Here is a 46787-nt window from a genome sequence, read left to right on the forward strand (position 1 = left end):
GGCACCACGCCTTCCCATCCCGAACAGGACCGTGAAACAAGGCAGCGCCGATGATACTGAGGAACACTCCTCGGGAAAGTAGGTCATCGTCAGACTCAAATCAACAACTCAGCAACTCAGCTCAGCAACCGAGCTCAAAACATCCTAACTCAACACCCCATACGCCAAAACGCCCATCAAACTGATGGGCGTTTGGTGTTTACGCTTCATCGGGCGGAAAACCTTCGCGTATAATTCGCCGCAACTTTTCTTTGGATGCGAGGGACTCGTGCAATACCTATCGACCCGCGGTCAAGCACCTCAACGGCAATTTACCGAGATTCTTCTCGAAGGTCTGGCCAGTGACGGTGGTCTTTACGTACCTGAGCACTATCCGCAATTTTCCCTTGCGGCGCTCCAACAGATGGTCGCGATGCCGTATGCGGAGTTGGCCTATACGATCCTTTCGGCATTCGCGCCCGAAATCCCTTCTGACGATCTTGCGAAACTCGTTCTGGAAACCTATCACGCAGGGCGCTACCCGTATGCACGCGAGTCGGTTCGGGCTGCGCGGGTCGCACCGCTAACCTGGTTGGAGCCTGGGCGCTTTGGGATCCTCGAGCTTTCAAACGGCCCGACGCTTGCGTTCAAAGACATGGCGATGCAGTTCTTGGGTGCGCTGTTTGAATATGTCCTGACCCGAAGCGACAGCTATCTCAATATTCTTGGGGCAACCTCCGGCGACACCGGTTCCGCTGCTGAACATGCGATGCGCGGGCGTGCGCGTATTCGCGTCTTCATGTTGTCGCCAGCGGGACGGATGAGCCCATTTCAACGGGCGCAGATGTATAGCCTCTTGGATGAGAACATCCACAATATTGCCATCCAGGGTACATTTGACGACGCCCAGGATGTGGTCAAGGCGCTGGGTTCGGACCAGCCATTCAAGACCCAATACCGTTTGGGGGCGGTCAATTCGATCAACTGGGCCCGTATTGCGGCACAGGTGGTTTATTACTTTGCGGGTTATTTCCAGGCGGTCGAACGCATTGGCGATCCTGTGAGTTTTGCGGTTCCGAGCGGTAATTTTGGCAATATTCTGGCTGGCCATATCGCCCGGATGATGGGGTTGCCGATCGCGCAACTCGTTTTGGCGACCAACGAAAACGATGTCTTGGACGAATTTTTCCGCACCGGCGTCTATCGTCCTCGTCGATCCGACGAAACGTTTGTCACCTCTAGCCCATCGATGGACATTTCGAAAGCGTCCAATTTCGAGCGGTTCGTTTTCGATCTGGTCGGGCGCGATCCGCAAGCCCTCACGGCGTTGTGGCGTCAGTTGAGTGAAACGGGGGCGTTCGATCTCAAAACGACCCCTTATTGGGCGACGATTGGCCGCTTCGGGTTTGTCTCCGGCGCGAACACCCACGAAGGACGTGTGGCAACGATTCGCTCGATCTGGACGCGGTACCGTATCTTGATCGATCCACACACGGCAGATGGGGTTCGCGTCGCGCAGCAGGTGGCCGATTCCCGCTATCCCATCGTCGTGCTCGAAACCGCGCAAGCGGCGAAATTTGCCGAAACGATTGAAGAGGCGGTGGGTTTTGCGCCGCCACGACCCGCGCCGTTCGAAGGGATCGAAGCGGCGCCGCAGCGGGTGACCGAGTTGCCTGCCGACGTGCAGGCGGTGCGGCGCTATCTCGAAGCGCATGCACTGGGAGGGCGCGGCTAAATTTCGACGTGACGCAGTGAAAAATCGATCGCGCGGATGTCTTTGGTCAGACGGCCGATCGAGATGCGATGAACGCCAATCGCGGCAATCTGACGAACGCGTTCGAGATCGACGCCGCCTGACGCTTCGAGCTCTGCGCGGTCTTGCGTGATGCGGACCGCTTCGGCCATATCTTCTAGCGACATGTTGTCAAGGAGGATCATTTTCGCGCCGCACGCGAGCGCCTCACGAAGTTGCGCAAGCGTCTCTACTTCGATCTGAACGAAGACGTTCGACGGGGCGATTCTCTGAGCCGCTTCCAACGCTTGACGAATGCCGCCTGCAGCGATGATGTGGTTTTCTTTGATGAGAATGCCGTCATAGAGGCCTATACGGTGGTTGGTGCCGCCGCCAACCTGCACCGCATATTTTTGCGCAAGCCGTAACCCCGGTATGGTTTTACGCGTATCGACGATTTTTGCCGCGGTGCCTTCCACTGCGCGGCAATAGCGGTGGACTTGCGTCGCCACGCCCGAAAGGAGTTGTAAGAAGTTGAGCGCCGTTCGTTCGGCGGTCAGCAGCGTGCGCGCGCGCGATTCGATTTCACACACTGGCTGATTGGGTTCGATTCTTTCCCCTTCGCGGACGAACCAAAGGATCATCGCTTCGGGCTCCAAAAACCGAAAAGCGGCCTCGAACCACGCTTGGCCGCAGAGGATCGCGGGTTCGCGACTGATCAGCCGTCCACGCGCCTCTTTTTCGGGATCGATCAGCTTTGCGGTGAGGTCGCCCGTTCCGATGTCTTCCGCGAGCGCGGCTGCGACATTACGGGCAATTTCGGCTTTGAGGGTATCGGAGTCGATCATGGCGTTGCGGTTCCTTTCATGGAGTTGTCGGCCGATTCGGAAGTTGGCGGAACGGGTACGCCAAAGCGGGGCCAGACTTCGTAAGGCGCACCCAAACGACGTAGGAGCAACTCGCGGTTGAGGTGCACCAGTTGTTCAATCGCTTCGATATCGCTCTCCAGCTTGGGGTGTTCCCACCCTTTTCGGCTGAGGTGGCGCGCAAGGCGAGTGGCGAGCAATACCGTACGGGTGCGCGGATTTTCCTCGTTGTTGGGGTTCATCAGCTCTTTCAGGATGGTGGGGAGGTTCAAGCGAGCAATCACCGCATCACGCAGTTCCAGATCGGTGGTATTGAAGACTTTGCGTTGGAGCACCTCGATGGGGTGAGTGGGAAAGCGCTTGCGTAGGGAAAGCAGCAACAACATTAATTTGGGCGCAAAAAGCCAAAGAAGGATCTCGTTGATTTCGTAGAGAAGCGCTGCCACCGTTACCTCTTCGGCATTGATGTCACGGCGAAGCACGGCCCAATCGTGCGCGTAATGCGCGGCTTTCCGCGCCCTGGCAACACGAGAGAGTAACCATTTGAGGGCGACGGTGGAATCGACTAGGATGGATTCTACCGTGGGAAGCGCTTGGATTTGGCGCACAAAGGGCTGGATTCCGATCATCATCAGCGCGCTGGTGATCGACGCCAATTCCCGCGTTTCGCCTTTTTTTCGTTCCTGGAGTTGGACCAACGTGCGTAGGGTGAGCAACGGATCCCCGATGACGGCCTCGGCCAACTGGTGAATGTTGATTTCGGCAGCATGAGCCGCTGCTTCGTCGATCTTGCGTTTCGTCTGGCGCAATAAAGGTAACGTGGCAATTTGGCTGCGGAACCAATCGGCCCAACTCGCCGCGTCGGCAAGCGGCTCTTCGATGCGCGCGCTCATCAACGTACTCCAGCACCTAGAGAGTGGGCATTATCGCAAAAAAAATCTGGTGCAGATGGGATTCCGGGTAAAATGCGCTGGGTAGAGGTTCACCAAAAGGGGCGATGATGGTCCATTCTGAGTGGCAAAACGATGTGGCGCTCTTGGAACATGCGATTGCTTCCAAATTGATCGCGTTAGGGGTCAATTGGAAGGATGGCGCGGCGCTACACCGTTTGGCGCGGGAAATTTTTCACTGTCAGGATCGCGAAACGTTGCAGCGTTGGCTATATTCCGCCAAACTGCAGGAGCGGGTTTTGGCCGAATTGGCGGGGTTGAGCCAATTGATGTTGCACCTCATGGCGCATAGTGCCCAAGAGGGGGTTGAGCTGCACGGTGGCCCCGTTTGGAAGGCGTTTGCCCGGGCGTTGTATCAGGAAGGTGAGGCGATGGGGGTGTTGTCGCCTCGCGCCTGATGTGTGACATGGAACCCAGTTTCGAACGCGCCTTTTGGGCGCTCGCAGCAGCAGATCTGGCGCTTTGGCAACTCGATTTTCGCACCGAACGGGCGACGCTCGATGCCCGTTGGGCGGGATGGATCGGCCTTGCTGTAAAAAACGGTGAGGGCGTTACCCTGACCTTTGCCGATTGGCGCGCGCGAGTCCATCCAAACGATTGGGCCCGGGTGCGCAATAGCCTGATTGCGCTCGTCAAAGGGTTGTGTGACTCTTACTGCGAACGCTACCGGATTCGTACCGAGCAGGGGGGCTGGTGCTGGTTGGAAGATCGGGGGCGCATCACACAGCGCGATCCCCAAACGGGGCGTGCGTCCTACGGAATCGGTGTGTGTCGCAACGTGACCGCTGAGATGGAGGAGACTGCGTGGAAGGAGCTTCTTTCCGAGGCGGTGATCCGTTCTCCGGTGGCTACGGTGGTCTGCGATGCCGAAGATCGGATCATTTGGGTGAATCCGGCGGCCGAGCAGCTGTTTGCGCGCCAAGAGGCCGAATTGCTGGGGCAACCGATCCAGCATTTTTTCAGTTGCAGTGCTCTACCCGATGCGAATCGGCGCCAGGGGGCCATTGCGCTGGGTGCCAAAGAGGGGGCGACCCGGTGGGTTGAGCAAATTGTCACGCCGTTTACGTCGCCAACGTCGCACGAGCGTTTTACGGTCTTCGTGTTGCATGAGATCACCGAACGGGTTGCGCTCGAGCAGCAGTTGCGCCAGTTGGCTTTGACCGATGTGCTCACAGGTCTTCCGAACCGCCGGGCATTTATGGAGCGGGCTGAGGCGGCATTTGCGCGGATCGTACGCAGCGTTTTTCACGAGCGTGCGGCGGTGGCGCTCATCGATCTCGACCATTTCAAACGGATCAACGACACCTTTGGGCACAGCGCAGGTGACGCGGTACTGCGTGATTTCGCCGATCTGTTGCGGACCCATCTCCGTACCATGGATGCGATGGGGCGTCTGGGCGGTGAGGAGTTCGGTGTCGTGATGCCGTTGGTCGCACCGCCCGAACGCCCGCTGAGCGCGTTCGAGCGGCTCTTGCGCGCGGTTCGTCTGCGTCGCGTGACCTTTTCCGGTCATCTCATTCAGTACACCTGCAGCATCGGGGTCACGGAGGTTGGTCCGTCGGATCAATCGTTCGACGACGTATTGGCCCGGGCCGACCGCGCGCTCTATCGGGCAAAAGCGGAAGGACGTAACCGTTTGATTTGGCTCACAGCAGACGAATGACGATGCTCGATTATCACGTTTCCTTTCCCAATCCAGACGATCATCTGATCCATGTGTCGCTCACTTTTTCTGTACCATGCAGTGGCACGGTTTCGCTGTCGTTGCCGGTCTGGATTCCTGGCTCCTACCTGGTCCGTGAGTTCGCCCGTCATCTGAGCGCCCTTTCGGTGACCATAACGTCGAAAAAGGGTAGCGCACGCCGCAGCTTCGCAGAAAAAGTAGCCAAAAACCGCTGGACGATTGCTCGTGTTGCGGCGGGCGATCGCGTTACTGTCTGTTATACCGTCTGGGCCTACGATCTTTCGGTGCGTGAGGCCTTTTTGAGCAGTGACCGCGCGTTACTCAACGGGACCAGTCTTTTCGTCGTTCCCGAGTCGTCTCTCGATGTGCCGTGTCGGGTTACCTTCGAAGCGGTGGTTGCTTACCCCGAATGGACGGTGGCGACGACTTTGTGCCCCGAAACGGTCGATGCGCGGGGTTTCGGTACCTACACGGCGCGCAATTACCACGAATTGGTCGATACGCCGGTGACGATCGGGCCGCTGCGCCGACTCGGTTTTACGGTTGCAGGGGTTGCGCATGAGTTGGTCTGCACGGGGGCTGAGATCCCCTTCGACGAGGCTCGACTGATTGCCGATCTGAAGCGAATTTGCCAAGCGCAGGCCGATTTTTTCGGTACCGTCCCTTTTTCGCGCTATCTTTTTCACCTGCATCTCACCGACGACGGGTATGGTGGACTGGAACACCGCTGCAGTTCGGTTTTGCTCGCTGCCCGGTGTGATCTGCCGTGGGTAGGGATGGGGGAAGCGAGCGCCGATTACCTCAAGCTCTTGGGGTTGTTCAGCCATGAGTATTTCCACGCATGGGTGGTCAAACGGTTGCGTCCCCGTGCCTACCAGCGCTATGACTATTTTCGCGAACAGCCAACGACACTTCTTTGGCTTTTCGAGGGGTGGACCGCTTATTACGATAACCTCTTTTTGCGCCGTGCCGGGATCATCGACGACGTGGCCTACCTGCGGCTGTTGTCGGAGGATCTGACGCGTGTCCTAAAAAATCCGGGCAACCAGGTACAACCGCTTGCTGACGCGTCGTTCGATGCGTGGATCAAGTTTTATCGCCCCCACGCGCACAGCGCAAGCCTGTTTGCCAACTATTACACGTTGGGGGCGCTGGTTGCCTGCGCGCTCGATTGGCAATTGCGTCTTCGCGGCAGTTCGCTCGACGCGGTGCTGCTTGAGTTGTGGCACCGATACGGTCGGGACGAGCAAGGCGTTTCCGAACGGGAGATCTTCGCTGCGGTAGCGCGTCATGGCGGGCCGCGGCTTGCGCGCTGGCTTCTGAAGCAGGTTGCGACCGCGCAGCCTGAACCCCTCACCAAGCTTGCCCATCGCTTGGGGCTCGAGGTTGAGGTCGAACGCGATACGCTACCGGACCTGGGGGTGCGGTGGGAGGAGCAGGAGCGCAACGCGGGGCGTCTGCTGGTTGCGCAGGTCCTTGCGGGGGGTGCTGGCGAACGGGCTGGCCTGGCGCCGCGCGATGAGGTGATTGCGGTGGAGCGCGTTCGCGTCACGTTAAGTGATTGGGAGCCGCTCTTGCGGCGGTACCGCCCAGGAGATACGGTTTCGCTCCATTTTTTCCGCGAAGGGGTGTTGCGCGAATGCCGCGTGACACTCGGTGAACCTGCGATCAAAGCGGTTCGGTTGACGATGCGGCAGCGGCTTACCCCTTCGGTTGCGGCGCGTCGCCGCGCGTGGTTCACCGCACAAGCAGGAGAAAACGAGATGGGCAAGCGCTGGGTTCAGGAAAGTGACGGCCGCACGAGCCCGACCACGACCCCTTCCAGTGCGAAGTGATGGCGCGTCGGGTCGATTCGGATCGGGGCGTAAGCGGGATTTTCTGGGTACAGTTCGATCGTTTCGGAATTGCGCCGAACCAGTCGTTTGACGGTGACCTCGTCGTCGATACGCGCAACCACGATCGCCCCAGACGGAGCTTCCGGTGTTTGCCGAACGGCGACGAGGTCGCCTGGGAGGATCCCGGCATGGATCATACTGTCACCGACCACGCGCAGCAGGTAGTCGGCGCGAGGACGAAACGCAGTGGGAGCGATTGGGTGGTACGCTTCGATATGGGGGGTAGCAAGGATCGGGGCGCCTGCAGCTACCTTACCGATCACGGGTAACCCAGCGTCATCGAGGCTGTTTGCTGCTCCCTCCGCTGCGGGTGAAGCGGTGCGTCCGCGTTCGGCGTCCAGCACCGCCTCTGCGGCAACCAGAAGACGAATCCCGCGGGCGCGGCCGCGGTCGATCGCGATCAACCCTTTTTCCGCGAGTGCTTGCAGATGGCATTGCGCTGCGTTGGGCGAGCGAAAGCCGAAGGCTGCACACAGCTCCTGACGTGTGGGCGGCCGGCCGTGTTCGTTGTGAAAGCGGGTAAGAAAGCGCAGGATCGCCTCTTGCCGCGGAGTGAGAAACGCTCGGTTCATGCGGGTAATTGTAGCAGAGCTGATACAATCGCTCGCATGGTTTCGGAGAAAAACGATGCGGGTAACGAAAGATACGGTGGTCACCCTCAACTATCGGGTGTTTGATACCGACGGGAATGTGATCGACGACGGAAAGGAGCCGCTCGTCTATCTGCACGGTGGTTATGACGGCATCTTTCCCCGGTTGGAGGAGCTGATTCACGACAAAGCCGTCGGCGAGAAATTCACCGTGAAATTACAGCCCGAAGAGGCGTTCGGCGATTATGATGAAAACCTGGTGTTGGTCGAAGATGCTTCGCTGTTCCCGGAGCATATCGAAGTGGGGATGGCGTTCGAGCGGGTGAGCGAAGCGGGTGAGGAAGATGTGATCTATCGGATTACCGATATTGCCGAAGGGAAGGTAGTGATCGACGGTAACCATCCCCTCGCTGGGCAGGCGCTCATCTTCGAAATCGAGATTGCAGCGGTCCGTCCTGCCACTCAAGAAGAGCGCGCGCACGGCCATCCGCACGAAGGCTAAGAGTACCCGCCAGAGGGGGAGGAGATGAAAGTTCTGGTGGTGGAGGATACGGCAACGACCGCAGCGGTGCTGGTCCGTCATCTCGAAGCGCTTGGCTTTGACGCGATCGTCGCCAAAAATGGGGAAGAGGGCGTTGCCGCGTTCGTCCGCGAGCGTCCCGATATCGTGCTCTTGGATATCCTTTTGCCGGGAATCGACGGGATCGAGGTGGCGCGCCGCATTCGCGCGCAGGAACGCGACGGGGAGTGGACGCCGGTGATCTATCTCTCGGCAAAACATGACGACGCGGCGATCGAAGCGGGGCTCTCTGCAGGCGGCGACGACTACCTGACGAAACCGATCTCCCCGGTCGTGCTCACCGCAAAATTGCGGGCGATGCAGCGCTTGGCGCAAGCGCAGAAGAGCTTACTGCTTTTGACGCAGCGGCTCGATGAGGCAAATCGCCGATTACAAGAGATGGTCCATGTCGATGGGCTCACCGGGGTGGCGAACCGGCGCGCGTTCGACGCGCGGCTTTCTGAGGAGTGGCGGCGCTGCGCGCGGCTCGAAAAACCGCTGACTTTGTTGCTGTTTGACGTCGATTACTTCAAGCGGTACAACGATTCACGTGGCCATTTGGCCGGCGACGATGCGTTGAAACGGGTCGCGCAGGCGCTTTCTGGGGCATTGCAGCGTCCGGGGGATCTTTTGGCGCGGTATGGGGGCGAAGAGTTCGCTGCGGTGTTACCTGAAGTCGACGACGAAGGGGGGAAGATCGTTGCCGAGCGGATGCGGGCTGCAGTGGCAGCACTCCGTATCCCGCACCCCGATTCCCCGATCGGCCAGACGATCTCGGTGTCGATCGGCGGCGCAAGCGCGTTACCCGGGAAAACCGTCGGCGTCGATTCGCCTGCGGTGCTGCTCGACCTTGCCGATCGCGCCCTTTACCGCGCGAAAGCGGCAGGGCGCAACCGCGCCGTGGTATTGCCCGCCGCGGTCCTGCGCGGTGAATCAGAAGCGGTCACGCCAGGCGCGTAGCAGGCGAAAGCGCTCGATGGGGGTCTGCGGGGTTGTGCCAAAATGTTCCGCTAAGCGGTTGCCTATTGTCGGGCTATCGACCCGGAAAAAAGGATTGACCGCTTTTTCTCGTTCGATCGTCGACGGCAGCGTCGGCGCGTTTGCGGCGCGCCGCGATTCGCACCATGCGCGATAATCGCGAATCGCATTGTTGTCGGGTTCGACCCATTCGGCAAAGGCCAAATTTTTCAAGGTATATTCGTGGGCGCAGCAGACTTCGGTGGCATCCGGCAGGACTTTGAGGCGTTCGAGCGACGCGAAAAGCTGCTCGGCGCTCCCTTCGAAGAGGCGGCCACAGCCCGCGGAAAAGAGGGTGTCGCCGCAAAAAAGCCACCCATTGCCATAATAGGCGATGTGCCCGCGGGTGTGCCCAGGCACCGCGATCACGTTGAGTGTGATGGGCACATCGCCTGGGGATTCGATTACTTCGCCGCCTTGCAGCGGCATGTCGCAGCGCGGTAAGGGCTCGTTTGCGGGGCCGAAGATCGTCGCTCCTGTCTCTTCGGCCAATTCGACCACGCCGCCGGTGTGGTCGGCGTGGTGGTGGGTGATCAGGATCGCCTTGAGCGTAACGTTTTGTTCCGCCAACCAACGGCGCACCGGTTGCGCGTCCCCCGGGTCGACCGCGAGTGCGCATCCACCGTCATGTACAATCCAGACGTAATTGTCGGCAAATGCCGGGATGGGAACCCGTTGCAGTTCGTGTGTCATGGATGAATCTCCTCAAGCGCAATTGGCGCAGTGGTTTGCGTCGCCCTCTGGCGTACGGGTCTGTGAGTGGCTGAAGGCCCAATTCCCCCTGTTTTTGACCGACGCCGTAGGATTTTACGCGATTCAGCTGGGGACGTTGCCGTTTGATGCGCTGGCGATGTGCCGTGTGCGTTGGGGGTGGTCTGTGGCGCCAGAGGGTGCGGCTGTGCGTGCCGAGTTTGAGCAACTGCCGTTTGCGAGCAGTTCGCTCGACTGTGTGCTGGCGCCATTCGTCTGGTCGGTTGCGCACGATCCGTTCGCGGTATTGCGCGAGATCGATCGCGTGTTGGTTCCCGAGGGGCGGCTCTATTGGGTGGCGTTCAATCCCTGGTCTCCGTGGCGCTTGAGTGGGTGGTTGCCGCGGTTGCCGACGGTTTCGGTGCCCCGCTTGCGTGACCACCTTCGGGTGCTGGGGTTCGAGACGCGATTGGGTCGCTTTGGCGTCTATTGCCCACGGGCGCAGCGCGCGCGTTGGGTGCAGCACTGGGAATGGGCCGGGGACCGCTGGTTTCCCGCGCTCGGTTCGGTCTATCTTCTCGAGGCGATCAAGCGGGTAGCCGGCGTGCGTCTGATCGAGCCCCTCTGGCGGCAAAAGCTACACTTGCGCGCAACGCGCCTTGCGGCTCAACGCCCCGTTTCGACCCTCAATCAGACGGAAGCCCGTGATGGATGATTCGGTGATCATTTACACCGATGGCGCCTGCTCCGGCAACCCGGGGCCGGGCGGGTGGGGGGCTGTGTTGCGCTGGCGTGGGCGCGAGCGGCAACTCTCAGGGAGCGAAGCGCACACCACCAACAACCGCATGGAGCTGCAGGCGGTGATCGCTGCGCTCGAAGCGCTGAAGCGCCCCGTTCCAGTGACGATCTATACGGATAGCCAGTACGTGCAGAAAGGGGTCACCGAGTGGTTACCACGCTGGAAAGCGCGGCAGTGGCGGACGGCGTCGGGTCATGCGGTGGCCAATCGCGATCTTTGGGAGCGGCTCGATGATTTGGCCACGCAACTTCCGATTACCTGGTGCTGGGTAAAAGGGCACGACGGCGTTGCGGGAAACGAGTTGGCCGATCGGTTGGCGCGCCAGGCGATCGAGGCTATGCGAAAAGGCAAAACGGACGAAAGAAGGTAAGGCTATGCAGCGCATCGTGACGTTGGACACGGAAACGACCGGGCTCGATTGGAAGCGCGGGGATCGGGTGATCGAGATCGGCGCGGTCGAGATCGTGGGTCGCCAGCTCACGGGCCGCCATTTTCATAAATATATCAATCCGGAGCGGGAGATCGACGCCGGTGCGATTGCGGTCCATGGGATTACCGCCGAGTTCCTCGCGGACAAACCGAAGTTTGCGGACGTTGCGCCAGCTCTGCTCGATTTTTTGCGCGATGCGGTGGTGGTGATTCACAACGCATCGTTCGATTTGGGTTTTCTCAACGCCGAACTGCGGCGGGTGGGGTTGGAGATGACGGTCGAAGCGGTTGCAGCCGAGATCGTCGATACCCTCAAGCTGGCGAAAACGAACGACCCAACGAAGCGTGCGTCGCTCGACGCGTTGTGCGAACGCTACGGAATCGACAATCAGCACCGGACGTTACACGGCGCGCTTTTGGATGCGGAGCTCTTGGCCGAAGTCTATCTGGCGATGACCCGCGGCCAAGAGTCGCTTCTGATCGAGGCGATCGGCGACGCGCACGGGGCGTCCCACGCCGCGACGCAGTGGCAACGACCTGCCACTCTGGTCCTTGCCAAGGTGACCGTTACCCCCGACGAATTGGCGGCGCATGAAGTGATCCTCGATGAGATCGACAAGGCGAGCAACGGTCGAACCGTGTGGCGTGCTCAACCGACGCCAGTGCCTGCTTCCTAACGTCAGGAAGCGGGCTGTCGGGTGTGGGAAAGGAGTTCGTGCAGACGCTCGAGTAGCTCCACGACTTCGGCGAGCGGAAGCGTTTTCGGGTCTTTTTCAGCCAACGGTATGAGCCACTCCGGCCATTGCAGGACCTGCTGCGGGGCGGGGGTGTGATGGGGTTCGTCTGCGGTCGCGTCGCTGGCGTCGAAGAGCGAAAGCTGTCCCGGTGGTGCCTGGTGGCGTTGCCGCTCGAGCGTCGTGAGTACGCGCCGTGCTGTGGCAAGCGCCTCACGGGGGAGGCCCGCGAGTGCCGCTACGTGCAGTCCGTAGCTTTGGCTGGCGGGACCTTCGCGCACTTCGTGCAAAAACACGATGCGCCCGCGATATTCGGCGGCAGCCACATGGACGTTGGCGCACGCCGAGAGGGTTTCGGCCAACTCCGTCAGTTCGAAGTAGTGGGTGGAAAAGAGCGTGAGGGAACGGTTCTTTTCATGCAGGTGCCAAGCGATTGCGTGCGCGAGCGCCATGCCGTCGAACGTTGAGGTGCCGCGCCCCACCTCGTCCATCAAAACCAAACTGTGGGGTCCGGCATGGCGCAAGATGTACGCTGCTTCACTCATTTCGACCATGAAGGTGGAGCGCCCGGAAGCGAGGTCGTCCGAGGCGCCGATGCGGGTGTAGATCGCGTCGATGGGGCCAATCGTCGCCGCTTTCGCCGGGACGAAACTGCCGACGTGCGCAAGGAGCGTTGCGAGCGCTACGGCACGCATATAGGTCGATTTTCCCCCCATATTGGGGCCGGTGATGAGGAGCAAACGTCGCGTCGCGCTGTCGAGCACGAGGTCGTTGGGGATGAAACGCTCGACTTGCCGTTCCACCACCGGGTGGCGTAGGGCTTGAAACGAGAGCGTGGGTGTGTCGACGAAGGTCGGCGGATGCCAATCGAAGGTTTCCGCAGCATGGGCAAGCGAAAGCAACGCGTCGAGCTCAGCGAGTGCCGCAGCGGCTTTTTGCAGGGCAGGGACGAACGGTTTGAGCCAGTCGATCAGCGCTGCGTAGAGCAACCGTTCGCGTGCGAGCGCCTGCTCTTGGGCGGCGAGTGCGCGCTCTTCGAACGCTTTCAACTCAGGGGTGATGAAGCGTTCGGCGTTCTTGAGCGTCTGCCGTCGCCGGTACGATGCCGGGACTTTGTCGAGGTGGCTTTTGCTCACCTCGATGTAGTAGCCATGGACTTGGTTGAATTCCACTTTCAGGTTGGGAATACCGGTGCGTTCCCGTTCCTGGGCTTCCAACGCCAGCAGAAAGGCTCCACTGTCGGCACGCAACGCGCGCAGTTCGTCGAGTTCTGCGTCGTACCCCGGTGCAAAGATGCCGCCATCGCGCGCAAGGAGCGGCGGGTCGGCAACGAGCGCGGCATTCAGTTTCGCAACGAGTTCGTTGGGTAGTGGCAGTGCTTCGAGCGTGCGCGCCCAGATCGGGTCGGCCTCAGCAGTGGGGAGAAGCGCAACGAGGTGCGCGACTGGCTCAGCTGCGTCCCGCACCGCGGCGAGTTCTTTCGGCCGAACCGATCCCAGCGCGATACGGGTGGCTATCCGCTCCAGGTCGGCAATCCGGCGCAGGCATTCGTTCGCCCTTTGCCGCAGTGGTGCGTCGTTACGCCAAAACGCGATCAGTGTCTGTCGCCGTAAGATCTCAGAGCGGTTTCGTAGTGGGTGGTGCAGCGCGTGCCGCAGCCAACGGCTCCCCATCGCGGTTTGGGTAAAATCCAACGTCGACAGCAGGGTGGGGGACGCTTCCCCCCGCAACGTTTCGGTCAATTCCAAATTGCGGCGCGTGGTGGGGTCGAGCGCGAGGTACTGCTCCGTGGTTTCCCGCGCCAAGGTCGTGATGTGCAGCAACGCTGTTTTCTGGGTTTCCGCGACAAAAGCGAGCGCCACCCCCGCCGCGGTGATCGCAAGCGGCGTTTCTTCGGGTGAGAAACCGAACGCAGCAAGGTCGGCTACGCCAAAATGTTCCGTCAAAGTAGCGAACGCGCGCGTGACGTGGAATCGCCACGGGGGAAGGGGGCGAACGGCAGTCGCCGGGGTGAAGGGCAGTGTGCAATCGTCGGGGAACAACAATTCGGCGGGTTGCAGGCGTTCGAGGTGTGATTCCAGGGTCGCTTCCAAACATTCGAACGCGGCGAACCGACCGGAAGAGAGGGTGAGCACGGCGATCCCCCAACGGGATCGGTTGCGTCCTTTTCCTGGCGCGAGCGCGACGACCGGGGCGTCGCGCCGTTCGTCGAGCAAACCGGCCTCGGTTAAGGTTCCTGCAGTGACGATCCGAGTGACCGCACGGGTCATCGGCCCTTTGCCGTTTGGGTCGCCGAACTGTTCGGCGATTGCGACGACGTAGCCGGCGCGAACCAGCCGCGCCAGGTAGTTTTCGAGCGCATGGTAGGGGATGCCGGCCATCGGGATCGGTTCCCCAGCCGACTGGCCTCGCGTCGTCAACGTGAGATCGAGCACCCGTGCTGCAGTTGCGGCGTCCTCGTAGAAAAGCTCGTAGAAGTCCCCCATGCGAAAGAGGAGTAGCGCTTGCGGATGCTGTGCCTTGAGTTCGAGGTACTGCCGCATCATCGGCGTATGCGCCGCCAACGGGGCGTCAGGACGCTTTGGCGCGGTGTTCATGGGTGAAAAAATCCCCAGTGGGGAACTCGGGTGCTTATCTGGCGCCCACCACGCGAACGAGCAGCCTGATTCCATGCGATTTTTTCTAAGTTATTGATTTTTATAGATTTCATAATGTGGTCAAAAGTGATGCGATCTGTTCGTTGCCGCTTGCTTTCGCCTTTTGTTCGCGTTTTCGGCAAATGTTCCACAAAATTATCCACAGTTTTTGTGGACAGCGAAATCCGCCTCAAGCGCGGTGGGTAAGTTGCTTTTGGATCTCCGCAATGAGCGCGGCGAAGACCTTGGGGTTGCCGGCAACGACCGCCCCGGTTTCCAAAAAATGTTCGGTGCCTTGCCAATCGGTCACGAAACCTCCGGCCTCTTGAACGATCAGCGCGCCTGCCGCGATATCCCAAGGGCTGAGCCCGGATTCGAAGAAACCGTCGTAACGGCCGCACGCCACGTAGCAAAGATCGAGCGACGCCGCTCCGGGGCGGCGCAGCCCTGCGGTTTTCCGCATCAATGCCTTGAGGATCGCCAAATAGGTGTCGAGATCCTGTCCTTGGCGAAACGGGAAACCGGTGCCGATCAGCGCGTCACTCAAGCGGTCAAGCCGGCTGACCCGGATGCGCCGTTCGTTCAGGTAGGCGCCGCTGCCGCGCGAGGCGCAGAAGAGTTCGTTGCGGCTCGGGTCGAAGACGACCGCATGTTCGAGCACCCCGTGGCGACGCACCGCGATCGAGATCGCGAACTGCGGCAAGCCGTGGATGAAATTGGTGGTTCCATCGAGCGGATCGATGATCCATTCGCTGCCTTCCGATTCCACTCCGGAAGTGCCAGACTCTTCGGCCAAGATGCGGTCGTCCGGGAAAACTTCGCGGATCGTTTCGATGATCGCGGTCTCGGCCGCACGATCGATCTCGGTGACGAAGTCGTTGTGGGCTTTGCGTTCGATGGTCAGCCGCTCCAGTTGCAAAGCGGCGCGGTTGATGATTTGCGCCGCACGACGCGCGGCTTTGATCGCGATGTTGAGCGTCGGGTGAACGATCATGAGTGTGGCGTCCTTCTCGAAAAGCGTGAGACAATCACGGTACAGAAAACCAAAGGGGATTTTAGCAGGTGCGCGATCGCGTCGATTTCGTTCTGGTTCGCCCCCAGCATCCCGGGAATATCGGTGCCGCGGCGCGTGCGCTCAAAACGATGGGTTTTTCCCGATTGGTTTTGGTGGCGCCGGTTGCGGATCCGTGCGATCCCACTGCGATCGCGCGGGCAAGTGGCGCTGCCGATCTCTTGGCTCAGGCGCGGGTAGTGGAGACGTTGGATGCAGCGCTTGCCGATACGGTCTTTGCGGCAGCATTCACGGCGCGTTCGCGCGAATACGTGGTCGATTTTCGGACACCAGAGACGCTCTCCCAAGAGGTGCGCGCCCTCTTGGAGGACAACCCCGCGGCGCGCGTCGCACTGGTGTTCGGCAACGAAGCCCACGGGCTACGCAACGACGAAGTCTGGCGGTGTTCCGTACCGGTGGCGATACCGGCCAATCCTCAATACGCCTCGCTCAATCTCGCTGCGGCGGTGCAGATTGCCGCCTATGTGCTGGCGCAAAGGTTATCGGAAGCCAACGACGCGCGTTCGCTTCCCTATGCCGTAGTACCCGATCCCGATACGATGCCGTGCACCCTGGCCGAAATCGAGGGGGTTGTCGCCCACTTTCTGGAAGTTGCGGCCGCGGTCGATTTTTATGATCCGACAACGCCTAAGCGACTCGAAGCGCGGCTGCGACGCTGGTTGCACCGTTCGCGCCTGGAGCGAGCCGAAGCCAACATTTTGCGTGGCTTTTTGAAAGCGTGTGCGCGCCGGCTAAACGACCATCACGGGGTATAATCGACCAATCCGATCAACTATTGGGTCAGCGATGGGCTGGATCGAACAGATTCGCGAAGACATCAATGCGATTTTGCAACGGGACCCCGCTGCGCGAACGCGTTGGGAGGTGCTGACCTGTTACCCCGGTTTGCATGCGGTCTGGATCCATCGCCTGGCGCACGCGCTCTGGCAACGCAACTGGCGCTGGCTGGCGCGTTTTCTTAGCCATCTTTCGCGTTGGCTCACGGGGATCGAGATCCACCCGGGCGCGAAGATCGGTCGCCGCGTCTTCATCGACCACGGGATGGGGGTGGTGATCGGCGAAACCGCTGAAGTGGGCGACGATTGCACGATCTACCAGGGTGCCACGCTCGGGGGAACGAGTCTCTACCGAGGAACGAAACGCCATCCGACGCTCGAACGCGGCGTAGTGGTTGGCGCGGGCGCAAAGGTCTTGGGGGGGTTCACCGTAGGGGAAGGTGCCAAAATCGGCTCGAACGCCGTGGTGGTCAAACCGGTACCGGCAGGAGCGACCGCGGTGGGCAATCCGGCGCGGATCATTACGCCCAACGGTCGGGAGAAGGGCTCTTGTGAACAAGAGGAGGCGCGGCGTCGCAAAGCCGAGGAGATTGGCTTTACCGCATACGGTGTCACGCGGGACCTCGACGATCCTTTGGTGAAAGCTTTGCACGCGATGCTCGATCATATGATCGAATCGGATCGCCGGTTCGAGCGGCTGCTAAACCATCTGGCCGAGGCCGGTATTCGGTTGGACGAAAAAGCGTTTGTCACCGATCGCGACTTCGATCCGCAACAAGTCAGTCGATGGATGGGGTAGGGAACAATTCTTGACTTTTTTAGTCAATTATTGTACGGTATCCCCATCGAACAAACAGGGATTGACGCATCATGAAATTGACGACCAAAGGGCGTTTTGCCGTGAGCGCGATGGTCGATCTGGCGCAACAGCTAGGGGAAGGCCCCGTGCCGCTTGCGACGATCGCAGAACGACAAGAAATTTCGCTCTCCTATCTGGAGCAACTCTTTGCGCGGTTGCGCCGCGCCGGGTTGGTGACGAGTGCGCGGGGGCCGGGCGGTGGTTATCGGTTGGCGCGTTCGATGGACGAAATTGCGATCGCGGAGATCGTCGATGCGGTCGATGAGGGGATCGATACCACCCGGTGCGGTGGAAAAGAAAACTGTCTCAACGACCACATCTGCTCCACGCATCACCTCTGGGAAAACCTCAACGTCAAGATCGCGGAATACCTCTCCGCAGTGACCCTGGGCCAGGTAGTGCGCGGTGAGATCAAGCCGATTCGACGCAGCGGGAAATGAGCGCCATCTATCTCGACTGGAACGCGTCTGCGCCGTTACATCCTGCAGCCGAGGAGGTATTGGCGGAGTGGCTTGCGGAAAAACGCTGGGGAAACGCCTCGAGTCGGCACCGCTTTGGGGAGGCGATTCGCGCTGCGATCGAAGCGGTGCGCCATCGTGTCGCCGAAACGCTGGGCGTGATGCCGAATCAGGTGGTGTTCACAAGTGGCGGTTCAGAAGCCAACAACGCGTTCCTGAAAGGGGTGGCTTGGGCGCGATCGCAGCCCGGTCTGATTGCGGTGAGCGCAGTCGAACACCCGTGCGTGCGCGAACCCGCAAAGCAGTTGCAGCGGTTGGGCTGGCGCGTAGCGACGATTCCCGTCGACACCGAAGGCCGAATCGACGAAAAGGGTTGGCAATCGGTTTTGGCGCAACGGCCTGCGTTGGTTTCGGTGATGTTGGCGAACAACGAAAGCGGTGTGATCCAACCGGTTGCGGAACTAGCGCGCGAGGCGCGTGCCGCCGGGGCGATCGTCCATTGTGATGCGGTCCAGGCGTGGGGCAAATTGCCGCTCGACTTCGCGGCGCTCGGGGTCGATGCGCTTACGCTTTCTGGGCACAAAATCGGTGCGCCGATCGGTGTCGGGGTACTCGTTTTCGATCGCCGCATCGAGTGGGCCCCGCTCATTGCCGGCGGGGGGCAGGAATCGGGTTGGCGCTCCGGCACGGAAAATGGACTGGCGATTGCTGCGTTGGGGGCGGTGGCTCCTGTGGTTGTTTCCGCGCAGCGCGCGTGGGCGGCACATGCACGGGCGTTGCAACAGCAACTCGAAACCGGCTTACTGGCGCGCGGTGCCACCATCTTTTCCGCAGGGGTCGAGCGGTTACCGAATACCACCTTCTTTGCGTTCCCAGGAGAGGTGGGCGAGAGTTGGGTGATCGAACTCGACCGTGAAGGGTTTGCCGTTGCCAGTGGCTCTGCTTGCTCCAGTGCGCATCCGGGTGCTTCGCACACGCTCCGCGCAATGGGTGTTGAAGAAGCGACTGCGCGCGCGGCAGTGCGTGTGAGCACCGGCCCCACCACGCAGGCAGAGGACATTGCTCGCTTGCTTGCGGCGATTGACCGCATTCGCGAGCGCCATCGCCAGGCTGTTGCCGCGGTGGCGTGGTGAGATCAGAAGGAGTGTGCGATGACGAGCACAAATGACGTAGCGGCGTTGGTCGCTCGTGAGTACAAATACGGGTTCGAAACGGCGATCGAAGAAGAGGTCTTTCCGCCCGGGCTCGATGAGACCGTGATTCGGCGGCTTTCGGCGCGCAAAGGGGAACCCGAATTCCTGCTCGAATGGCGGCTCAACGCGTTTCGCCTATGGCAAACGATGGAAGAACCGCACCATTGGGCACACGTTGCCTACCCGCCGATCGATTATCAAGCGATCTCGTACTTCGCGGCCCCCAAACTGGCGAAAGATCGCCCGAAGAGCCTTGACGAGGTCGACCCGAAATTGCTGGAAACGTATGAAAAATTGGGTGTGCCCTTGCACGAACGGGCGCGTCTGGCTGGCGTCGCCGTTGACGCGGTGTTCGACAGCGTTTCGGTCGCAACGACCTACCGCGAAAAGCTTGCAGAACTCGGCATCATCTTTTGCTCTTTCTCGGAAGCGGTTCGGGAACATCCGGAACTGGTACAGAAGTACTTGGGTTCCGTCGTTCCGCCCGGCGACAACTTCTTTGCTGCGCTCAATTCGGCGGTCTTTTCCGACGGTTCGTTCGTCTATATCCCGAAAGGGGTGCGGTGCCCGATGGAGCTTTCCACCTATTTTCGGATCAACGCGAGCGACACGGGGCAATTCGAGCGCACATTGATCATCGCCGACGAGGGGAGCTATGTCAGCTACCTCGAAGGGTGTACGGCGCCGATGCGCGACGAAAATCAATTGCACGCTGCGGTGGTCGAATTGATCGCGCTCGAAGGGGCAGAGATCAAATATTCGACGGTACAGAACTGGTACCCTGGCGACGAAGAGGGGCGCGGGGGCATCTACAACTTCGTCACCAAACGGGGCGAATGCCGCGGCGCACGCAGCAAAATTTCGTGGATCCAGGTCGAAGCCGGTTCGGCGATCACGTGGAAATACCCAAGCTGCATCTTGCGCGGCGACGATTCGGTCGGCGAGTTCTATTCGGTGGCGGTGGGTAACCACCGGCAGCAGATCGACAGCGGTACGAAGATGATCCACATCGGCAAACGCACCCGCAGTACCATCATCTCCAAAGGGATCAGCGCGGGCAAGGCTCAAAACTCCTACCGTGGACTCGTCAAGGTGTTGCCCACTGCCGAAGGGGCGCGCAACTACACGCAATGCGATTCGCTGTTGATCGGCGGCGAATGCGGTGCCCATACCTACCCGTACATCGAGGTGGCGAACCCTTCCGCGCAGGTCGAGCATGAAGCGACGACGTCGAAAATCGCCGAAGATCAGATCTTCTACCTCCAGCAGCGGGGGCTTTCGGAAGAGGACGCCGTGAACCTCGTCGTCAATGGGTTTTGTAAAGAGGTGTTCAACAATTTGCCGATGGAATTCGCCGTCGAGGCCGAGGCACTGATGCAGGTCAGCCTGGAAGGCGCGGTCGGCTGAACGGAACGGATGGGAGTGATACCGATGTTGGAAGTTAAAGGGTTGACCGCTGCGGTCGATGGGAAAACGATTTTGAACGGTTTGGACCTGACAGTCCGTGCCGGCGAAGTCCATGCGATTATGGGACCGAACGGTTCGGGGAAGAGTACGCTCTGTCAGGTGCTCGCCGGGCGTGACGGGTACGAAGTCACTGCGGGGTCGGTGCGCTATTTGGGGCAAGACCTGCTCGAAATGGCACCCGAGATTCGCGCGCGCGAAGGGTTACTGCTCAGTTTCCAGTACCCTGTCGAAATTCCGGGCGTGAAGAACGTCTACCTCCTCAAAGCGGCGTACAACGCGATGCGCAAACACCGCGGCGAACCGGAAGCCGACGCGTTCGAATTCATGGCGTTGGTGCGGGAAAAGATGCGCCTGATGAAGATGGACGAATCGTTCCTGCACCGTTCGGTCAATTCCGGGTTTTCGGGCGGGGAGAAGAAGCGCAACGAAATCTTGCAGATGCTCGTGCTCGAGCCGAAATTGGCGCTGTTGGACGAGATCGACTCTGGGCTCGATATCGATGCGCTGAAAATCGTCGCCGACGGGATCAACCGGTTGCGTGACCCGAACCGCGCCATCGTGATGGTGACCCATTACCAGCGGTTGCTCGACTATGTCGAGCCCGACGTGATCCATGTCCTCTACCAGGGGCGGATCATCCGCTCTGGCGACAAGACCCTGGCGCACGAACTGGAAGCGAAAGGGTATCAGTGGTTGATCGATGAGGTAGCGGCATGAACGCGCCGACTGTGATCGCCCAACCGCTCGTGGCCCAACTCGAAACCTACCGACCGACGCTCCCCGAAAGCGTGGCCGAACGGCAACGCGCCGCGTGCGCGCGTTTTTTGTCGCGTGGTTTTCCGGTGCGCCGCGACGAGGAGTGGAAGTACACATCGGTTCAGGGAATCGCCAATCGCGCGTTCACGCTGCCCGATGTGGGGGAAGCGCTGCCGCAGACGACGCCGACGGAGCTCGAATGGCCGCACGGTGAAGCGCGCCAATGGCGTTTCGTCGATGGTCGCTTGGTTGCCGCGCCCGACGAGCCACCCGAAGGGGTAACCGCGCTGCCATTGGCGGTGGCGTTGACCGACCCGTTTTGGCAGGAACGGTTTGCTGCATTGGCCACCAGCGAACATTCGTCGTTCGTCGATCTCAATACCGCGTTGGCAAGCGGCGGACTTTGCCTGCGGATTACCGCGCCCGTGGCGACGCCGCTCGAAATCGTTTGGCAAGTGAGCGCTGGCGTTGCCGGTGAAGGAGCGTCGATTCCCTTGGCGGTACACCCTCGGCTGCTCGTCGTCGTTGAAGCGGGCGCGTCGGCAACCCTCATCGAGCACGCGATCGGCGACGCCGCCAGTAGCCATTTTGTCAACGCCGTATCGGAGATTACCCTGGCGCGCAACGCACAACTGACCCATTACGTCGTTCAGGAACTCCCTGCCGCGGTGCAGCAGATAGCGACCCATGCCGTTGCGGTGGATGCGAACGCCTGTTACCGCTCGTTCAATATCCAACTGGGGGGGCGCCTTGCCCGTCACGATTTCAACGTCCATCTTCACGCACCGGAAGCAGTAGCGGAGTTGGAAGGGCTCTATTTGGTGGGTGCGCGTCAGCACATCGACACCCATACGCGCCTCTTTCACGAAGCGGCGGCCACGACCAGTCGCGAACGGTATCGCCTGATCGGTTTGGAGCGGGGTCGTGGGGTCTTCAAAGGAAAAGTGCGTGTCGCACCTGGCGCCGCGAAAAGCGACGCGCAGCAATCGGTGAAGAGTCTGCTGTTGCATCCTGGTGCTGAGATCGACGCGAAACCAGAGCTCGAAATCTATACCGACGACGTGACGTGTAGCCACGGCGCGACAGTGGGCCAGCTCGATCGCGACGCCCGCTTCTATCTCCTGAGCCGCGGGCTATCGCCTCAGGAAGCAGACGCGCTCTTGATCTTTGCCTTTGCCGAAGCGGTGGTCGAAGCGGTGACGCTTCCTGCGCTCAAAACCTATCTCACGGAGCGGCTGGTCGGCAGACTCCCGGACCGCGATATTCTGGAGGAGCAGCTATGAATGCACCGCAGCGCGTAACCACGTGGGATGTCGAAGCCGTTCGCGCCGATTTCCCGATCTTGGCGCAAACCGTGCATGGCAAACCGCTTGCCTATCTCGACAATGCCGCAACCACCCAAAAACCGAACGCGGTGATCGACGCGATCGCCCATTTCTACCGCCACGACAACGCCAACATCCACCGCGGTGTCCATGCGCTTGCGGAGCGCGCAACGATCGCCTACGAAGCGGCGCGGGAAGCAGCACGGCGGTTCCTCAACGCGCGTTCCGCGAACGAAATCGTCTTCGTCCGCGGCACCACTGAGGCGATCAACCTCGTCGCAACGAGTTTTGGCGCGCGCTTTCAGCCTGGCGACGAAGTGATCGTTTCCGCGATGGAGCATCACGCCAATATCGTGCCGTGGCAACTCTTGCAAGCGCGCACGGGGATCGTCCTCAAGGTAATCCCGATGGACGAAAGCGGGGTCCTCTACAGTGAGGAACTCGCCGCGCTGATCACGCCGCGCACCCGCTTGGTTGCCGTGACCCATGTCTCGAACGCGCTGGGCACGATCAATCCGGTGGCCGAGCTCATTGCGATCGCCCACCAGCACGGTGTCCCGGTTCTGGTCGACGGCGCCCAGGCCGTACCCCATATGCCGGTGGACGTGCAGGCGCTCGACGCCGATTTCTACTGCTTTTCCGGGCACAAACTCTTCAGTCCGACCGGTATCGGCGTGCTCTACGGCAAAGCCGAGCTGCTGGAATCGATGCCGCCCTATCAAGGGGGCGGCGACATGATCCGTACGGTTTCGTTCGAAAAAAGCACCTTTGCACCGCCGCCGCAGCGCTTCGAAGCCGGAACGCCCCACATCGCGGGTGCGATTGGACTCAAAGCAGCGATCGAATACCTCGAAAGGTTGGACCGCCTCGCGGCGCTGCGCTACGAACAGGAATTGCTCACCTACGCAACGGAGCGACTGCAAACGGTACCCGGTCTCAAGATCGTGGGGAGTGCGCCCGAAAAGGCCGCGGTGGTCTCGTTCACCATCGACGGCATCCACCCCCACGATTTGGGAACGATCGTCGACCGCTACGGCGTGGCGATTCGGGTTGGCCACCATTGTGCGATGCCGGTGATGACCTTTTTCGGTGTACCGGCCACCGCGCGCGCGTCGTTTGCGTTCTACAACACCTTTGCGGAGATCGACCAGTTGATCGACGCGCTGCAGCGCGCGCGCGATTTGCTGGTGTGAAAAGGAGAGGGCATGGAACAGGAGCTGCGTGACCTCTACCAGGAACTGATCCTAGACCACAAACGGCGTCCGCGCAATTTTCGCGAAATGGCCGATGCAACCCGCACCGTCGAAGGACACAATCCGCTCTGCGGGGATCATCTCCGTCTGTTCGTCAAGCGGGAAGCGGGGCGCATCGTCGACGTCAGCTTCGTCGGTGAAGGTTGTGCGATTTCGACCGCGTCGGCTTCGCTCCTTACCGAAGCGCTCAAAGGCAAAACGGTCGAAGAGGCCGAAGCGCTCCTTGGCCAGATGGTGGAGTTACTGACGGCGTCCGAGGCGCCGCCAGACCCGATGGCGTTGGGGAAACTTGGCGTGTTGGCTGGCGTGCGTGACTATCCCAGTCGGGTCAAGTGTGCGATGCTGCCGTGGCGTACGCTGGAAGCGGCGCTTTCCAATGACGACGCTCCTACTGCGATTTCCACGGAGTGAGCGCAATGTTCGGAAATCACAGTGAAACGGTGGTGCTGACCCGCGACTGTCCCGTGATCGCAGTTCCCTCGGGCGAGCCCGCGATGTTGCCCGCCGAAACCGAGGTTGAGATCGTGCAAGCGTTGGGTGGCTCCTACACCATTCAACTCGGGTGGCGCCTCTTTCGCGTGGATGGGGCCGATGCCGATGCGCTGGGCAAAACGCCGCGTCCCAAACCGCAACTGCCCGAAGGGGCCGACGACAAGGCGGTCGAGGCGCTCGTCTGGGAGCAGCTCAAGACTTGCTACGACCCGGAAATCCCGGTCAATATCGTCGATTTGGGTTTGATTTACGACTGCCAGGTGATCCCGCAGAGCAACGGAAGCCGCCATGTCCAGATCAAGATGACACTTACCGCTCCCGCGTGTGGCATGGGGCCTGTTCTTGCCGAAGAGGTGCGACGGCGCGTGCTCGACGTGCCAACGGTCGAATCGTGTGATGTCGAACTGGTTTTCGACCCGCCGTGGGATCGCAGTCGGATGAGCGAAGCGGCGCGGCTTGCCACGGGAACTTACTGAACGAAACGGGGAGGTGCAATGAGCGATTGGGTAACAGTGGCAGCGGAAGACGATTTTGCGGTGGGTTCGTACCGTGTCGTGCTACTCGACGATGTCGAGGTGGTCGTGGTGCGGACCGCAACGGGGTTTTATGCCGTCGAAAATCGGTGCACCCACGCGGACGTCCCTCTGGCAGGTGGCGCGCTGCGGGACGAGACGATCACCTGTCCCAAACATGGCGCGCAGTTCTGTTTGAAAACGGGTGCGGCGCTCACGCCCCCCGCGGTTGAAGCGCTCACCACGTTTCCGGTTCGCGTCGCCAACGGATGGGTTCAAGTGCGTGACGCACGATGGGATTGAAGGAGTACGTGAATGGACGGAGCCACAGAAGAAAGAACGGTCACTGCGCCGATCGCGGAGGCATTGGCAAGGGGGGAGCGCCATCCTGCCCACGAACGCATCACAGTGACCCCGGCAGCTGCCGCCCATATCCGGAAAATGGTCGACAAAGCGCGGGCAGTGGGGCTTCGCATCGGAATCAAAAAGAGCGGCTGTTCCGGCTGGATGTACCACGTGGCATTGGCGGAATCGATCGGTGCCGACGATTTGGCCTTTTCGGTGCCCAATGAGACGTGGTGGGTAGTGGTCGATGCCGCGAGCTTTCCCTACCTCAAAGGGCTTACGATCGATTACCAAGGGGAGGGGTTGTCGCGTCGCTTGACCTACCACAACCCCAACGTCAGCGAAACGTGTGGTTGCGGCGAGAGTTTTGCCTTACCCCCATCTTCATGAAATCCGTTCGCGTGCTGTGGCGGGATGACCCCCTTTACCCGCGCGACCCGTCGTGCTGCAGTATTGTGATGGGAGTACGCTTTACCACGGTGCGGTGAGCGCGAAGACCGCTTCGGGGTGCCCCGCGGTGGCCAGCCACGTGAGCGGAAGTGGTGATTTTCCCGGTGCGGCAAGCGCTGCCTCTGCTTCGCGGCGGTTGTGGCCAACTTCCACGAGGAGTTTTCCGCCTGTCGTGAGGTAGCGCGGCGCGTCGGCAACGATGCGCCGCACGAGCGCCATCCCATCGTCGCCTGCGGCGAGCGCCAGTTGCGGTTCGTGTCGGAATTCGTCAGGAAGATTGGCCATCGCCTCTGTGGTGACGTACGGTGGGTTGGCCAGAATCAAGTCGAACGGTTCGCTGGCCGCACCCAGCGCGGCGAAGAGATCTCCCTGCATCAGCGCGATGCGTTCCGTAAGCCCATAACTTTCCACGTTGATTTGCGCAACCGCCAACGCCTCTGGTGACAGGTCGGTGGCGACGATCTGCGCGTTCGGGAACGCTTCAGCAGCCAGAATCGCCAAACAGCCGCTTCCCGTGCACAGTTCGAGTACGCGTGTGATCGCCGTGTTGGGTTTCTCGAGCCAGCGCGGCAGCGCCTCCGGCGCAAGGAGTTCGGCTAGGAACGAACGGGGAATGATCACCCGCTCGTCGACATAGAACGGTTTTCCCTGAAGCCACGCCTCGTTGAGGAGGTAAGCGGTGGGTACATGTGCTTCGGTACGAGCGGCAAGGAGTTCCGCTAAGTGGCTCCGTTCGTCGGGCAGCAATCGGGCGTCGAGCAGCATATCAAGCGCGTCGAGCGGAAGGTGGAGCGCCCGCGCAACCAGCCACCGCGCTTCGCAGAGCGCGTCGAGACACCCTTGGCCATAGGCGCATTCGGCGGTTTCCATCGCGGTGACGGCAAAACGGATCCAATCACGCACCGTTGTCAGGTTTTCTATGGCTGTTTCCCATTCGGTGCCCAGCGTGAGCGAAAAAGTTTCGTCGCTGTTCATACACCGTCCTCTCTGGCGAGCAGTTTGTGGAGCGTGCTTTCATAGATGCGCGCCAAGGGTTCGAGATCGGCAACGGCAATGCGCTCGTCGACCTGATGGATCGTCGCATTTACCGGTCCAAATTCGACCACTTGGGGACAGATCTGGGCGATGAAGCGGCCGTCTGAGGTGCCACCGCTCGTCGAGCAGGTGGGGGTCACGCCCGTCACAGCGGTGATCGCTTGGTGTAAAGCCGTAACCAACTCCGCTCGGGGGGTCAAAAACGGGCGCCCGGAAAGGGACCAGTCCAAGGTATAGCGGAGGTGGTGCCGGTTCAAAATCGCTTCGGTGCGCGCTATCAACTGTTCCGGTGTCTGTTCGGTACTGAAACGGAAATTGAAATCGACCGCGCAGGTGCCGGGGATGACGTTGGTTGCCCCCGTGCCGGCATGGATATGGGCCACTTGAAACGTGGTGGGCGGAAAATCGTCGTTGCCGTGATCCCAGACCGTGCTGCACAGTTCCGCAAGCGCTGGCGCCAAGCGGTGAACCGGATTGTCGGCAAGGTGCGGGTAGGCGACGTGCCCCTGTTTCCCCAGCACGGTGAGGTGCCCGGTGAGGGAACCGCGACGACCGTTTTTGAGGGTATCGCCCAAACGTTCGCTACAGGTCGGTTCGCCGACGATCGCATAGTCAAGCCTTTCCCCCCGTTGCGCAAGGAGATCGACGACGTGGCGCGTACCATACTGGGCAGGCCCTTCTTCGTCGGAAGTGAGGAGAAACGCGATCGAGCCCCGGTGGTTGGGGTGCGACGCAACGAAGCGGCTCGCGGCGACGACCATCGCTGCGAGCGAACTCTTCATGTCGGCCGCACCGCGGCCGTAGAGATAGACTACGCCGTCATCCCCTTCGGCAACCGTCGGCGTGAAAGGGGGAAAACGCCAGCGTGCCGAATCGCCCGGCGGAACGACGTCGGTGTGGCCAGCAAAAACGACACACGGTTGCGCTGTGCCGCGCCGCGCCCAGAGATTAGCGACCCCTGCGCAATCGAACCGTTCGCAGGAAAAACCGAGCGAAGTGAGCCGATTTGCGATGAGGTCAAGGCAACCCGCGTCGTCGGGCGTGACCGACGGGCGGGCAATCAGTGCTTTCGCGAGTTCCAACACCGGGCTCATCATGACCGAATCGCCGTTTTGCGCGTCCAACATGGTTCATTCGATCCGAAAGTGCGAGTCGTCTTTGACCCGGTTGCTGGGGCCGTTGTCGAGCCGCCAAGCCAGATTGCTGGGGGAATCGGCGTATTGCATCGCGACTTCGCGAGTGATCGCGCCGCTTTCCACCAGCTGCGCGAGCGCCTCTTCGAAACTTTTCATCTCGGCGGTGAGCGAGCGTTCGAGCGCTTCCCGGACAGCGAAGAGATTTCCTTTTTCGATCGCTTCGGCGATGAGTGCGGTGTTGAGCAAGATTTCGACCGCGGGATAGCGGCGACCGTTTTTCCCGGGAACCAACCGTTGCGCGACGATTGCGCGTAACGCACCCGCCAGGTCTCCGTAGAGGAGCGCGCGGCTCTCCAACGGAAAAAAGTTCACGATGCGGTTGAGCGCGTGATAGCTGGTGTTGGCATGGAGCGACGCGAGCACCAGATGTCCCGTGAGCGCGTATTGCAGTGCCGCTTCCATCGTTTCGCGCGTGCGGATCTCGCCGATCAAAATACAATCCGGTGCCTGCCGCATCGCGTTCTTGAGGGAATCGGCCCAAGAGTGGGTATCGGTACCGACGTCGCGCTGATTGACGATCGATTTCTTATGTTGAAAGAGGAACTCGATCGGGTCTTCGACCGTAAGAATATGGCCGCTGCGCTGCGCCGCGCGGGTGTCGACCATCGACGCCTACGTGGTCGATTTGCCGCTGCCCGTGGCCCCGACCACCAACACCAAACCGCGCTGCGCCATCGCCAGGTCGCGCAAAATCGGCGGCAGATGAAGCGACTCGAGCGACGGGATCGTCAATGGAATGTAGCGAAACACCGCAGCCGGGGTGCCGCGCTGCCAAAAGAGGTTGCAGCGGAAATTGCCGATACCGGGCAGTGGCAGCGAAAAGTTGAGCTCCCGCTCGCGGACGAACTGCGCCCAACGCGCTTCGTCAGCGACGAACGCCTGCAGCCACTCGGTGAGTTGGGGTGCGGTCAGTGGCTGGGCGTTCAAGGGTTGGGCGTTGCCTTCGATCCGAATCGTCACCGGCGCACCCGCACTCAGATAGACGTCGGACGCCCGTTTCGTCGCCATCAAGCGGAAGATTTTTTCGAAGGTCGGGGTGAGATGTGCCATCGGGAATGTGCTCAAGTCAGGTAAGGACTCAGGCACCGCGCAACAGTTCGTTGATCGCGGTTTTGGCGCGAGTTTGCGCATCCACCCGCTTGACGATCACCGCGCAGTAGAGGCTATAGCGTCCATCGGCGCTTGGCAACGACCCGGGGACGACGACCGAACCCGAAGGAACGCGTCCGTAATGGATTTCCCCCGTCTCGCGATCGAAAATTCGGGTGCTTTGTCCAATATAGACCCCCATCGAGATCACACTGTTTTCTTCGACCACCACCCCTTCAACGATCTCTGAACGTGCGCCGATGAACACGTTGTCTTCGATGATCACCGGGCCAGCTTGAACCGGCTCCAACACGCCGCCAATCCCGACACCACCCGAAAGGTGCACGTTTTTGCCGATTTGCGCGCATGAACCGACAGTTGCCCAGGTGTCGACCATCGTGCCTTCGTCGACATACGCGCCAATATTGACATAGCTCGGCATCAAGACGACGTTTTTGGCGATAAAGCTTCCGCGGCGGACCATCGCCTGGGGAACGACGCGACACCCAGCGGCGCGAAACGCCGCTTCGTCGTACGACGCGAATTTGGGGGCGACTTTGTCGAAATAGCGCGAAACTCCGTCATCCATCACCCAGTTTTCGTAGAGGCGGAAGGAGAGGAGCACCGCTTTCTTGACCCACTGATTGACCACCCAATCACCGACGCCGCGCCGCTCCGCAACCCGAAGCTCGCCACGGTCCAACCCGGCAATCACCGCATCCACCGCGTCGCGTACGTCTTGCGGAGCATTGGTCGGGGAAAAGCGGGTACGCTCTTCGAATGCCGCGTCGATGAGTGCTTGCGTCTCCTGCCAGTTCATTCCGCTTCCTTTCTTCCACCAGTGAATTCAAACGGCAAATGGTATCATGCGCGCCCAATGGTTGCATGAGGTGACGATGCGACTTTCCCGAATCCGACTCGCTGGCTTCAAAACCTTCGTCGAACCCACCGTGATTGCGGTCGATGCGCCGTTTGTCGCGATCGTTGGCCCCAATGGCTGCGGCAAGTCGAACGTGATCGACGCCGTGCGCTGGGTGCTTGGTGAAACGCGCGCTGCCAGTATGCGCGCGCAGACGATGAGCGACGTGATCTTCAACGGCAGCGCCGAACGCAAACCCGCAGCTCGCGCCAGCGTCGAGCTGATCTTCGACAACCTCAGCGAAGCACGGGTGGGCGCATGGGCGCGGTACGAAACCCTTTCGGTCAAACGGATCCTGACCCGAGAAGGCGAATCGAGTTATTGGCTCAACGGCCAGCGGGTGCGCCGCCGGGACGTTCTCGACCTCTTTTTGGGCACCGGTCTGGGACCGCGCGCCTACGCAATCATCGAGCAGGGGATGGTGAACCGACTGATCGAAGCCAAACCGGAAGAGTTGCGTCACCTCCTCGAAGAGGCCGCCGGGGTGACTCGGTACCGCGAACGCCGTAAAGAGACGGAAGCGAAGCTCCAGGAAACCGAAGCGCATCTCGCACGTCTCCGGGACCAGTTGGCGACATTACGCAGCAACGAAGCCCGACTCCAAGCCGAAGCGGAAACTGCCAAAACCTGGCGCAAATGGACCGCGCAAAAAACACGAACCGAGCGTCTTTTGTGGGCGTTGCGTCGGGTGCGTGCAGAGCGCGCCTTGGCCGAAGCTGAGTGTGCCGAAAGGGAAGCTGAGAAGCAACTGGCCGAATGGCGCGAACAGCAAACCGCGCTGTCACAGGAAAGAGCCGCGGCGCAAACCGCTTTTCAGGACGCTTCGCACGCGTTGGAAGCAGCACAGCAACACTACTATCAAATCCAGGCGCAGGTGGTGGAACTGCGCCACCAAGCGCAGAACGCTGCGATGCGACAAACGGCGTTGGCGCAGGAACGCGAAACGATCTTGGCCGAGCGCGCCCGTTGGGCAGCGGAACAGACGCGGGTGACCGAAGCGTTGCACGCGGCGCAGGAAGAGGTCGCGGTCTGTGAAGCGCGCTGGGAGGAGCTGCTCGAAGCCTGGGATGCCGCTCAGGAGGCGTTGCAAGCTGCCGAACGCGTTGCGCAACAAAAACACGCCGTCGAGAAACGTTTGCAGCACGAAAGGGATCAGCTCGACAGGCGCCTTGCGCAGGTGCGACTCCATCGGCAAACTGCTGAGCGGCAGCAGCAAAAGATTTTTACGCAGCGCGCGCACTTGCGCCAAGAGCTGGAATCCCACGACGACGCGCCTGCGGATTTGGCGCCGCTCCTTGCGGAACAGGCGGCGGTTCAGGAACAACGCGCTAGACTGGAACGTGCGTTGGCGCAAAGCGACGTCGAATGTACAGCGCTCGACACCGAAACGCGCCAAGCGGATGAGGCCCTTCGGTCCTGGCGCGAACAACGGGCGGAAGTGGTGGGTCGCGTGCGTAGCTTGGAAAAAGCATTGTCGCGGCATCGAAACGCTGCGGCCAAAGCGCACGCTGCGGAAAAGCCAGAACTCTGGCAGCAGATCGATGTGGCCCCTGAGTATGCTAATGCAGTTGCGGCCGCGCTCACACCGTGGATGCAGAGCATAGCCGCTACGCCGGATGGCGTATTGCCGAAGGGTGTAGGCTCGTGCGCCGTGCGGCGCGACGCGGTTCCCGAACGCACACCGAACGATCCGCCAAAGCCACCGGAAGGCGTCGTTGCCCTCCATTCGGTGATCACGACGTCCGATCCCGCGCTCGCATCGTGGCTGCGCGCAAAACTCGACAACGTCTGGCTGACCGAAACCCTTACTGCGGCAATCGACGCGTGGGTGGTCGCCCGTCACGCCATCGTCGTGACCCGTGACGGTGGGCAACTCACCCCTTGGGGCTGGATTCCTCGGAACGAATCCGATTCGGCGGCACAGGAAGCGACCCTGCTCGAACAGCGTGCCGAGCTCGCCGAATGGCAACAACGGTTGGTCGCCATCGAAAAAGAGATCGAGTCTGCCGAGCAGCATGCGGCGCTGTGTGCGGAACGATACCAAATTGCCCGGGAAAAGGGTGAAGCGCTGCGCGCTGAGCAGCGCCAAATCACACAGCACGAGCAGAAACTTGCATTGCAATTGGCGCAACGCAAAGAGCAGTTGGCGTGGGCAAAGCGCTGGCGCGCCGAACGTTTGGCGCGTCTTGCTGAGCTCGATGCCGAATGGGCGCGATTGCATGACGAGATCGCAGAGCGAAACGACGAAGAGGAAGCGCTGCTCGAGCAGCTCGCACTGCTGGACGAAGCGTTGGAGCGAGCGCGCACCGAGGCGCGCGGTGCGCAAAGCGCCTGGCAAGAGGCGCAACACACCGCGCACGCCCTGGCGCACGAGAAGCAGGCGCTTGCTGCGCAACAGCAACAGATGACCCGCCATTGCACGCTTCTTGCAGAGAGTCTTGCGCGAACGGAAACGGAGCGGCAACGGCTCGAGAGCCGCCTTGCGGCGCTTGAACGTGAAGCTGCTGCGCTCGATACTGGGCCGGCGCCAGAAACCGTGCGCGCCTTAGAGGCGCAACTTGATGAAGCCGAACAAGCCGTCCGGACGGCGCGTGAAGCCGTGAAAGCCGCAGAAGCGCACTATCGGGCGATAGAGCGGCAGGCGCAGGCCCACGAACAGGCACGAGACGCGCTCGAAACGGCGTGGCAACAGGCGCACGATGCGCGCGTTGCTGCGGAAATGGAAGTGGCGCGGTGGCAAGAGGCTTTAGCGGCGGCGGAGGTCGATTGGGACGCGTTGCGTGTCCAGCTTCCCCACCTCGACGAACAGCAGCTCGAAAGCGAATTGAAACGACTCACCGCAGCGATCGATGCGCTCGGGCCAGTGAACCACGCGGCGTTCGCTGCACTCGAAGCGCTCACCCAGGAGATCGACGCATTGCAACGCCAAGTCGATGATATCGCTGCTGCCGAACAGACCTTGCGGGAAGCGATCCGTACCATCGACAAAGAGACGCGGGAAGCGTTGCAACAGACCCACCGCGTAGTCAATCGCGCCTTTTCCGAACGCTTCTCGCAACTTTTTGGTGGCGGGCAAGCGCAATTGGCGCTGACGGGAGACGAAATCCTCGACGCCGGCGCACAGATCATCGCACAGCCGCCCGGCAAAAAGAACGGCACGATCCAGCTCCTCTCTGGCGGCGAGAAAGCTTTGACTGCGATTGCGCTGGTTTTCGCCTTTTTCGACCTCAATCCCGCGCCGTTTTGCATTCTCGACGAGGTCGACGCGCCGCTGGACGACGCCAATACCCAGCGCTATGCGGCGCTGATTCGCACGATGGCAGAACGAACCCAGTTCCTCGTGATCACCCACAACAAACTGACGATGGCCGCAGCGGATCGTTTGGTTGGGGTGACGATGCGCGAGCAAGGGGTTTCCCGCACAGTGGACGTCGACGTGGAACGTGCCGTACAATTGGCGCAACCGGCCGTATAACCTTCGGCGTTAGGAACCGATTCGATGGATACCCAACTGTTGCTTGCCTTGGGGGGGGTCGCTGCACTGGCCGGCGTAGGTTTTTGGGCCTACACCGCGTGGCAGACCCACCAACACCGCAAAAAGATCGAACAGAGCTTTGCGCGTCCCGACGAGGCGCGTTCGCTGGAAGTGGAACCGGAAGGGCGGCTCAACCCGTTTGGCCCAGTGAAACGAAGCCGCGTGGTGCGCGAAAACGAACCGGAGCTGCCGGTCGAACCCCGTCCCGAACACCCGCCAGAACACCCGCGCCACCTCCACCGGCGGGTGGACCTGATGGTGGAATTCACCGCGAGCGAACCGATCGATCTCGCGCGGCTGCGTGAAGTCCTGATCGCCGAATTCCGCGACGCCGACAATTTGCCGATGCGCTGGTACTTTTTCGACGACGCCAACAACGACTGGGAACTCGTCACGATCGAAAGCAATGGCACGCCGCACAAAATCCTAGCGGCACTCCAACTCTGTGATCGTTCCGGCCCGATCGGCGAGCGGGAATACCTGCGCTTTATCGGGGGTGCCGAGCGGGTTGCCGACCAATTGGGTCTGGCGCTCGGTCGCATCGATTCGCGTACGCAGGTATTGCGCTTGGCGCAAGAACTGGATCGTTTCTGCCACGACGTCGATCTGCAAATCGCGATCAACCTCAAACCCCGTGAAGGGACGATGCGTGGCACCAAAGTTCGCGCCGCCGCCGAGGCGTACGGCATGCGGCTCGACGCCGATGGCGTTTATCGCCTCTACGACGACAATGGCGCGGTCCTCTTCGCACTCATGGACGCGACCGGAGAGCCGTTCATCGCTGCCGAAATGCGCGTCCGCCAAGTCCCCGCACTGACGCTCGTTCTCGAAACCGCGCTCATCCCGTCGGCTGCCGTCTTCGACCGGATGATCGCGTTCGCGGAAAAATTGACGAAAACGCTCGAAGCCGAAATCGTCACCGACGACGGGGCTCCGCTTTCCCCCGAAGCGCTCAAATGGCTCCGGGGACAAGTAGAGTCGAGCCACGAACGGATGCGGCAATTCGAAGTGCCACCGGGTGGCACGGTTGCGCAACGCCTCTTTGCCTAAGGAGAAGCGGCATTGTCGTTACAGCGCACCCGAACGATTCCCGGCGCGGTTCGTGAACGCGTTGCAACCCTGCGCGAAACGATCCGGCGCTTGGATTACGCCTATTATGTGCGCAACGAACCCTTGGTCCCGGACGCCGAATACGATCGGCTTTTTCGGGAACTGGAAGCGCTGGAAGCGCAGTATCCGGAATTGATCACCCCCGATTCGCCCACGCAGCGCGTGGGGGGGACGCCGGCACCCGAATTTCGCGAAGTGACCCATGAGATCCCAATGTTGTCACTCGCGAACGCGTTTACCCCAGAAGAGGTTATTGCGTTCGATCGCCGCTGCCGCGAAGGGTTGGGCGTCACCGCGGTGCGGTACGCCTGTGAACCCAAATTCGACGGTGTTGCGATTTCGCTCCTCTACGAAAACCGCGTGCTGACCCGCGCGGCAACCCGCGGCGATGGGTTCAAAGGGGAAGAGGTCACCGCTAACGCCCGGACCATTCGCACGATCCCGTTGCGTTTGCCCGACGAAGCGCCAAAGCTTCTCGAAGTACGCGGCGAAGTGGTGATGACTCATGCCGATTTTGCCGCACTCAACGCACGCCAGCTTGCTGCGGGCGAAAAGACCTTCGCGAACCCACGAAACGCCGCATCGGGAAGCTTGCGCCAGCTCGACCCCAAAGTCACTGCGAAACGGCCGCTGCGCTTTTACGCTTACCAATGGGTTCGCGCCGAAGGGGTCGATGCGGCCCCGGAAACCCATTCCGAAGCGCTCGAACGTCTAGAGCGGTTCGGCTTCCCGGTTTCCGAATGGCGCCAGACCGTGGTCGGTGCCGAAGCGCTGCTCGACTACTACCAGAAGATGCTGGCGCGCCGCGACCAACTCCCCTTTGATATCGACGGCGTCGTCTACAAAGTCGATGCGTTTGCCGACCAAGAACGGCTGGGGTTCGTTGCGCGCGCCCCCCGTTGGGCGATCGCGCACAAATTCCCCCCGCAAGAGGCAGTGACGCAACTTCTGGCAATCGATGTCCAAGTGGGGCGCACCGGTGCGCTGACTCCGGTGGCGCGCCTTGCCCCGGTTGCGGTTGGCGGCGTTACCGTTGCGAACGCGACGCTCCACAACGAAACGTTCATCCGGCAGCAAGACATTCGCATCGGCGACTGGGTCGTCGTGCGCCGTGCCGGCGATGTGATTCCCGAAATCGTCCGCTCCCTGCCCGAGCGGCGACGTAGCACGGAGCAGGTGTTCACGCTGCCATCGCACTGTCCCGTTTGTGGCTCGCACGTCGAACGGGATCCCGAAAAAGCGATCGCCTACTGTACCGGCGGACTCTACTGTCCCGCGCAACGCAAACGGGCAATCGAACATTTCGCGAGCCGCCGAGCGATGAACATCGAAGGGTTGGGCGAAAAACTGATTGCCGAACTCGTCGATCGGGAATGGGTGCGCAACCCAGCCGATCTCTACGATCCTGAGCGGATCTCCGTCGATCGGTTGGCCACTTTACCCCGGATGGGACCGAAGTCGGCCGCAAACCTCATCGCCGCGATCGAGCGCAGCCGCCATACCACGTTGCCCCGTTTCCTCTACGCCCTGGGGATTCGTAACGTGGGCGAAGCCACGGCAAAAGATCTGGCGCGCCATTTTGGTTCGCTCGATGCCCTCATCGCAGCGACCGAAGCCGATCTGATGGCGGTGCCGGAAATCGGTCCGATCGTCGCCGCGTCCATCTGGCAATTTTTTCATGAACCCCATAACTTGGAAGTCATCGCCGCGCTCAAGCGCCATGGGGTCACCTGGACGGAAGGGAAACCCCTTGCGGCAACATCGGTTTCGCCTCAGGCAGCGGTGCCCGTACCAACCGCTCAGAGTGAGGCAAGCCAATCCAACGCATTGGCGGGCCTGACGTTCGTGCTCACTGGTACCTTGCCCACGCTCACGCGCGACGCGGCGACTGCGCTCATCGAGGCGCACGGTGGCAGGGTAAGTGGGTCGGTATCGAAAAAGACGAGTTACGTCGTTGCGGGCGAAGCCGCAGGGAGCAAATTGGCGAAAGCAGAAGCGCTGGGAATTCCGGTCCTCGACGAAGCAGGGCTCATGCGCCTCATCGCGGAAAAACGTGATTCAACTTCAGCTATTTGACTAAAAATGAGGAGAAAACGATGGCTCGACCTTTGGTACGCAAAGCGGTTTTTCCCGTCGCCGGGATGGGAACCCGTTTTCTGCCCGCAACCAAGGCAAGTCCCAAAGAGATGCTGCCGATCGTCGATAAGCCGCTGATCCAGTATGCGGTGGAAGAGGCGGTTGCAGCGGGCATTACCGAACTCATTTTCATCACTGGGCGCACCAAGCGCTCGATCGAAGACCACTTCGACAAAGCTTATGAGCTGGAATCGGAACTCGAGCAGCGGGGCAAACGCGCGCTCTTGGAAGTGGTGCGTAAGACCGTCCCCCAAGGGGTGACCTGCATCTATATTCGGCAACCCGAGGCGTTGGGGTTGGGCCATGCAGTCCTGTGCGCGCAACCAGTGGTCGGCAGCGAACCCTTTGCGGTGCTCCTTGCCGACGACCTCTGCGACAACAACGATGGCAAACCGGTGCTCCAGCAGATGGTCGAGGTCTTCGCGTACCACCGTTGTTCGGTGCTGGGGACGATGACGGTACCGCGCGAGCAGACCAAGCAGTACGGAATCGTCAGCACCGATCCGTGTGAGCAGGGCAATACCCGGCGCATCCGCGCGATCGTCGAAAAACCCGAACCCGAAAAGGCCCCGTCGACGCAAGCGGTGGTTGGCCGCTATATCCTCACTGCGGCGATCTTCGACCACCTCAAACGGATCCAACCAGGTGCTGGGGGAGAACTCCAGCTCACCGACGCGATCAGTTCGCTGCTCAAAGAAGAGGCTGTGCTTTCCTACGCGTTCGAAGGGGTGCGCTACGACTGCGGCTCGAAAGCCGGGTATCTTCAAGCCACCGTCGAGTTCGCCTTGCGCCATCCCGAGGTGGCCGAAGCGTTTCGCGCCTATCTCAAAGAGCGCGTTGCGGCGCTCTAATCGCTGTCGCTGCGCGCGGCTTTACGCCGTTCGTGCTCTTTGAGAAGCCGTTTGCGCAGCCGAATACTCGTCGGCGTGATCTCGACCAGTTCGTCGTCATCGATGAATTCGACTGCGCGCTCCAAAGTCAGTTCGATGGGCGGCGTGAGGCGCACCGCCTCATCGGAACCCGAGGCGCGAATGTTGGTGAGCTGCTTGGTCCGCACCGGATTGACGACCAGGTCGTTTTCTCGGCTGTGGATGCCGATGATCATCCCTTCATAGACTGGGTCGCCCGGTTTCACGAACATGCGCCCGCGTTCTTGGAGTTTCCAGAGCGCGTATGCCACACATTCGCCATCTTCCTGTGAGACGAGGACGCCGTTGCGCCGCCCGGGGATCGGTCCGGCGTACGGCGCATAGTCGTCGAAGATGTGACTCATGAGCCCCGTGCCGCGGGTCAGCGTCAGAAACTCGCCTTGGAAACCGATTAGTCCGCGTGCCGGAATGCGGTATTCCAACCGCACCCGCCCTTTGCCGTCGATCTGCATATCGAGGAGTTCGGCGCGTCGGCGGCCCAACTCCTCCATCACCGCCCCTTGGTGCCCTTCTTCGATATCGACGGTGAGGCGTTCAAACGGCTCACACCGCAGCCCCTCGATCTCTTTGAAGACGACCCGCGGCCGACCGACTGCCAATTCGAACCCTTCCCGTCGCATGGTTTCGAGCAAAATGGTCAAATGGAGCTCGCCGCGACCCGAGACTTCGAACTGCTCTGCCGATTCGCCACCGAAGTCGACCCGCAGTGCGACGTTGCGCAAAAGCTCTTTCTCCAGCCGTTCGCGAATCTGGCGGCTGGTCACATATTTTCCTTCGCGCCCGGCAAGCGGCGAGGTGTTGACCATGAAGGTCATCGTCAGCGTCGGCTCGTCGATGGCGATCGGTGGTAGCGGCTGCGGATCGTCCGGGTCACAGAGGGTGACCCCAATCCCGATGGTGTCGATTCCGCTTACCATCACGATGTCGCCTGCGGCGGCTTCGGGAATCGGGATTCGCTCCAAGCCGCGAAACCCGAGGATTTGGCCAACCTTGGCCTTGGCTAAAAACGTTTCGCCGCGATAGACCGCGACCTCTTGATTGGGGCGCAACACCCCTTGTTTGATGCGACCGATCCCCATCTGCCCCAGATAGTTCGAGTGGTCGAGCGAAGCGATCAAAAGTTGGAGCGGCGCGTCGCGGTCTACGGGAGGTGGCGGTACATGGGTGAGGATCGCCTCGAAAAGGGGGCGCATGTCGCTCGAAGGGGTTGCGATGTCGCGCGTCGCGTAACCGTTCAGCGCAGACGCATAGACGACAGGGAAATCGAGCTGCTCGTCGCTGGCGTCGAGTTCGGCGAAGAGATCGAACGTGGCGTTGATCACCCAGTCGGGGCGTGCTCCTGGGCGGTCGATTTTGTTGATCACGACGATCGGTTTCAACCCCAGAGCGAGCGCCTTCTGCGTGACGAAACGCGTTTGCGGCATCGGCCCTTCGACCGCGTCGACCAAAAGCAAGACGCCATCGACCATCGAAAGCACCCGTTCGACCTCACCACCGAAATCGGCGTGACCGGGGGTGTCGATGATGTTGATCAGCGTTCCTTCATAAGTGATCGCGCAGTTTTTCGCCAAAATGGTGATGCCGCGCTCACGCTCCAGTTCGTTGCTGTCGAGGATCCGTTCTCCGACGGTCTGATGGGTGGCAAAGGTGCCTGACTGTTTCAACAGCTGGTCGACCAGTGTCGTTTTGCCGTGGTCGACGTGCGCGATGATCGCGATGTTGCGAATCGCGGGGAGGGTGTGGGTCGTCATAAACGAACGCTTTCGTACGATTTGGTGCCAGAGGAGCGCATTATACGGGCAAGGGTGCTGTTGCGGCGGTCGCGCACGCCCTTACCTTGCAATGAAGCGTGGACAACCCGGTACAATGTGCGCTTTCGATCAACTGGGGGCAGGCCCATGCTGGCTGTGATTGGCGGTAGCGGTCTTTCGAATCTCACGAATCTCGAACGGCTTGGGCAGCGGGTCGTACGCACCCCCTACGGCGAACCGTCTGGTGTCCTCACCTTTGGTCGCCTGGGGTGTGAAGAGATTGTTTTCATCGCCCGCCACGGCTACGGCCACACGATTGCTCCCCATCGGATCAACTACCGCGCCAACCTGTGGGCGTTGAAGCACGTCGGGGCGACGCGCGTAATCGCAGTGGCCTCTGTGGGGGGCATTGCGCCACGCTTTTCCCCTGGAACGCTCGTCGTGCCGCACCAAATCATCGACTATACCTGGGGGCGGGTGAGCACCTTTTACGACGGTCCTGACGATCCGGTGGTGCATATCGACTTCACCCAACCCTTCACCCCTGCGCTTCGGGAAGCGCTCTTGCATGCCGCTGCCATGTGCCACGAACCGGTGCTCGATGGTGCCGTGTACGCCTGTACACAAGGGCCACGACTGGAGACCGCAGCGGAAATCGAGCGGTTGGCGCGGGATGGTGCCGATCTCGTCGGAATGACCCTGATGCCGGAAGCGGTGCTTGCCCGAGAAATCGGGCTCGAATACGCGGCGTTGAACGTCGTCGCCAACTGGGCAGCCGGGCGGGGTGACGCGAAAGAACGGATCGCGTTCGACGCATTGCAGCGCGAACTCGAACGGTCAATCGATCGCGCAAAACGCATCCTCGAAGCGTTTTGCCATCTGTGCGCACCATCAACCCAGTAGTTGCGAATTGCGTGGTCGCCGTTTATAGTAAAGCCATTGTTGGATGGATGAGGTGAGGGGTGAGGGTGCCGCACTGGTTTCATAGCAGTTTTGCCCGCCAAGCTGCAATACGCATGGCCAGCGTCGCTTGCCTGGTTGCGCTCTTCGTAGGCTACGTTGCCTGGCACTTCGAAATCGAAGCCCAAGAAGAGGCGACAGTCCGTTTGGCGGAAGAGGAAGCCCAACGCGCGTTGGGTCACCTGGTGCGAGGCGTGTCCGATATACCGGAAAAAACCGCGCAGAAACTCGCGGATTTGTTGACGGGCGGTCTCTTTGACATCGCAGAAATTTACGGTCCAAACGGCAAACTCGCCGAGTCCTTGACTCCTATCGGTGAAGCGGTCGAAAAGCAGTTGCCCAAACATCCCTTGCCCAAGGGGAGCCAAGCAACCTACGAGAGTATTCACCTTTCGAATGGCGATTCTGTCTGGATTTTGCGGATTTTTGTTCCTTTAGCTGCGCGACAAACCGATAGCCACGATGCCATTGCTTTCATGGAAGGGGTGCGGGTCGTTCCGGCGTGGCAGCGGACCTTGATCGAAGAACAAGCTGCTTTTTCCGCATTGACCGCGGCATTGGCCGCGCTGCTGTGCGGTGCGGTGCTCTACCCAATCGTCGTTTGGTTGGCGCGGGATAACGAAAAGAAGAAGGAGGAGGTGCTCGACTCCCATATTGCGATGATGGAATCACTGGGCCGCGCGATTGCAAAACGCGATTCGGATACTGGGGCACACAACTATCGGGTAGCCTGGTTGGCAGCACAAATCGCGGAAGCAATGGGGTTACAGGGCGCTGCGATGCAGTCACTGATAGCCGGGAGTTTCCTCCATGACGTTGGCAAAATCGCGATTCCCGATGCCATTTTGCTCAAACCAGGCAAATTGACCTCGGAAGAGATGGAGATCATGCGAACCCACGTTACCGAAGGGGTTGAGATCGTTCAAGGCGCAGGTTGGCTGGAAGGGGCGCGTGATGTGGTGGGCGGGCACCACGAAAAATGGGACGGGAGCGGTTATCCCCGTGGCCTTGCGGACGAAACGATTCCCCTTGCAGCTCGTATTTTTGCAGTTGCCGACGTTTTCGACGCCTTGACCTCAAAACGACCGTACAAGGAACCGTTCTCTTTCGAAAAAGCGATGTCGATTTTGCACGAGGGGGTAGGGAGCCATTTCGATCCGGAGGTCCTTTCAGTTTTTCAGGGCATGGCAGCAGACCTCTACCGTGAGATTGCCAACGCGGACGAAGCAAAAGGAAAAGCGATGCTCGAAGCAGTCATCCGCAAGCATTTTGCTTGCGCTTCCTAACCTTCCGTTTGCGTACGGACAAAGAGACGAAGGCGTTACCGCAAACTCGCGCGAAAACGCTTGAGTGCCATCGTGAAAAAGAGCGCGCCCAGCAGCAGCGTCATCGCAAGGTCCAGCCAAACACGGTCAAGCGGCGCGTTCCGATAAAGCAGCCCTTGCGCCAAGCGGACGAAGTAGGTGTTGGGAGCCGCGAGCATGATCTGCTGCACCAATTCCGGCATGCTTTCGCGCGGCGTGACCGCACCCGAAAGGAGTTGTAACGGAATCACCACCAGAATTACCAAGAGTCCGAACTGCGGCATCGAACGGGAAATGGTGGCCAACAAAACCCCCAGAGAAGCGGCGGCAAACTGGAAAAACGCCGCAGCGACGAGAAAGCGCAGCACACTGGCCGCGGTGATTGGCACTCCCAGCACCCCCTGAACGACCAGCCACAGCGAAATCGAAACACCGATCAGCACCACGATTCCGTTTGCGACGATCTTGGCCACCAGGATCTGCCACGGGTGGAGCGGCAGCACCAAGAGGTGTTCGATCGTGCCGTGCTCCCGTTCGCGGATCAACGCCGCCCCCACGAGGACCACGGTGAGGATCGTCACCATGTTGATGATCTCCATCACCCCGCCGAACCACAGGCCGATCAGATTGGGGTTGAAACGAACGCGCACCACCAAGTCGACCGGTTGTGGCGGCAGCATCGCCCGTCCTTCGGCCCATTGGCGAATCGTGTCACTGACGATTTGCGTGAGATAGGTCTGCCCCAGAAACGCTTGGGTCATCACTGTTGCGTCGATCCACAGGGCGATTTCGGTGGTACGGCGTGCAACGAGGTCGGCTTGAAAATCGGGGGGAATGACCAGCACGAAACTGACCTCGCCGCGATCGAGGAGGGCATCGACCTCGTTCCAGGTGATAAAACGCGGCGGGAGGAATTGTGGCGGGCGTATTGCCGCAGCGATACGCGCCGAGAGCGCGGAGTGGTCGTGATCGACGATCGCGATCGGCGCGTTGTGCAACTCTTTGGAAACGCCCGCAGCGGCTGCATAGATTGCGCCCGTGAAGGCCCAAACGATGAGCACGAGCAGCACTCGGTCTCGCCCCAGGCTTTGCAGCTCTTTGGCAATCAGCGCAAGGACCGGGCGGAGGAGGGAAATCGTCTTGTCGTTTGCCATCGATCACGCTTCCTGCTTGGGTAGACGCCAGATCGCGACGGCACTGGTGGTGAGCGTAAAGAGTGCCAGCCAGATGAGTTCGTTGGCCAAAGTATCGCCGTCGAGCGCTTTGGTGATCACCCCGCGGCAGATCGTCAAATAGTGGCTAACCGGAAAGCCTTCTCCGATCCACCGTGCGATTCCTTCACTTGCCGAAACCGGCGTGGTTAGGCCGGAAAACTCGATGCTGGGGAGCATCGTCAAGATGGCGGTGCCAAAAAGTGCTGCCACTTGCGTGCGTGTCATGGTCGAAATCAGCAGGCCAAAACTGGTCGTAGCCAGAAGGTAAAGGAGTGTTGCGACGGCAAGGAAAAGGAGGTCGCCTTTGAGGGGGACGCCATACCCCCAACGGGTTTGCACCAGGAGCAGCAAAAAGGCGACGAACGAGACGGCGATGTACGGCAGCTGTTTGCCCAAAAGAAACTCGGCGCGACGCAGTGGCGTGACGTAGAGATTCACGATACTGCCCAATTCCTTTTCGCGCACGACGGCAAGCGCGGTGAGAATCGCGGGAATGAAGATGAGCAGCAAGGGAATCACTGCGGGCGCCATCGCATTCACCGAGCGCAATTCGGGGTTGTAGCGATAGCGCACCACCAATTGAACCGGAAGTGTGGCATCGACGCCGCGTGTCAGTTTTTGCCATTGCCCTAGGATCGCCCGATGAACCGCAAGAGCATACCCTCGCGCGGTCTCACCGCGAAAAGGCATCGAACCGTCGATCCACACGCCCAGTTCGACGCGCCTGCCGCGATGAAGATCTGAGCCGAACCCTGGTGGGAACGCATACCCCACCGCGGCGCTGCCGTTCTGAAGCGCGGTCTGGAGCGCGTCGAGGGTGGGCACGGCTCCGATCACTTCGAATTCAGGTGTCGCGTCGAGTTGCGCGATGTAATCGTGGCTTTCTGCACTCTGATCGCCGTCATAAACGACGACGGGTAGGCGATCGACATCGAGCGAAATGCCGCTAGCCAAAACGAACATTAAGACGACCGCACCCAAAAGGGCAAAAAGCAGCCGGATGGGGTCACGCATCAGTTCGCGCCACTCTCGTTTGGCGACACTCACCAGCCGCTGAAGGGAAAAATGCCGTTGAGGAGGACGCACGCGGTTCGAATCGGTCGCTTGGCGAAGCGGTTCGATCCGGTTTTGGGCGGGACCCGCCAAACGCGCTGAGGGTTGGTTCTCCTTTTTTCCCCGAGCCATAAGAGGAGCAGCCTCGACCCATTTCGCCTCTTCTGCTTCGAGCGCACGGATGAACGCTGTTTCCAACGAATCTGCCTGATAGTGCGCGATGATCCGGTCCGGCGTATCCTGAATCAAAACCTTGCCGGCGTGCATCAAGGAGATGCGATCGCATCGCATCGCTTCGTTCATGAAGTGGGTGGAGAGGAAGATCGTTACCCGCTCACGGCGCGAAAGGGTGTAGAGCAATGCCCAAAACTGGTCCCGCGCCACGGGGTCGACACCTGAAGTCGGTTCGTCGAGGATCAGGACTTTGGGTCGGTGGAGCACCGCGACGGCAAGCGACAGGCGTTGTTTGACACCCAAAGGGAGCGCCTCAGCCGTGTGATCCCGATAGCGGGCCAGGTCGAATTGGCTGAGGAGGGATTCGATCCGTTCGTGCGCCTCACGTTTCGGCATCTGGAAAATGCGCGCGTGCAGCCACAGGTTGGCTTCGACGCTCAATTCCTGATAGAGGGAAAATTGTTGCGTCATGTAGCCAACGAGACGCCGTGTGGCCAGATCGTTGGGTGCGAGCGGCTTGCCAAAAAGGCGAGACACGCCCTCGGTGGGCGGCAACAGCCCGGTGAGCATTTTCATCGTGGTGGTCTTGCCACAACCGTTCGAACCCAGAAAACCAAAGATTTCGCCTTCGCGAATGGCAAAAGAGACGTGATCAACCGCAGTGAAATCACCAAAACGTTGGGTGAGCCCTTCGGCGGCGATGACGATGGGGCGTTCGTCTGCGGTGGTTGGGGCGTCTTCGTGCGCCTCTCGAGGTGTGACGGACGTCGCTTCAGTCGAGAGGGGGCGCGACACCGTGCCATCGTCGTGCGCATGGGTCATCAAACGGGCAAATGCGGCTTCGAGGGTTGCTGTGTGTGTCGCGTGCTTGAGCGCTTCCGCGTCTCCTTGTCCGATGATCCGACCACCGTAGAGCGCCAGAAGGTGCGCAAACCGTTCTGCCTCTTCCATGTATGCTGTGGCGACAATTACACGCAGTTGTGGCCGTTCCGTTTGAAATTGCGCGATTAAGTCCCAGAAACGGCGACGGGAGAGGGGGTCGACGCCGGTGGTGGGTTCGTCGAGGATGAGCCAATCGGGGTCATTGATGAGCGCGCAACAGAGCGAGAGTTTTTGCTTCATCCCGCCGGAGAGTTTTCCCGCGGGGCGGTTGCGAAAGCGCCAGAGATCGGTGGCGGTGAGCAGGCGTTCGATCGTTTGTGAGCGGTACGGCTCCGTGAGCGCGAAGAGATCGGCAAAATGGGTGACGTTTTCCCAGACGGAGAGGGTGGGGTAGAGATTTTTACCGAGCCCCTGAGGCATGTATGCAATGCGTTCTTGAAAACGCTGCCGCTCTTGCCGCACGTGCAGATCGTACCCGTCGAAGCGAACGGTCCCGCTTTGCAGCCGTTTTGCCGTTGCCAAAAGTCCCAACAAGGTCGATTTGCCCACTCCGTCGGGTCCGATCACGCCATAGGTACGTGCTGGGGGAAGCGCCAGCTCGGGAACGGATAGCGCGACCGTCTCACCGTAGCGGTGCGTGACGTTGCGCAGAACGATGAGGGGTTGGTCGGTAGCTGCGTCAGCGTGCATCGTCGCCGTGTCGCGGTTCGGTCACCAGAATGCGGGCTACTGCCGGAAGTCCACCGAACAGCGCATCGCGGTGCTGCCGGAGCCAATCCGCGTCGGCCGCTACCCGCACGCGGAAACTCAGTTTGGCCCGTTCGTCAGCGGTTTCGACGAATTTGGGGGTGAACTGCGCTTCGGGCGAGACGAATACGACTCGCGCGGGAATAACGCGATCGGCTGGCCACCCTTCGGGGGCGATTTCGGCGGGTTGCCCCAACGCGACATCGCGCATTTGGGTGGGGGTCAAAAAGATGTCGATGTAGAGATCGAGCGGATCGACGAGTGAAATCAGGGCAGCACCCGCGGGGATCACTTCACCAGGGAGCACGTAGCGCTTGAGCACCCGTCCAGCGATCGGGCTCAACACTTGGGTATCGGCCAGCTTGCTGTCGATGACGTTGAGCTGCGCTTTGGCCGCGTCGACCTGCGCGGCAGCCAGTGCCACCCGTTTTTCGGCGAGATCGAGCGCGGTTTGTGCATTGACCCACGCCGTTCGGGCGCGATCGAGCTGATCTGAAGAAGCAAATTTTTGTTGCTGTAACTCCTGAGTGCGTTGATAGCTCGCCCGCGCAAGTTCCAAATCGGCTGCTGCTTTGCGGCGTGCGGCTTGGGCTTCGGCGAACGCGCGCTCGGCAACGGTTACTTGCGCTTCGATCGCTTCACGTTGCGCTTTGAGTTCGCTGCTATCGAGCGTGACCAGAAGTTGATCTTTCTCGACCCAGTCGCCTTCGCGTACGGTCACCGAAATCACCTTACCGGGAATCTTGCTAGCCAGGTCATACTGGCGCAATTCGAGACGACCGTTGCCGATGGGTAGATGCTCAGTGGCATGGTCGCGCAACCAGCCGCGTTCGATCAGCCGGGCCTTGAGCCGTTGCCAAGCCGTCAAATGCTCGGTGTCATCGGCAGCTACCGAATAACCGATCCAAGATGTACTCAACACCGCTGCGACAAACGCGGCACGAAAGCGGATGCGCGAGTGGGCTTGTCGTTGGGGCCTAGGAGGTTGATCGAACATAGCGTGTTGAACTCGATTATGAACTTATGGTCATTATAGCGCTGATACTGTCTCAGTCAATTACCGTAAGAATATGTATTATGTAAAATCAAGCATTGGGTGATCCCGGCTGGTTCGTTGAGTGCTTGTTCCGACCGCTACATCCCCCACACGCCGATCGTTTGCTCGGCTTTTCCGGGCCACGGGTATTCGCGCTGCCAGATGCGCGCTTCCCACGGGATTGCGTCGCGGCGGTCGA

Annotated in this window: 42 protein-coding genes and 1 rRNA gene; 28 read left to right on the plus strand and 15 right to left on the minus strand. The window is 60.5% G+C overall.

Annotated features, from left to right (window positions below; all coding sequences use genetic code 11):
• Positions 1-95 (plus strand): 5S ribosomal RNA (gene rrf / locus KUL93_RS11815); the annotation flags it as partial.
• A gap of 173 nt (positions 96-268) precedes the next feature.
• Positions 269-1714 (plus strand): threonine synthase, encoded by a 1446-nt coding sequence (gene thrC, locus KUL93_RS08475; protein ID WP_217126621.1) that lies wholly within the window; start codon positions 269-271, stop codon positions 1712-1714.
• On the opposite strand, the gene nadC is transcribed toward thrC, so the two are convergent.
• Positions 1711-2559, minus strand: a complete 849-nt coding sequence (nadC, locus tag KUL93_RS08480) for a carboxylating nicotinate-nucleotide diphosphorylase (RefSeq protein WP_249419384.1) — start codon at positions 2557-2559, stop codon at positions 1711-1713. The two genes, thrC and nadC, sit on opposite strands and share 4 nt — an antisense overlap.
• The gene (locus KUL93_RS08485) at positions 2556-3470 is read right to left on the minus strand and encodes an HDOD domain-containing protein (protein WP_217126622.1); all 915 of its coding nucleotides are present in this window, start codon (positions 3468-3470) and stop codon (positions 2556-2558) included. The genes nadC and KUL93_RS08485 overlap by 4 nt, the downstream gene beginning before the upstream one ends.
• Positions 3471-3574: 104 nt before the next feature.
• Here KUL93_RS08485 and KUL93_RS08490 point away from each other — a divergent pair, with 104 nt between their 5' ends.
• The 3 genes from KUL93_RS08490 to KUL93_RS08500 are packed head-to-tail and all read left to right on the plus strand — an operon-like array spanning position 3575 to position 7046.
• Entirely contained in the window at positions 3575-3925 is a 351-nt protein-coding gene (locus KUL93_RS08490) for a hypothetical protein (protein ID WP_217126623.1), read from the plus strand.
• 8 nt (positions 3926-3933) lie between these two features.
• A complete protein-coding gene (locus tag KUL93_RS08495) occupies positions 3934-5190 on the plus strand; it encodes a sensor domain-containing diguanylate cyclase (protein ID WP_217126624.1) in 1257 nt (418 codons plus the stop codon).
• The gene (locus KUL93_RS08500; protein WP_217126625.1) at positions 5187-7046 is read left to right on the plus strand and encodes a M61 family metallopeptidase; all 1860 of its coding nucleotides are present in this window, start codon (positions 5187-5189) and stop codon (positions 7044-7046) included. Before KUL93_RS08495 ends, KUL93_RS08500 begins: the two co-directional genes overlap by 4 nt.
• Here KUL93_RS08500 and lexA read toward each other — a convergent pair.
• Entirely contained in the window at positions 6992-7678 is a 687-nt protein-coding gene (lexA, locus tag KUL93_RS08505; RefSeq protein WP_217126626.1) for a transcriptional repressor LexA, read from the minus strand. The two genes, KUL93_RS08500 and lexA, sit on opposite strands and share 55 nt — an antisense overlap.
• A 55-nt stretch (positions 7679-7733) precedes the next feature.
• Between lexA and KUL93_RS08510 the strand changes: the two genes are divergently transcribed.
• Positions 7734-8198 (plus strand): FKBP-type peptidyl-prolyl cis-trans isomerase, encoded by a 465-nt coding sequence (locus KUL93_RS08510; RefSeq protein ID WP_217126627.1) that lies wholly within the window; start codon positions 7734-7736, stop codon positions 8196-8198.
• Between the two features lie 24 nt (positions 8199-8222).
• Positions 8223-9215 carry a diguanylate cyclase domain-containing protein gene (locus tag KUL93_RS08515; protein WP_217126628.1) on the plus strand — a complete coding sequence of 331 codons (993 nt, stop codon included), beginning with the start codon at positions 8223-8225 and terminating at the stop codon, positions 9213-9215.
• On the opposite strand, the gene gloB is transcribed toward KUL93_RS08515, so the two are convergent.
• Positions 9189-9965, minus strand: a complete 777-nt coding sequence (gene gloB / locus KUL93_RS08520; RefSeq protein ID WP_217126629.1) for a hydroxyacylglutathione hydrolase — start codon at positions 9963-9965, stop codon at positions 9189-9191. The genes KUL93_RS08515 and gloB overlap by 27 nt on opposite strands.
• Here gloB and KUL93_RS08525 point away from each other — a divergent pair.
• From KUL93_RS08525 to dnaQ, 3 genes are read left to right on the plus strand one after another with little or no spacing between them, the layout of a single operon-like run.
• On the plus strand, positions 9964-10677 hold the full coding sequence (locus tag KUL93_RS08525; RefSeq protein WP_217126630.1) for a class I SAM-dependent methyltransferase: 714 nt from the start codon (positions 9964-9966) through the stop codon (positions 10675-10677). The genes gloB and KUL93_RS08525 overlap by 2 nt on opposite strands.
• A complete protein-coding gene (gene rnhA / locus KUL93_RS08530; protein ID WP_346731680.1) occupies positions 10667-11131 on the plus strand; it encodes a ribonuclease HI in 465 nt (154 codons plus the stop codon). The genes KUL93_RS08525 and rnhA overlap by 11 nt, the downstream gene beginning before the upstream one ends.
• Before the next feature lie 4 nt (positions 11132-11135).
• Positions 11136-11867 (plus strand): DNA polymerase III subunit epsilon, encoded by a 732-nt coding sequence (dnaQ, locus tag KUL93_RS08535; protein WP_217126632.1) that lies wholly within the window; start codon positions 11136-11138, stop codon positions 11865-11867.
• Between the two features lie 2 nt (positions 11868-11869).
• Here the strand turns inward: dnaQ and mutS are convergent, their stop codons facing one another.
• Entirely contained in the window at positions 11870-14521 is a 2652-nt protein-coding gene (gene mutS, locus KUL93_RS08540; RefSeq protein WP_217126633.1) for a DNA mismatch repair protein MutS, read from the minus strand.
• Positions 14522-14750: 229 nt separating this feature from the next.
• A complete protein-coding gene (locus KUL93_RS08545; RefSeq protein ID WP_217126634.1) occupies positions 14751-15554 on the minus strand; it encodes an inositol monophosphatase family protein in 804 nt (267 codons plus the stop codon).
• 68 nt (positions 15555-15622) lie between these two features.
• On the opposite strand from KUL93_RS08545, the gene KUL93_RS08550 reads away from it, so the two are divergent.
• The 12 genes from KUL93_RS08550 (at position 15623) to KUL93_RS08605 (ending at position 25458) form a co-directional block, all read left to right on the plus strand.
• Complete coding sequence (locus KUL93_RS08550; protein WP_217126635.1) at positions 15623-16387, plus strand: RNA methyltransferase; 765 nt, start codon at positions 15623-15625, stop codon at positions 16385-16387.
• 31 nt (positions 16388-16418) lie between these two features.
• The gene (gene cysE / locus KUL93_RS08555) at positions 16419-17207 is read left to right on the plus strand and encodes a serine O-acetyltransferase (protein ID WP_217126636.1); all 789 of its coding nucleotides are present in this window, start codon (positions 16419-16421) and stop codon (positions 17205-17207) included.
• Positions 17208-17278: 71 nt separating this feature from the next.
• Positions 17279-17707, plus strand: coding sequence for an Rrf2 family transcriptional regulator (locus KUL93_RS08560; protein WP_217126637.1), 429 nt, complete (start codon positions 17279-17281; stop codon positions 17705-17707).
• Positions 17704-18858, plus strand: a complete 1155-nt coding sequence (locus tag KUL93_RS08565; RefSeq protein ID WP_217126638.1) for a cysteine desulfurase family protein — start codon at positions 17704-17706, stop codon at positions 18856-18858. Before KUL93_RS08560 ends, KUL93_RS08565 begins: the two co-directional genes overlap by 4 nt.
• Before the next feature lie 18 nt (positions 18859-18876).
• Positions 18877-20325, plus strand: a complete 1449-nt coding sequence (sufB, locus tag KUL93_RS08570; RefSeq protein ID WP_217126639.1) for a Fe-S cluster assembly protein SufB — start codon at positions 18877-18879, stop codon at positions 20323-20325.
• 24 nt (positions 20326-20349) lie between these two features.
• Positions 20350-21102, plus strand: a complete 753-nt coding sequence (gene sufC, locus KUL93_RS08575) for a Fe-S cluster assembly ATPase SufC (protein WP_283249607.1) — start codon at positions 20350-20352, stop codon at positions 21100-21102.
• A complete protein-coding gene (gene sufD, locus KUL93_RS08580) occupies positions 21099-22424 on the plus strand; it encodes a Fe-S cluster assembly protein SufD (protein WP_217126640.1) in 1326 nt (441 codons plus the stop codon). Before sufC ends, sufD begins: the two co-directional genes overlap by 4 nt.
• Entirely contained in the window at positions 22421-23659 is a 1239-nt protein-coding gene (locus tag KUL93_RS08585) for a cysteine desulfurase (RefSeq protein ID WP_217126641.1), read from the plus strand. The genes sufD and KUL93_RS08585 overlap by 4 nt, the downstream gene beginning before the upstream one ends.
• A 12-nt stretch (positions 23660-23671) precedes the next feature.
• Positions 23672-24130, plus strand: a complete 459-nt coding sequence (gene sufU / locus KUL93_RS08590; RefSeq protein ID WP_217126642.1) for a Fe-S cluster assembly sulfur transfer protein SufU — start codon at positions 23672-23674, stop codon at positions 24128-24130.
• A 5-nt stretch (positions 24131-24135) separates the two neighbouring features.
• The gene (sufT, locus tag KUL93_RS08595; protein ID WP_217126643.1) at positions 24136-24687 is read left to right on the plus strand and encodes a putative Fe-S cluster assembly protein SufT; all 552 of its coding nucleotides are present in this window, start codon (positions 24136-24138) and stop codon (positions 24685-24687) included.
• Positions 24688-24705: 18 nt separating this feature from the next.
• The gene (locus KUL93_RS08600; protein WP_217126644.1) at positions 24706-25026 is read left to right on the plus strand and encodes a Rieske (2Fe-2S) protein; all 321 of its coding nucleotides are present in this window, start codon (positions 24706-24708) and stop codon (positions 25024-25026) included.
• Between the two features lie 12 nt (positions 25027-25038).
• On the plus strand, positions 25039-25458 hold the full coding sequence (locus tag KUL93_RS08605) for a HesB/IscA family protein (RefSeq protein ID WP_217126645.1): 420 nt from the start codon (positions 25039-25041) through the stop codon (positions 25456-25458).
• A gap of 81 nt (positions 25459-25539) precedes the next feature.
• Here KUL93_RS08605 and prmB read toward each other — a convergent pair whose 3' ends face one another.
• Genes prmB through dapD form a run of 5 tightly spaced genes read right to left on the minus strand, consistent with a single transcriptional unit; the run spans position 25540 to position 29658 of the window.
• Positions 25540-26493, minus strand: a complete 954-nt coding sequence (gene prmB / locus KUL93_RS08610; RefSeq protein ID WP_217126646.1) for a 50S ribosomal protein L3 N(5)-glutamine methyltransferase — start codon at positions 26491-26493, stop codon at positions 25540-25542.
• Entirely contained in the window at positions 26490-27680 is a 1191-nt protein-coding gene (gene dapE / locus KUL93_RS08615; RefSeq protein ID WP_217126647.1) for a succinyl-diaminopimelate desuccinylase, read from the minus strand. The genes prmB and dapE overlap by 4 nt, the downstream gene beginning before the upstream one ends.
• A gap of 3 nt (positions 27681-27683) precedes the next feature.
• Complete coding sequence (locus tag KUL93_RS08620) at positions 27684-28355, minus strand: ATPase, T2SS/T4P/T4SS family (protein WP_217126648.1); 672 nt, start codon at positions 28353-28355, stop codon at positions 27684-27686.
• A gap of 6 nt (positions 28356-28361) precedes the next feature.
• On the minus strand, positions 28362-28799 hold the full coding sequence (locus KUL93_RS08625; protein WP_217126649.1) for a hypothetical protein: 438 nt from the start codon (positions 28797-28799) through the stop codon (positions 28362-28364).
• A gap of 28 nt (positions 28800-28827) precedes the next feature.
• Positions 28828-29658 carry a 2,3,4,5-tetrahydropyridine-2,6-dicarboxylate N-succinyltransferase gene (gene dapD, locus KUL93_RS08630; RefSeq protein WP_217126650.1) on the minus strand — a complete coding sequence of 277 codons (831 nt, stop codon included), beginning with the start codon at positions 29656-29658 and terminating at the stop codon, positions 28828-28830.
• Positions 29659-29704: 46 nt separating this feature from the next.
• Here dapD and smc point away from each other — a divergent pair, with 46 nt between their 5' ends.
• Genes smc through galU form a run of 4 tightly spaced genes read left to right on the plus strand, consistent with a single transcriptional unit; the run spans position 29705 to position 37389 of the window.
• Positions 29705-33232 carry a chromosome segregation protein SMC gene (gene smc / locus KUL93_RS08635; protein WP_217126651.1) on the plus strand — a complete coding sequence of 1176 codons (3528 nt, stop codon included), beginning with the start codon at positions 29705-29707 and terminating at the stop codon, positions 33230-33232.
• A 24-nt stretch (positions 33233-33256) separates the two neighbouring features.
• The gene (locus KUL93_RS08640) at positions 33257-34342 is read left to right on the plus strand and encodes a cell division protein ZipA C-terminal FtsZ-binding domain-containing protein (RefSeq protein ID WP_119335073.1); all 1086 of its coding nucleotides are present in this window, start codon (positions 33257-33259) and stop codon (positions 34340-34342) included.
• A gap of 12 nt (positions 34343-34354) precedes the next feature.
• Positions 34355-36478, plus strand: a complete 2124-nt coding sequence (ligA, locus tag KUL93_RS08645; RefSeq protein ID WP_217126652.1) for an NAD-dependent DNA ligase LigA — start codon at positions 34355-34357, stop codon at positions 36476-36478.
• Between the two features lie 20 nt (positions 36479-36498).
• A complete protein-coding gene (gene galU / locus KUL93_RS08650) occupies positions 36499-37389 on the plus strand; it encodes a UTP--glucose-1-phosphate uridylyltransferase GalU (RefSeq protein WP_217126653.1) in 891 nt (296 codons plus the stop codon).
• Here galU and typA read toward each other — a convergent pair.
• The gene (gene typA, locus KUL93_RS08655) at positions 37386-39218 is read right to left on the minus strand and encodes a translational GTPase TypA (protein ID WP_217126654.1); all 1833 of its coding nucleotides are present in this window, start codon (positions 39216-39218) and stop codon (positions 37386-37388) included. The two genes, galU and typA, sit on opposite strands and share 4 nt — an antisense overlap.
• 147 nt (positions 39219-39365) lie before the next feature.
• Between typA and KUL93_RS08660 the strand changes: the two genes are divergently transcribed.
• Both KUL93_RS08660 and KUL93_RS08665 read left to right on the plus strand, forming a co-directional pair.
• On the plus strand, positions 39366-40121 hold the full coding sequence (locus tag KUL93_RS08660) for an S-methyl-5'-thioinosine phosphorylase (protein WP_217126655.1): 756 nt from the start codon (positions 39366-39368) through the stop codon (positions 40119-40121).
• A 113-nt stretch (positions 40122-40234) separates the two neighbouring features.
• Positions 40235-41464 (plus strand): HD-GYP domain-containing protein, encoded by a 1230-nt coding sequence (locus KUL93_RS08665; protein ID WP_217126656.1) that lies wholly within the window; start codon positions 40235-40237, stop codon positions 41462-41464.
• 35 nt (positions 41465-41499) lie between these two features.
• On the opposite strand, the gene KUL93_RS08670 is transcribed toward KUL93_RS08665, so the two are convergent.
• From KUL93_RS08670 to KUL93_RS08680, 3 genes are read right to left on the minus strand one after another with little or no spacing between them, the layout of a single operon-like run.
• Positions 41500-42636 carry an ABC transporter permease gene (locus KUL93_RS08670; protein ID WP_217126657.1) on the minus strand — a complete coding sequence of 379 codons (1137 nt, stop codon included), beginning with the start codon at positions 42634-42636 and terminating at the stop codon, positions 41500-41502.
• Between the two features lie 3 nt (positions 42637-42639).
• Positions 42640-45495: a ribosome-associated ATPase/putative transporter RbbA gene (gene rbbA / locus KUL93_RS08675; RefSeq protein WP_217126658.1), complete on the minus strand. Its 2856-nt coding sequence runs from the start codon at positions 45493-45495 to the stop codon at positions 42640-42642.
• Positions 45485-46549: an HlyD family secretion protein gene (locus tag KUL93_RS08680; protein WP_217126659.1), complete on the minus strand. Its 1065-nt coding sequence runs from the start codon at positions 46547-46549 to the stop codon at positions 45485-45487. The genes rbbA and KUL93_RS08680 overlap by 11 nt, the downstream gene beginning before the upstream one ends.
• Between the last annotated feature and the right edge of the window lie 238 nt (positions 46550-46787).

Source organism: Hydrogenophilus thiooxidans, assembly GCF_019049855.1.
GTDB lineage: Bacteria > Pseudomonadota > Gammaproteobacteria > Burkholderiales > Rhodocyclaceae > Hydrogenophilus > Hydrogenophilus thiooxidans.

Coding starts and splice junctions, on each gene's coding strand:
- mutS (WP_217126633.1), bottom strand. CDS start 14,521: ATGAACACCGCGCCAAAGCGTCCTGACGCCCCGTTGGCGGCGCATACG.
- KUL93_RS08605 (WP_217126645.1), top strand. CDS start 25,039: ATGGACGGAGCCACAGAAGAAAGAACGGTCACTGCGCCGATCGCGGAG.
- KUL93_RS08515 (WP_217126628.1), top strand. CDS start 8,223: ATGAAAGTTCTGGTGGTGGAGGATACGGCAACGACCGCAGCGGTGCTG.
- KUL93_RS08600 (WP_217126644.1), top strand. CDS start 24,706: ATGAGCGATTGGGTAACAGTGGCAGCGGAAGACGATTTTGCGGTGGGT.
- prmB (WP_217126646.1), bottom strand. CDS start 26,493: ATGAACAGCGACGAAACTTTTTCGCTCACGCTGGGCACCGAATGGGAA.
- KUL93_RS08525 (WP_217126630.1), top strand. CDS start 9,964: ATGGATGAATCTCCTCAAGCGCAATTGGCGCAGTGGTTTGCGTCGCCC.
- KUL93_RS08560 (WP_217126637.1), top strand. CDS start 17,279: ATGAAATTGACGACCAAAGGGCGTTTTGCCGTGAGCGCGATGGTCGAT.
- cysE (WP_217126636.1), top strand. CDS start 16,419: ATGGGCTGGATCGAACAGATTCGCGAAGACATCAATGCGATTTTGCAA.
- KUL93_RS08625 (WP_217126649.1), bottom strand. CDS start 28,799: ATGGCACATCTCACCCCGACCTTCGAAAAAATCTTCCGCTTGATGGCG.
- dnaQ (WP_217126632.1), top strand. CDS start 11,136: ATGCAGCGCATCGTGACGTTGGACACGGAAACGACCGGGCTCGATTGG.
- KUL93_RS08670 (WP_217126657.1), bottom strand. CDS start 42,636: ATGGCAAACGACAAGACGATTTCCCTCCTCCGCCCGGTCCTTGCGCTG.
- sufT (WP_217126643.1), top strand. CDS start 24,136: ATGTTCGGAAATCACAGTGAAACGGTGGTGCTGACCCGCGACTGTCCC.
- nadC (WP_249419384.1), bottom strand. CDS start 2,559: ATGATCGACTCCGATACCCTCAAAGCCGAAATTGCCCGTAATGTCGCA.
- dapE (WP_217126647.1), bottom strand. CDS start 27,680: ATGTTGGACGCGCAAAACGGCGATTCGGTCATGATGAGCCCGGTGTTG.
- KUL93_RS08545 (WP_217126634.1), bottom strand. CDS start 15,554: ATGATCGTTCACCCGACGCTCAACATCGCGATCAAAGCCGCGCGTCGT.
- lexA (WP_217126626.1), bottom strand. CDS start 7,678: ATGAACCGAGCGTTTCTCACTCCGCGGCAAGAGGCGATCCTGCGCTTT.
- KUL93_RS08500 (WP_217126625.1), top strand. CDS start 5,187: ATGACGATGCTCGATTATCACGTTTCCTTTCCCAATCCAGACGATCAT.
- KUL93_RS08585 (WP_217126641.1), top strand. CDS start 22,421: ATGAATGCACCGCAGCGCGTAACCACGTGGGATGTCGAAGCCGTTCGC.
- KUL93_RS08490 (WP_217126623.1), top strand. CDS start 3,575: ATGATGGTCCATTCTGAGTGGCAAAACGATGTGGCGCTCTTGGAACAT.
- sufU (WP_217126642.1), top strand. CDS start 23,672: ATGGAACAGGAGCTGCGTGACCTCTACCAGGAACTGATCCTAGACCAC.
- KUL93_RS08495 (WP_217126624.1), top strand. CDS start 3,934: ATGGAACCCAGTTTCGAACGCGCCTTTTGGGCGCTCGCAGCAGCAGAT.
- KUL93_RS08680 (WP_217126659.1), bottom strand. CDS start 46,549: ATGTTCGATCAACCTCCTAGGCCCCAACGACAAGCCCACTCGCGCATC.
- gloB (WP_217126629.1), bottom strand. CDS start 9,965: ATGACACACGAACTGCAACGGGTTCCCATCCCGGCATTTGCCGACAAT.
- smc (WP_217126651.1), top strand. CDS start 29,705: ATGCGCGCCCAATGGTTGCATGAGGTGACGATGCGACTTTCCCGAATC.
- typA (WP_217126654.1), bottom strand. CDS start 39,218: ATGACGACCCACACCCTCCCCGCGATTCGCAACATCGCGATCATCGCG.
- KUL93_RS08640 (WP_119335073.1), top strand. CDS start 33,257: ATGGATACCCAACTGTTGCTTGCCTTGGGGGGGGTCGCTGCACTGGCC.
- KUL93_RS08510 (WP_217126627.1), top strand. CDS start 7,734: ATGCGGGTAACGAAAGATACGGTGGTCACCCTCAACTATCGGGTGTTT.
- KUL93_RS08660 (WP_217126655.1), top strand. CDS start 39,366: ATGCTGGCTGTGATTGGCGGTAGCGGTCTTTCGAATCTCACGAATCTC.
- KUL93_RS08620 (WP_217126648.1), bottom strand. CDS start 28,355: ATGGTCGACACCCGCGCGGCGCAGCGCAGCGGCCATATTCTTACGGTC.
- galU (WP_217126653.1), top strand. CDS start 36,499: ATGGCTCGACCTTTGGTACGCAAAGCGGTTTTTCCCGTCGCCGGGATG.
- KUL93_RS08485 (WP_217126622.1), bottom strand. CDS start 3,470: ATGAGCGCGCGCATCGAAGAGCCGCTTGCCGACGCGGCGAGTTGGGCC.
- sufC (WP_283249607.1), top strand. CDS start 20,350: ATGTTGGAAGTTAAAGGGTTGACCGCTGCGGTCGATGGGAAAACGATT.
- KUL93_RS08665 (WP_217126656.1), top strand. CDS start 40,235: ATGGCCAGCGTCGCTTGCCTGGTTGCGCTCTTCGTAGGCTACGTTGCC.
- rbbA (WP_217126658.1), bottom strand. CDS start 45,495: ATGCACGCTGACGCAGCTACCGACCAACCCCTCATCGTTCTGCGCAAC.
- sufB (WP_217126639.1), top strand. CDS start 18,877: ATGACGAGCACAAATGACGTAGCGGCGTTGGTCGCTCGTGAGTACAAA.
- sufD (WP_217126640.1), top strand. CDS start 21,099: ATGAACGCGCCGACTGTGATCGCCCAACCGCTCGTGGCCCAACTCGAA.
- KUL93_RS08565 (WP_217126638.1), top strand. CDS start 17,704: ATGAGCGCCATCTATCTCGACTGGAACGCGTCTGCGCCGTTACATCCT.
- dapD (WP_217126650.1), bottom strand. CDS start 29,658: ATGAACTGGCAGGAGACGCAAGCACTCATCGACGCGGCATTCGAAGAG.